This is a genomic window from Balneola sp. (genome assembly GCA_003712055.1).
GTDB lineage: Bacteria > Bacteroidota > Rhodothermia > Balneolales > Balneolaceae > RHLJ01.
In genome coordinates this window covers 115344-173014 of record RHLJ01000004.1, presented here as the reverse complement: position 1 = coordinate 173014, position 57671 = coordinate 115344, and the positions used below count along the sequence as shown (strand labels likewise).

General features: G+C 41.4%; 50 protein-coding genes, 1 tRNA gene and 1 pseudogene (2 of these 52 cut by a window edge). 29 read left to right on the top strand and 23 right to left on the bottom strand.

Features of this window, described 5'->3' with window-relative positions; translation table 11 throughout:
- The 3 genes from ED557_10530 to ED557_10520 all read left to right on the top strand — a co-directional run.
- Positions 1 to 1876, top strand: partial view of an ABC transporter permease gene (locus tag ED557_10530; protein RNC83138.1) — the 3' portion only. The gene continues 749 nt to the left of window position 1, outside the view; the window shows 1876 of its 2625 coding nt (coding positions 750–2625); its start codon lies off the left edge, out of view; its stop codon occupies positions 1874 to 1876.
- Complete coding sequence (locus ED557_10525; GenBank protein ID RNC83137.1) at positions 1876 to 4500, top strand: ABC transporter permease; 2625 nt, start codon at positions 1876 to 1878, stop codon at positions 4498 to 4500. The genes ED557_10530 and ED557_10525 overlap by 1 nt, the downstream gene beginning before the upstream one ends.
- Positions 4501 to 4901: 401 nt before the next feature.
- Positions 4902 to 6752 carry a glycosyl hydrolase gene (locus ED557_10520; GenBank protein ID RNC83136.1) on the top strand — a complete coding sequence of 617 codons (1851 nt, stop codon included), beginning with the start codon at positions 4902 to 4904 and terminating at the stop codon, positions 6750 to 6752.
- 190 nt (positions 6753 to 6942) lie between these two features.
- Here ED557_10520 and ED557_10515 read toward each other — a convergent pair whose 3' ends face one another.
- From ED557_10515 to ED557_10485, 7 genes are all read right to left on the bottom strand, one after another.
- Positions 6943 to 8109, bottom strand: a complete 1167-nt coding sequence (locus tag ED557_10515; protein ID RNC83135.1) for an MFS transporter — start codon at positions 8107 to 8109, stop codon at positions 6943 to 6945.
- Positions 8110 to 8247: 138 nt separating this feature from the next.
- Positions 8248 to 9114 (bottom strand): nucleotide excision repair endonuclease, encoded by an 867-nt coding sequence (locus ED557_10510; GenBank protein ID RNC83134.1) that lies wholly within the window; start codon positions 9112 to 9114, stop codon positions 8248 to 8250.
- Positions 9115 to 9116: 2 nt separating this feature from the next.
- Positions 9117 to 10226, bottom strand: a complete 1110-nt coding sequence (locus ED557_10505; protein ID RNC83133.1) for a hypothetical protein — start codon at positions 10224 to 10226, stop codon at positions 9117 to 9119.
- 70 nt (positions 10227 to 10296) lie between these two features.
- Entirely contained in the window at positions 10297 to 11475 is a 1179-nt protein-coding gene (locus ED557_10500) for a hypothetical protein (protein ID RNC83132.1), read from the bottom strand.
- A gap of 85 nt (positions 11476 to 11560) precedes the next feature.
- On the bottom strand, positions 11561 to 12721 hold the full coding sequence (locus tag ED557_10495) for a DUF2911 domain-containing protein (protein RNC83131.1): 1161 nt from the start codon (positions 12719 to 12721) through the stop codon (positions 11561 to 11563).
- Positions 12718 to 13125, bottom strand: a complete 408-nt coding sequence (locus ED557_10490) for a response regulator (protein ID RNC83130.1) — start codon at positions 13123 to 13125, stop codon at positions 12718 to 12720. Before ED557_10490 ends, ED557_10495 begins: the two co-directional genes overlap by 4 nt.
- Positions 13122 to 15335 (bottom strand): PAS domain S-box protein, encoded by a 2214-nt coding sequence (locus ED557_10485; GenBank protein ID RNC83129.1) that lies wholly within the window; start codon positions 15333 to 15335, stop codon positions 13122 to 13124. The genes ED557_10490 and ED557_10485 overlap by 4 nt, the downstream gene beginning before the upstream one ends.
- 127 nt (positions 15336 to 15462) lie before the next feature.
- Here ED557_10485 and ED557_10480 point away from each other — a divergent pair, with 127 nt between their 5' ends.
- From ED557_10480 to ED557_10470, 3 genes are read left to right on the top strand one after another with little or no spacing between them, the layout of a single operon-like run.
- Positions 15463 to 16281 carry an SDR family NAD(P)-dependent oxidoreductase gene (locus tag ED557_10480; protein RNC83128.1) on the top strand — a complete coding sequence of 273 codons (819 nt, stop codon included), beginning with the start codon at positions 15463 to 15465 and terminating at the stop codon, positions 16279 to 16281.
- On the top strand, positions 16274 to 17644 hold the full coding sequence (locus ED557_10475; GenBank protein ID RNC83127.1) for an aldehyde dehydrogenase: 1371 nt from the start codon (positions 16274 to 16276) through the stop codon (positions 17642 to 17644). Before ED557_10480 ends, ED557_10475 begins: the two co-directional genes overlap by 8 nt.
- Positions 17641 to 18639 carry an acryloyl-CoA reductase gene (locus tag ED557_10470; GenBank protein RNC83126.1) on the top strand — a complete coding sequence of 333 codons (999 nt, stop codon included), beginning with the start codon at positions 17641 to 17643 and terminating at the stop codon, positions 18637 to 18639. The genes ED557_10475 and ED557_10470 overlap by 4 nt, the downstream gene beginning before the upstream one ends.
- 5 nt (positions 18640 to 18644) lie before the next feature.
- Here the strand turns inward: ED557_10470 and ED557_10465 are convergent, their stop codons facing one another.
- Entirely contained in the window at positions 18645 to 19049 is a 405-nt protein-coding gene (locus ED557_10465) for a response regulator (GenBank protein RNC83125.1), read from the bottom strand.
- A 155-nt stretch (positions 19050 to 19204) separates the two neighbouring features.
- Here ED557_10465 and ED557_10460 point away from each other — a divergent pair, with 155 nt between their 5' ends.
- The 4 genes from ED557_10460 (at position 19205) to ED557_10445 (ending at position 26573) form a co-directional block, all read left to right on the top strand.
- Positions 19205 to 19654, top strand: coding sequence for a hypothetical protein (locus ED557_10460; protein ID RNC83124.1), 450 nt, complete (start codon positions 19205 to 19207; stop codon positions 19652 to 19654).
- 124 nt (positions 19655 to 19778) lie between these two features.
- Positions 19779 to 23519 carry an efflux RND transporter permease subunit gene (locus tag ED557_10455; GenBank protein ID RNC83123.1) on the top strand — a complete coding sequence of 1247 codons (3741 nt, stop codon included), beginning with the start codon at positions 19779 to 19781 and terminating at the stop codon, positions 23517 to 23519.
- The gene (locus tag ED557_10450; protein RNC83122.1) at positions 23516 to 24802 is read left to right on the top strand and encodes a TolC family protein; all 1287 of its coding nucleotides are present in this window, start codon (positions 23516 to 23518) and stop codon (positions 24800 to 24802) included. Before ED557_10455 ends, ED557_10450 begins: the two co-directional genes overlap by 4 nt.
- Before the next feature lie 10 nt (positions 24803 to 24812).
- Complete coding sequence (locus tag ED557_10445) at positions 24813 to 26573, top strand: efflux RND transporter periplasmic adaptor subunit (GenBank protein ID RNC83121.1); 1761 nt, start codon at positions 24813 to 24815, stop codon at positions 26571 to 26573.
- Between the two features lie 18 nt (positions 26574 to 26591).
- On the opposite strand, the gene ED557_10440 is transcribed toward ED557_10445, so the two are convergent.
- The 4 genes from ED557_10440 to recJ form a co-directional block, all read right to left on the bottom strand.
- On the bottom strand, positions 26592 to 27587 hold the full coding sequence (locus ED557_10440; protein ID RNC83120.1) for a nucleotidyl transferase AbiEii/AbiGii toxin family protein: 996 nt from the start codon (positions 27585 to 27587) through the stop codon (positions 26592 to 26594).
- A 3-nt stretch (positions 27588 to 27590) separates the two neighbouring features.
- Entirely contained in the window at positions 27591 to 28196 is a 606-nt protein-coding gene (locus ED557_10435) for a hypothetical protein (protein ID RNC83119.1), read from the bottom strand.
- 479 nt (positions 28197 to 28675) lie between these two features.
- A tRNA-Phe gene (locus ED557_10430) sits at positions 28676 to 28751 on the bottom strand.
- Positions 28752 to 28996: 245 nt separating this feature from the next.
- Positions 28997 to 30700, bottom strand: a complete 1704-nt coding sequence (recJ, locus tag ED557_10425) for a single-stranded-DNA-specific exonuclease RecJ (protein ID RNC83118.1) — start codon at positions 30698 to 30700, stop codon at positions 28997 to 28999.
- 308 nt (positions 30701 to 31008) lie between these two features.
- Here recJ and ED557_10420 point away from each other — a divergent pair, with 308 nt between their 5' ends.
- The 4 genes from ED557_10420 to ED557_10405 all read left to right on the top strand — a co-directional run bounded on the left by ED557_10420 (position 31009) and on the right by ED557_10405 (position 35484).
- Positions 31009 to 32184, top strand: a complete 1176-nt coding sequence (locus ED557_10420) for a Glu/Leu/Phe/Val dehydrogenase (GenBank protein ID RNC83117.1) — start codon at positions 31009 to 31011, stop codon at positions 32182 to 32184.
- Positions 32185 to 32259: 75 nt separating this feature from the next.
- A complete protein-coding gene (gene hslO / locus ED557_10415; GenBank protein ID RNC83116.1) occupies positions 32260 to 33162 on the top strand; it encodes an Hsp33 family molecular chaperone HslO in 903 nt (300 codons plus the stop codon).
- A gap of 6 nt (positions 33163 to 33168) precedes the next feature.
- Entirely contained in the window at positions 33169 to 34005 is an 837-nt protein-coding gene (locus tag ED557_10410) for a hypothetical protein (protein RNC83115.1), read from the top strand.
- Between the two features lie 225 nt (positions 34006 to 34230).
- Positions 34231 to 35484, top strand: a complete 1254-nt coding sequence (locus tag ED557_10405; protein RNC83114.1) for an NAD(P)/FAD-dependent oxidoreductase — start codon at positions 34231 to 34233, stop codon at positions 35482 to 35484.
- Between the two features lie 120 nt (positions 35485 to 35604).
- Here the strand turns inward: ED557_10405 and ED557_10400 are convergent, their stop codons facing one another.
- The 7 genes from ED557_10400 to lpdA all read right to left on the bottom strand — a co-directional run bounded on the left by ED557_10400 (position 35605) and on the right by lpdA (position 41978).
- A complete protein-coding gene (locus tag ED557_10400) occupies positions 35605 to 36033 on the bottom strand; it encodes an iron-sulfur cluster assembly accessory protein (protein RNC83113.1) in 429 nt (142 codons plus the stop codon).
- Positions 36034 to 36143: 110 nt separating this feature from the next.
- Entirely contained in the window at positions 36144 to 36842 is a 699-nt protein-coding gene (locus tag ED557_10395; GenBank protein RNC83413.1) for an ATP-binding protein, read from the bottom strand.
- 64 nt (positions 36843 to 36906) lie between these two features.
- Positions 36907 to 37923: an NAD(P)H-dependent glycerol-3-phosphate dehydrogenase gene (locus ED557_10390; GenBank protein ID RNC83112.1), complete on the bottom strand. Its 1017-nt coding sequence runs from the start codon at positions 37921 to 37923 to the stop codon at positions 36907 to 36909.
- Complete coding sequence (gene plsY / locus ED557_10385) at positions 37920 to 38621, bottom strand: glycerol-3-phosphate 1-O-acyltransferase (GenBank protein RNC83111.1); 702 nt, start codon at positions 38619 to 38621, stop codon at positions 37920 to 37922. Before plsY ends, ED557_10390 begins: the two co-directional genes overlap by 4 nt.
- Positions 38622 to 38667: 46 nt before the next feature.
- Positions 38668 to 39543 (bottom strand): lipoyl synthase, encoded by an 876-nt coding sequence (gene lipA / locus ED557_10380; GenBank protein ID RNC83110.1) that lies wholly within the window; start codon positions 39541 to 39543, stop codon positions 38668 to 38670.
- A gap of 66 nt (positions 39544 to 39609) precedes the next feature.
- Entirely contained in the window at positions 39610 to 40332 is a 723-nt protein-coding gene (gene lipB / locus ED557_10375; GenBank protein RNC83109.1) for a lipoyl(octanoyl) transferase LipB, read from the bottom strand.
- A gap of 227 nt (positions 40333 to 40559) precedes the next feature.
- Positions 40560 to 41978 carry a dihydrolipoyl dehydrogenase gene (gene lpdA, locus ED557_10370; protein RNC83108.1) on the bottom strand — a complete coding sequence of 473 codons (1419 nt, stop codon included), beginning with the start codon at positions 41976 to 41978 and terminating at the stop codon, positions 40560 to 40562.
- A 270-nt stretch (positions 41979 to 42248) separates the two neighbouring features.
- Here lpdA and ED557_10365 point away from each other — a divergent pair, with 270 nt between their 5' ends.
- The 12 genes from ED557_10365 (at position 42249) to ED557_10310 (ending at position 51796) form a co-directional block, all read left to right on the top strand.
- Positions 42249 to 42620, top strand: a complete 372-nt coding sequence (locus ED557_10365; GenBank protein RNC83107.1) for a BlaI/MecI/CopY family transcriptional regulator — start codon at positions 42249 to 42251, stop codon at positions 42618 to 42620.
- The gene (locus ED557_10360) at positions 42617 to 43981 is read left to right on the top strand and encodes a M56 family metallopeptidase (protein ID RNC83106.1); all 1365 of its coding nucleotides are present in this window, start codon (positions 42617 to 42619) and stop codon (positions 43979 to 43981) included. The genes ED557_10365 and ED557_10360 overlap by 4 nt, the downstream gene beginning before the upstream one ends.
- 3 nt (positions 43982 to 43984) lie before the next feature.
- Positions 43985 to 44683, top strand: coding sequence for a hypothetical protein (locus ED557_10355; GenBank protein ID RNC83105.1), 699 nt, complete (start codon positions 43985 to 43987; stop codon positions 44681 to 44683).
- Positions 44684 to 44730: 47 nt separating this feature from the next.
- Positions 44731 to 45381 (top strand): hypothetical protein, encoded by a 651-nt coding sequence (locus ED557_10350; GenBank protein ID RNC83104.1) that lies wholly within the window; start codon positions 44731 to 44733, stop codon positions 45379 to 45381.
- A complete protein-coding gene (locus ED557_10345; protein ID RNC83412.1) occupies positions 45378 to 46061 on the top strand; it encodes a hypothetical protein in 684 nt (227 codons plus the stop codon). Before ED557_10350 ends, ED557_10345 begins: the two co-directional genes overlap by 4 nt.
- A 70-nt stretch (positions 46062 to 46131) precedes the next feature.
- Entirely contained in the window at positions 46132 to 46740 is a 609-nt protein-coding gene (locus tag ED557_10340; protein RNC83103.1) for a hypothetical protein, read from the top strand.
- Positions 46741 to 46748: 8 nt separating this feature from the next.
- Entirely contained in the window at positions 46749 to 47420 is a 672-nt protein-coding gene (locus ED557_10335) for a hypothetical protein (GenBank protein ID RNC83102.1), read from the top strand.
- Between the two features lie 8 nt (positions 47421 to 47428).
- The gene (locus ED557_10330; GenBank protein ID RNC83411.1) at positions 47429 to 48088 is read left to right on the top strand and encodes a hypothetical protein; all 660 of its coding nucleotides are present in this window, start codon (positions 47429 to 47431) and stop codon (positions 48086 to 48088) included.
- Positions 48089 to 48149: 61 nt separating this feature from the next.
- Positions 48150 to 48932 carry a hypothetical protein gene (locus tag ED557_10325; GenBank protein RNC83101.1) on the top strand — a complete coding sequence of 261 codons (783 nt, stop codon included), beginning with the start codon at positions 48150 to 48152 and terminating at the stop codon, positions 48930 to 48932.
- Between the two features lie 71 nt (positions 48933 to 49003).
- Positions 49004 to 49945 carry a sugar phosphate isomerase/epimerase gene (locus ED557_10320; protein ID RNC83100.1) on the top strand — a complete coding sequence of 314 codons (942 nt, stop codon included), beginning with the start codon at positions 49004 to 49006 and terminating at the stop codon, positions 49943 to 49945.
- 227 nt (positions 49946 to 50172) lie between these two features.
- Positions 50173 to 50967 (top strand): cyclase family protein, encoded by a 795-nt coding sequence (locus ED557_10315; protein RNC83099.1) that lies wholly within the window; start codon positions 50173 to 50175, stop codon positions 50965 to 50967.
- 58 nt (positions 50968 to 51025) lie between these two features.
- Entirely contained in the window at positions 51026 to 51796 is a 771-nt protein-coding gene (locus tag ED557_10310) for a hypothetical protein (GenBank protein RNC83410.1), read from the top strand.
- A 127-nt stretch (positions 51797 to 51923) separates the two neighbouring features.
- On the opposite strand, the gene ED557_10305 is transcribed toward ED557_10310, so the two are convergent.
- Entirely contained in the window at positions 51924 to 53534 is a 1611-nt protein-coding gene (locus tag ED557_10305) for a peptide chain release factor 3 (protein ID RNC83098.1), read from the bottom strand.
- A gap of 110 nt (positions 53535 to 53644) precedes the next feature.
- Here ED557_10305 and ED557_10300 point away from each other — a divergent pair, with 110 nt between their 5' ends.
- Positions 53645 to 54265: a hypothetical protein gene (locus tag ED557_10300; GenBank protein ID RNC83097.1), complete on the top strand. Its 621-nt coding sequence runs from the start codon at positions 53645 to 53647 to the stop codon at positions 54263 to 54265.
- A gap of 1 nt (position 54266) precedes the next feature.
- On the top strand, positions 54267 to 54902 hold the full coding sequence (locus ED557_10295; GenBank protein RNC83096.1) for a hypothetical protein: 636 nt from the start codon (positions 54267 to 54269) through the stop codon (positions 54900 to 54902).
- Between the two features lie 187 nt (positions 54903 to 55089).
- Here the strand turns inward: ED557_10295 and ED557_10290 are convergent, their stop codons facing one another.
- Positions 55090 to 55995 (bottom strand): DUF72 domain-containing protein, encoded by a 906-nt coding sequence (locus tag ED557_10290; GenBank protein ID RNC83095.1) that lies wholly within the window; start codon positions 55993 to 55995, stop codon positions 55090 to 55092.
- A gap of 40 nt (positions 55996 to 56035) precedes the next feature.
- Between ED557_10290 and ED557_10285 the strand changes: the two are divergent.
- A pseudogene (locus ED557_10285) lies at positions 56036 to 56423 on the top strand (DUF3127 domain-containing protein).
- On the opposite strand, the gene ED557_10280 reads toward ED557_10285, so the two are convergent.
- A complete protein-coding gene (locus tag ED557_10280; GenBank protein RNC83094.1) occupies positions 56420 to 56950 on the bottom strand; it encodes a DUF1643 domain-containing protein in 531 nt (176 codons plus the stop codon). The pseudogene ED557_10285 and the gene ED557_10280 overlap by 4 nt on opposite strands.
- Before the next feature lie 3 nt (positions 56951 to 56953).
- Positions 56954 to 57671: the end of a T9SS C-terminal target domain-containing protein gene (locus ED557_10275; protein RNC83093.1), read on the bottom strand. Its footprint extends 1859 nt past the window's final position; 718 of the gene's 2577 nt are visible here — the last part of the coding sequence; its start codon lies beyond the right edge, outside the window; the stop codon is at positions 56954 to 56956.

Here is a 57671-nt window from a genome sequence, read left to right as displayed (position 1 = left end):
AACCGTAACAGGTGTTGTTGCCGATCCCCCAAAGAATTCACATTTCGGTTTTAACTATATCGTTAACGATCAAACTACTCCGTATTACGAATACAATCTGAATGAGTGGGGGAATAGCAATGTATACACCTTCATCACATTAAGAGAAGGCGTATCTGCAGCTGAGTTTTCAGAAAAACTACCTGGCTTCGCTTCAAGGTATACTGGTTCTTCCGAATTTTATTCAGAAACCCCAAACGCCCTTCCCAATTATTCACTGCAGTCGCTGGAGGACATCCATCTTTCTTCTTCTCATTTAAATTTCAATCCTTCTACACCAGGCGATATTAAAAACGTGTATATGTTTGCGGTTATCGCAATCATCATCCTATTGATTGCTTGTGTGAACTACATGAACCTTTCTACTGCCCGTTCACTTACCCGGGCTAAAGAAGTGGGGGTTCGTAAGGTAATTGGAGCTTACCAGTCAAACCTGGTTATGCAGTTTTTATCCGAAGCAGTGCTGATTTCTCTTCTCGGGATTTTTGGTGCTATTGTTCTTGTAATTTTTTCGGCACCCGTTTTCGAAACCTTATTTAATCGCAAATTAACCACTCAATTCTTTTTTGAATGGGAGTTCTGGATTACTTCGTTAGCTCTTAGCCTGGTTGTGGGAATAATTGCAGGTAGCTACCCGGCATTTTATATGTCTAAGCTGAAGCCTGTATTAATTCTTAAGAGTCACATTAAAGGAGGGAAAAAGAATTCTATCATTAGAAATCTTCTTGTAGTGGGGCAATTCAGCATTACTGCAGTTCTCCTGGTTAGCTCTATTGTGGTATTCCTTCAATTGAACTTTTTAAGAACTACGGATACCGGATTAAACAGAGAACAGGTCATTACCATACCAAACCGAGACTCCGAACTTTGGGACCAGTTTGAAACTTTACAAGCTGAGCTATTGAAAATCCCCGGAATCGAACAGGTTTCTTCCTCTCAATTCGATCCCATTTTCATGAGTAGCCAAACCAGAGGAACAGAATGGGAGGGAATGCAGGAAGAGGATGAGCTAGGCATTTATGTCTCTCCAGTTGGATTTGATTTCATTGAAATGCTAGATATTCAAATTGTTGAAGGAAGATCATTTAGTGCTGATTTGTTTAAAGAGACGGAGAGGGACTACCTCCTTAACGAAGCGGCCATTAGAGAGATTGGTTGGACAAAAGAGGAAGCTGTTGGTAAATCCTTTTCTGTATGGGGAAATCAAGGAGCTGTTGTGGGTATAGTTGACAACTTTAACTTCCAATCTCTGGATCAATCTATAGCGCCTTTGGCTATTATGCTTACCCCACAAAGCAATCAACGCTATGTACTGCTTAAATCTAATGGCGTTGATATACAAACTACCCTAGCAAGTGTGGAAGAAGCGATAAAGAAATTCTCCCCCGGATATCCCTTCTCATACTCATTCTTGGAGGAACGATATTTGAGCTTATATAACGACGAGCAACGTTTGGGCTCACTCTTCAATTACTTTTCATTGCTTGCCCTGTTTATCGCCTGTATGGGGTTATTCGGGCTTGCTACCTATATCTCAGAACAGAGAACTAAGGAAATTGGTATTCGAAAAGTATTGGGTGCTAATGTAATGCAAATCCTGGCCCTGCTTAATAAAGACTTTCTTAAGCTGGTTGGCATTAGCTTTCTGATTTCTATTCCAGTTTCCTGGTATATCTCAGGTATCTGGCTGGAAGACTTTGCATATAGAATTGAGCTCAACCCTCTCATTTTTGTTGTTGCTGGGTTAATAGTCTTTGGGATCGCTCTATTCACCGTAAGCTTTAATTCGATTAAAACTGCACTTGCTAACCCTGTAGATAGTATTAAATCGGAATAATGGATCACAAACCACCAGAATTAGCGGAGAAGATCCTCACCAAGCTTCAATATGATGATGTTTGGAAAACGACTCTGGGCGATTTCGAAGAATATCACGCTTATCTCTCTAAAAAGAATGGCCCTAGAGCGGCTGATTGGTGGTACTGGAAGCAAGTGTTTAGATATGCCCCTTCAAAAATTATTCACTCTTTTTACTGGACCTTAGATATGTTTAGAAATTACCTGAAAGTTGCAATCCGTAACATCCTCAAATACCGAGGCTATTCATTCATTAACATTTTGGGACTAGCTATTGGGCTGGCCAGTTTTGTACTCATTGGGTTGTTCGTGGTTCATGAAATGAGCTATGATCGACAACACGAAGACTCCGACAAAATTTATCGTGTAGTTCGGAATGATCCACAAGGTTTTTACCTGGGCACCAATTGGTATGCTGTGAATCCTACGCCATTATCTTTGGCTTTAAATGATGATTTCCAGGGTATTGAAGCAGCTGTCGTTTTGGATATCAGAGAGTCATTGCTCAGCACAAATAACCAACCCTTTTTTGAAGACGGCCTGTTTACAAATGAAAGCTACTTCGATTTCTTTTCCTATGATTGGTTAGCGGGAAATCCAGCTACTTCATTAGAGAACCCAAACTCCATTGTCCTTACACGTTCGCTTGCTGAAAAATACTTTGGTGAATCCAACGCAATGGGTGAGGCCATTCTTTTTACCTATGATGATGAAGAGCCTTTTCTTAGAACTGTAACCGGAATTATTGAAGATGTTCCTTCCAACACTCACCTTCAGTTCGATTTTGTGGCTCCGATGAATTCAATGCCAGGATATGAAAGAGAAAGTACATTCTGGCTAAACAATAATACCTACTCCTATATAAAAATTGACGGCACCGTATCTCCTTCGGATTTAGTGGATAGAATTAAGGCACTGTCCGACCCTCAGCTTTTAACCTCTGATTACTACTCAGAAAACCCGCAAAACCTGCCGTTTTTTGCGCTACAGCCTTTGAAAGATGTGTATCTCAAATCAGGAGGTATAAACTTTAATCCCGGAAAAATTAGTAGCGCCCGTTATGTGTACATGCTTTCCGGTATAGCAATTATCATCCTCATTATTGCCTGCATCAATTATATGAATCTAGCCACAGCCCGATCTATGAACCGGGCAAAAGAGATCGGGGTACGAAAAGTAAATGGGGCTTTTCAGTCTAATCTGATCATGCAGTTTGTTGCCGAAGCTTTGGTGTTCTCTCTGGCCGGGTTATTCTTAGCTTTAGTTATAGTCATCACTTTATTTCCCACACTATCAGCTTCTTTAGGGCAATCTGTTTCCCTCCAGATTTTCAATACCCCACTATTCTGGGCTCTTTTCATAGGAATTGGCACCCTTGTTGGGTTGATCTCGGGAAGCTATCCTGCTTTATATATGTCGGGTTTATCTCCGATTGGTGTGTTCAAGAAAACTATAAAAGGAGGTAGCACGAACCGAAGAATGAGAAACCTCTTAGTAGTTGGTCAATTCGCTATTACTAACATCCTGGTTCTTTCCTCTGTCGTCATCTTTCAGCAGCTGAATTATATTCAATCGAAGGATGCCGGCTTTAATCGCGATCAAATTGTGACTATTGAGATCACAGATCCGGAAGTAATGCCGCGTTTTGATGTGCTCAAACAATCTTTCTCATCTAACCCCAACATCCTTTCTGTTTCGTCCGGGTCTCACCTTCCAACAAAAATAGAAAGCCAAACAAGTGGCATTAACTGGGATGGAAAACCCGAAGACTACGATCTGGATACCTTCAACGGGATCATTAATACCAATTACCTGGAAATGCTGGGAGTAGACATGATTGCTGGAAGATATTTTGATGAGGAAATGGATCCTGATACTGCAAACCACCTTATTATTAATGAGTCGTTGGCGAGAAGTATTGGTTGGAGTCCAGAGGAAGCTGTTGGCAAAGATTTCATTCTTTGGCGTAGAGATGGACGCATTGTTGGCGTTGTTCAAGACTTTAACTTTATGAGTTATCATTCCAGCATTGCCCCTCTTTTACTCAGGTATGCCCCCATCGAACAGCATTCTAAAATCATGCTTAAAATCTCCCCTAATAATATGCAGGAGACGCTGCGTTTTGTAGAAGACGAGATAAGAGCTATTTCCCCGGATTTCCCATTTATCCATGCCTTTTTAGATGACACTTTTGATAACCAGTACCGAACCGAGCTAACTCTTGGTAAGATGTTCAACTACTTTACCATATTAGCATTGTTCATTGCCTGTATGGGATTATTTGGGCTTGCTTCGTTTATGATGGAACAGCGTTCTAAGGAAATAGGGATCCGAAAAGTGCTTGGAGCCAACCTTCTTCAAATCATCACACTGCTAAACAGAGATTTCATAAAACTTATTGGGATAAGCCTTTTGATTTCTATTCCAGTAGGTTGGTTTTTGGCAAACAACTGGCTGAAGGATTTTGCTTATCGAATAGACCTGGGGCCTATGATATTTATATCTACAGCTGTAATTGCCCTTGGTGTGGCTTTGCTAACGGTTAGTATCAAATCCTTTAAAACAGCCACGGCTAATCCTATTGATAGTCTAAAATCAGAATAAAACTTAATACTAAGCTTATACCATACTGTTTACTTATTGGCTCTTTTAACTTAGGTTAACTGTGTCTAGGTCGGGGTTCATTAGATCGTTTAAAGCTTAATTCTTAGTCCCATGAGTTCTAAAACAAAAATGGCCCTTAAGGTAACTGCTATAGTTATCGTTCTTTTATTAGTACTAATCCAACTTGAGTTCGTTTTAATACCTGCTATTGCCGGTTATACTTTCTGGATATTGGTTGGCGCTTTTGTACTGCTTCTTATTGGTTCCAAATAAAGCAAAATAGTCTCATTTCAGGTAATAGCTTAGTTTTTTACTACTGACTTTTATGAAAGTACTTACATAGGAATCTGTCCTTTCACTTATGTATTATCTTTTCCTAAATGTTAGAATCAGCCTTTATTATGAAAAAACTATTCATTGTCAGTCTATTTGCTTTTACGACTTATACACTTTCTTTCGCACAGGTAGATATTGTTGAGCCTCCATTTTGGTGGACTAATATGCCCGTGCAGGAGCTGCAAATTCAGCTTTATGGAGAAGAACTTGGGCACTATCGAGCAAGCCTCGATTACCCCGGTGTAATCATCCAAAAACAACTGGCCGTTGACTCCCCGAACTATTTGTTCCTGTACCTAGAAGTATCTCCAGAAGCCAAACCAGGAGAAATGGAGATCGCCCTTAAAAAAGGGAATGAAACTACCACGATCAATTACGAGCTGAAAACCAGGGAGCCTCTAGAAGGTAGAAATCAAGGTTTTGACTCCGGGGATTTAATCTACCTTATGATGCCCGACCGATTTGCGAATGGTAATCCTGATAATGATTCTATTGAAGGCATGATCGAGTCTGCAGATCGTTCAGATCCGGAAAGAAGACAAGGTGGTGATATTGCAGGTGTGGTAGAGCACCTTGATTATATAAAGGACCTTGGTATGACCGCTATTTGGTTTACTCCCATTTTTGAAAATGATATGAGTGTAGAGTATGGGGGATATCATGGCTATGCGGCTACTGATTTATACCGTGTTGATCGACGATTCGGGAGTAATGAAGAGTACAAAGCCTTAATCGACGAAGTTCATAAGAACGATATGAAAGTGATCATGGATATGATCCATAATCATATTGGTGATAAGCACTGGTGGATGGAGGACCTTCCAACTAAGGATTGGGTACATAGCTGGGAAAAATATGGTCAAACCAATTACAGAGGACCTGTAGCTTCAGATCCTTATGCTTCAGAGTACGACTCAAATCGTCTACTTAATGGTTGGTTTGTCCGGGAAATGCCGGATCTAAACCAAAACAATGAGCTCCTAGCTGATTATCTGATTCAGAATACTATTTGGTGGATCGAGTACTCAGGAATTGATGGTATTCGAATGGATACCTATGTATTCCCTGATAAAGATTATATGGCTCGCTGGTCGAAAGAAGTGCTAACTGCCTATCCGAATTTCAATATCGTTGGGGAAGCATGGCTTAATTTCCCGGGCCCGGAAGCATTCTGGCAATATGACAAGGAAGGAACTGATGACGGCTATAATTCCTACCTGCCAAGTGTGACCGATTTTCCATTGGCTCAAGCAGTTGATGCCGCTTTAAATGAGGGTTTTGGCTGGGATAATGGGGTGGCTCGGATCTGGAATATTCTTACTAATGATTTCCTCTATACCGATCCTATGAAGAATGTAATCTTCCTGGATAATCATGATATGGATCGGATTTATGAACGTGTTCGGAAGAATGAGGCACATTTTAAAATGGCTTATACCTTCTTACTTACTACCCGCGGTATTCCTCAAGTGTATTATGGTACAGAATTAATGATGGAGCACGAGTTCCGTGGCGGTGATGACGAGTACCGCAGGCCAAATATGCCCGGAGGTTGGGAAGGAGATTCCCGAAGTGTATTCACTGAAGAAGGTAGAACAGACAAGGAAAATGAGATTATTGATTTTGTAAGCCGCCTGGGCAATTGGCGGCAAACTTCAGATGCAGCCAAATATGGCCGCCTTCTGCATTTTGTTCCTGAAAACGGGGTGTATGTCTATTTCCGTATTCATGAGAACCAAACCATTTTGGTAGTTATGAACTCCAATGAAGATGAGGTTACTATCCCTCGTTCTGTACTGGATGAGGTGCTGGATAAGTTCAAAACCGGAACCAATATCTTTACTGATTCCAGTATCGATCTTTCCAAAGATTTCAAGGTGGATGGAAAAGTAACCTGGGTGTGGGAGTTGGAGTGATTTCCTTCTTTTTTGATATGTCATTCTGAGGCTACCGCCGAAGAATCTAACCGGCTTAATATCCAGTATGATCCTTCGCAGGAATGCTCAGGATGACTTGTTAAAGAGAAAATAAGAACATTGAACATTGAACATTGAACATTGAAAGATGCTCTTACTTCTTTATTCTTCAATCAATATTCTTACTTCCTCACCCTTTCAACAGGTTGGACCTGAAGGCCACATAAGCGGTCATTACCATACAGATTGCAATAAACAGGAAGCCGCCGAATAGTTCGAATTGCTCTACAATCAAGCCCACCAGAGGCTGTGAGACCATACCTCCAACGTATCCCAGGGTAGCCACCGAGGTTAAGGCAATAGCCCCTTCCCGGCCTGCTGCACTGAATACCATGGGGAAGTTTAAGGAAGCGCCGGCACCAGCGAGGAAAACACCAATAGCCCCTACTGCCATATTGGGTGCATATAGTGCAATAACGATCCCTACCGCACCGGATAGTGAGCCTACTACCAGTAGCCTTTTGGGGCCGAATCTATTCTTTAGCCGATCACCAAGAATTCTCATAAGTAGCAACGCGCCTGCAAATGAGGTATAACCAATGGGTGCGAACTCATGTGATACATTTAAGTGATCGGTAAAAAATAGTCCCACCCAATTATTAATAGAGCCTTCAATACATGCTCCCAAAAAACAAATAATACCCAGGGCAATTAGCCCTCCTCTGGGCAACGAATATTTTGGCTTTTCTGCATCAGGATGAGGTGCGTCCTCCGGTAAATGTCTGTAGATCATACCCAGGATTACTAACATAAGTATTGAAACCCCCATGAAATGGGTGACTACCGATACATCCAGACGAGCCATTAAGGTACCAATCAGTGCCCCTCCCAAATTCCCAAATCCGAACCATGAGTGGATTTTTCCCATATGAGAGGTGCCCGATTCCATCTCCACTTTAGCGCCCAGTGCATTTACTGAAATATTGAACGCACTGGATACCGCGCCGATCAGCATTAGTAAAAGACCTAGAGCAATCCAGTTATTCATCATAGCTATTGGTACGAGTGTAAAGGCGACCATTAACCCAGACCAGAGTACAACTTTAGTAGCTCCAAAGCGGTTTATTCCTGATGCTACAATCGGCATCATTACTATGGTCCCTGCTCCTCTAAACAGAAGGGCATAGCCTAATGTAGCCGCCGTGAGTATAGCCAGGTCTCTTACATCGGGAACCCTGGATGCCCAACTTGAAAAAGCTAAACCCAAAATGGACAGGGCTGCGCAAACAGCATTGAGTTCTTTTTTTAGCTTTTTTTCCCTCTCTATATCAATCGAGGTTGTACCAGGTTGGGGCATGAAATACTTCCGTAGTGAGCGCCAAAAATACGGGTAAATCCTTGCAATCCAATTTTGTTTTGGTGTATGTTTTTGTTTGTCGTTAATGGTTATTGGTAAATCATCAATAACAAATAACCATTGTGTAATAATTCATAGCTAACCATTAGCTAAGGGTATATTTCCCTCATTCCTTCGTTCAGCAAGTAACACTTGAAGGTCATCCAGTTCGTCCTGGGAAATAAGTTCTGAATCCAATTGGAGCTCTTTTTTGATAAGCTGATTTCGTTCGGGCCCCAGGACAAAGAACATCCTCAGCAATTCAAGTTCATTTCTAAAGTAGCTATAGGTGAATTTATCTCTGAATGATGATAGCTCTATCATTTCTTCGAAATCGTCGATGAGTGTGGAAGACCTGCCCTGGAGCAACTGATCCACCTGAACTCCCACCTGATCACTTAAACGCACATTAAAACGCATTGGGGTAATGCGCTTCAATAACTGACTGGGTAAAAAATGAGCATGCTTGATTTCAGTATCTAGAACGAACAGTAATTTAAGTAATCCCCCCAAGCCCCTTCTTACTCTCAAATGCCCTTTGAAACACCCATAACATTTTGGGTATTCTTTGAGCTGGCGCATGGATAATCTAAACTCCCGTTTATTTCCACGCCGGGTAGTTGAGATATAGTAATAGGTTTCCGGCTTTTTGTTGGCAACGTTGAAGGGCGGGCGAAGAGAACGAATAAGCAGATTCTCCAATAAAATAGCGTCCGTTTCCGATTTACATATCTCAAACCTGATACGTTGTAACTGGGCGATCATTCGTTGCGTCTTTTTCGACTTTGAATATCTATAAGAAGTTAGGCGGTTATGCAAATCTTTTGCCTTACCAACATATAAAACCTCACCCGCTTTATTGTACATCGTATATACCCCGGGCTCATGCGGTGGCCGTTCTCTTAGCGCCGAGTTAACTCGCTCTTTTTGAGTTTGTGATATGGGTAAGAAGAGATCGAGAGTCAATGTTAAAGCTCAGTTCCTAATACTACTCCTATAATTCTCTGTTTTACTTCTCTTTGCCTGGAAGAACGAAAATTAAAATAGGTTTTCGCATAGAGGAAATCATACTTATATCCCAAAGCAAAATGTGCGCCCGGTATAATCTTCACATCCTCGTCAAATTTTATATCTCCCGTATTACCCAGCCTGCCCGTTATACTTACTCCGGCATCTAAAAAAGGCGTATTTTCGGTTGCACCAAATTTATATCCATACCAGGCTTTAAACGTCAAGAAGCCAAATGTATCAATGTTATCTTCGCTTGAAGAGTAACTAACATAGTCTAAGGAGAAGTTTGCAGATCCTCTTTCCAGGTTTCCTGAGTTAATAATTTTTGCCACCACACCAAAACTAATCCCATCAAAAACGATCGTTTTTGAATCTCTTCCGAACATGAGCCTAATTGGCACATAATTGAGTTCATTCCTCTCATAACCTATAAAAGGATTAATCTTAAATTGATTAGGCTTCTTAATATTGATATAAGTAGGCGAACCAAGCCCCATTTCCGATTGGCAATCGAGAATAAACTCCTTAAACCCTGACTCACTATATCTTAGGTCATCTGTGATAAGAAATGAGCATTCCGGGTATGCTTGTCTCAACTGAACCTGGTATAAACGTTCGTTCTTTCGAGCCAATATTCTCCGGTTATCACGCACGACATAATATTGATTGGAGATTAGCTCTTTTGTCCCTTCATCAGTAGAGATATAAAAATGAGGCCTGGTATCCCTAAGAAAATAAAGCGGAATTGGGCCATCAATTAATACCCTGAGAAATGCATGTTCTGTTATACTGAATGGAGCAGGACTTGCAAGGCCTGATACTCTTAATGGTGTTTGATCAACATCAACAAGTTTGGAGATGTATCGCTCTCCAGATACTTCAAAATAAAGCAGGTCTTTAGGGGTATAGAATTCCTGATCTGCTCCTTCTCTTCTCTTGAAATACAGTTCTTCGGGAGATGATGTCCAATCCTGAAAATCAATCAACCCTCTAAGCGTATCCCCACTTATGGTAACAATCAAACCATCTACAAAGTTAGTTTGTGCGTTTGCCTCATTAGTTACCAAAATTACTGAGCAAAGTATTAAAAGTGTTGTGAACCTGTAGTTACTCCTCATCGCTATTATGCCATAACATTTAAAGATCAATGCCTACAATTATGCCGACTATTCGTTGTTGTATTGCTTTACCAACTTTTCCCATATGATCATATCTACCCTTTATAAAGAATCGATCGTATTGAACTCCCAGCCCTAAGATAATACCGGGCGTAAACTTTGTTTCTTCATCAAATTTTTCGATTTCAGAACTACCTACCCGGACTGACAACGGCAAACCAATCTCAAAAAAACCACTCAATTTTTCAGGAGAAAATAATGCTACATAGCTTGGACTAAATGTTATGAATCCAAAACTTTCAAATTCATCATCATTTTGAGCTTTATAATAGGAATAGTCCAGGCCTAATATAAATGCCCTCTTTTTCTGTTCTTTGTTTCGTTCAATTTTTAGTGCGCCTCCTATCCTGATACCTGGTGCACTACCACTTTTCTCTAAATCAGGTGCTATATCACTATCCCATTCCGGGACCAAATAAGTAAAAGAGTTGTACTCAACCCCAGCATAGAATTGTTTTTTTAGGACAATCTCTTCTCTATCATAGGCATTTGGTATATTAGATAGCGTGCCAAAACCGTAATTGACTGCACATTTCGCCATAAAGTTCTTTAGCGATGACTCATTATAAGCAACCCTGTTAACCCTTAAATCTAAACAGGCCGGGTATTCATCTTCTAGCAGCAACTGGTATAGATACTCATTTTTGGATACTAGTATCCTTCGGTTGTTTCGGATGACGATGTATTGATTTGATATCAATTCCATCAAACCTTCCCTCCCTTTGATAAAATAATGGGGTCGAAAATCATAGTAATAGTACAATGGCATTTCACTGGCAATTACCTCTCTTAAGAAAACTTTCTTTAGTACAGTGAACGGGGAGAAATACCCTGAGGATGTCACTTTTAAGGGTGTTTGGTCAACCTCCACTTCCCTCGGAAGAAACCTGGCCTCACCATGTTTAAAATATTGCACATTTCCCGTGCTATACTCTTCAACCGAGGATGCAGTTTTAATAAATACTTTATCATTACCAGAACTTTTTTCATCAAAACTGACCTGCCCTGATAAGGTATCTCCTGTTATGGTTACTATATACCCATCTTTATAATTGTTCTGAGCAAAAGAAAAATCTGCTAATAATACAGTTACCGAAAGAGTAATAAGTACTCTTAGTGTTGTTTTATAGATAGTCAACTTTTGCTGAATTAGAGATATGGTTAAACGAAAGAGCTGCCCTGCAGTAGTTTGAAAACTAAAAAGAAGACAGCTCTTAAATTTCTCAATCGATGTTAAAATCGATGTAATACACGGTATTACCCCAGATAAGGTTTAGCTTTCCATCTTTTCCGCTTCCTTCAACAGTAATAGTGAAAGCTTCGGTATTATCATCCTTTGATAATACCGACATTGCCACTCTTCCCAGGTCGCGAGATTCATCATAGCTCCTCCCGTTTTGGCCGGTTTGCTTATTGATGATAAGCGTTCCTCCATCTGCTTCCGGAATAGTGAATAGGGTATAATCACCTGCCGGCACATCTAATGAACCGATGGTTAAATCAGAAGATGTGGAGAAGTGAGTTGCGCGGTTTGCTCCGGTTCTCCAACGTTCGCCAAATGGAACAATCCCACCAAATAAATCCCGACCTCTTCGCAAAGGAGAACCATACTCCACCTTAAAGCTTGTTGATCCAATACTGAATTCCTCTTCCACAGCACCGGAAAGAGCACCAAATGATTTTCCTTGACGGTCTAATTCTTTGAACCGCTCTGCTACCTCTTCTATATCAACTGCAGGAACTCTTTCCACATAAAGTTTTCGGGTGGTTTGAGCAGCATCAAGAATCCGGAGTTTCCCACCAGCATTCACTTCCACATCCATTACTCCGCGTGAAGGATGCCGAACTGTTCGTGTATCACCCCCCAGATTCGCAATTACAAAATCCCGAATGCTGTTTCCTGAGATCATATTTTGCATTAGCGTATCTCCTCCTGCCTTTTCAGCTTCCTGAAGAGCGAGATCAAAGGGCCAATGAGTCATTTCTATAAAAGGAAGTGCTCCTTCTTCATAAAGCGTGGTAAAGCTTCTTTCACTTCCCGCTCGAGTGATATAATTGGTTACCAAAGAGTCTCCCTCTCTTACAATAGACCGATTGAAGGTTCCTTCCCCGGAAAACCCATCCTCTCCCAGATACCGCGTTTCGAGGAACTCTTTTACTCCACCAAATTCATCCTGAACAAGTTCATATTCGGTGAGGATTGTTTGTGGCACTCTTACTGCTACCCTCGCCATTAGGCCATTTTCTGTTTTTGTAAAAGTTTCGACGGCTACGGTATCATTTCCGAGCTTAGTTACGAACGATTCTCCCTCTACAGGGTGCTCTACATTACTGCAAGCAGTAATAAGGAGAATTAAAAAAATAGAGAATGCTAGTTCTTTCATGATTTTTCCAGTAATTGTTTTAGGTGTTTAGAGTTTACAGGTTTGGAAATGAAATCGGATACCTTGTCGTCCCACTCCACTTTGTATAAGGTGTGATCACTATGATCTATTCTCGCACTGATCACAAAAATTTCGATTTCTTTTCCAAGTTGTTGTCTTGTTTGTTCAAACTTTTTTAAAAATTCCCACCCATTCATTTCCGGCATATCTATATCCAGTAGAATGAAATCTGGCATGGGATCGCCATTTTCTGCTAGCTTTGTAAGGCCTTGGAGTGCTTCTTTCCCATTTTCATAGGTAGAAACATTATCCTCTGGCAGCATGTTTTTTAGAATCTTCTTTATGCCAAAGGTGTACACCTTATCGTCGTCGATAATACAGATGCTTCTTTTTTTCGTAGTCATTTCAAGCGTATTTTAAATGTAGTTCCCAGTCCAGCTTCACTCTGCACCTCTATCGAGCCACCCATGGACTCCACCTGGTTTTTTGTAATGAAAAGTCCTATCCCTTTTGCATTTTCATTACCATGAAAAGTCTTATACATCCCAAAAAGTTTCTCACCGTGACGATTTAAATCTATTCCCAGCCCATTATCACTCACTTCTAAGTAAAAACTACCTTCCTCTTCCCATGCTTTTGTTGAAATCAATGGGGGTAATTCGGGTTTTCGGTATTTAATGGCGTTAGTGAAAAGATTGAGGATAATACTTTCCAAATATGCAGGATTGTATTCGAATATGAGGTCATTGGGGATTTGCTCTTCGAATTTCACATTATTCGTAAGAATATCGGTAATCAGAATCTCTTTCGTCTTTTCAACAAATTCTTTCAGGTTTACATCATCTCGTAAATCAACCGTTTTTTGCTGTTGATCAACGATTTCATTTAAATCGGAAATAGACTCATTCAAGCGTTCAGATGCCGTTTCTAAATATCCCAGTATTTCCTCTTTTTCACTTTCGGATTCCTCAGGATCGTACAGGCTAAGTAACATGGAGATATTTCCGGCATGATTCCTCAGATTATGAGACACGATGTGGGCAAAGTTTCTCAGCCTCTGATTCTGCTGGGTAATAATATCCAGGGTCGTATCCAACTCCTCTTCTTTTCTTTTCCTGCCAGTAATGTCAGTAACAATAGTTAAAACTGCTTCTTCCCGAGAGTCAATTTGTTTGAATGGGAGCTTTATGGTTTGATGCCAAAATTTTTCCCCACTTCTTTTCTTCGTTTCAAATTCAGGGATAAAACGGATTTCCTGGGTTTCGATTACTTTCAGGTCTTCCTCCAGGAACAGCCTTGCTCGTTCTTCATCAACACCTAGTTCCAGGTCTGTCTTCCCTAAAAACTCTTCCCTTGGTATCTCAAAAAAGTCACAGGCCGAGTCATTAACCATGATGTATCTTCCCTGCCTGTTCTTCACAAAAATCAGGTTTGGAATTTGGTTTAGTACCGATTGGAATTGCTTTCTCAATCGCTCATTAATCTCGGCTACTCTCTTTATGTCAGTAATATCGGTGATAAACCCAGGCGATAGGATACTCCCATCTTCCTGCAATTCCGGAGTAGCTCTTCCCTTCACCCATCGTTCTCCTTTTTCGGGGTGATGAATTCGGTATTCGCAATCCCATTTAGACACTTCCTTTACGGATTTAGTAATAGACTGCAGTACCCGTACGATATCATCCCGGTGCACTTTCCTCATTAGGGGCTTAAAAGAATTAATCAGCATTTCGGGCCCCATATCAAACATATCTCTTATGCCGCTACTCACAAATGGAAAGCTAACTTTTCCATCCTTATCTACTCTATGCAAATAAAGAAAGCCCGGAGCAAGTTCTGATAACTTCGAAAACCGTTTGTTTTGCTCTTCCAATTCAGCTTCCAACAACCTGGAATTGGTTACATCACGGGTAATACCAAAGGTGCCTATTACACGGCCTTTATTATCATAAAGTAGCTGTTTGCTTGTCGAAGTCCAGCGCACCTCTTTTGAACCAAGGAATACTTCTCTTTCAATTTGATGATAAATGGGTTCTTTAGTTCTGAGAATTTCCTGCTCATCATCATAGGCCTTTTGAGCATGTTCTTTTTCGAAGAAATCAAAATCTGTCTTTCCGATTGCTTCACGGGGGTGATCCAGGCCAAACTTCCTGGCACAGGTATTATTGATACGAATAAACCGACTCTCTTTGTCCTTGAAGAAAATACTTTCATTCAGGTTGTCCATCAGGCGATAAAAGAATAAGGCATCCTGGGGCATGAGTTGCTTCTTTGTCGAGCCTTTTTTCTTCGATTTGATATGACCAGACATTAAGATAGGACTCCCGTCTTCCCCCCAATAAACTACCTCACCTACCCATTCAATAATCTGGTCTATGCCACCTTCATCCTGGTAGATTGTTTCATAACGAAATGGAATTTCTCCTTTTGACTCAACATGAGCTTGAAGAGCGTATTGAAAACTGTTTAACCGTTCTTCATTAAAGAGGGATTTAGCAAAATCAAAATGAACAGTTTTTTTGGTTGTAATTCCAAAAAGAGCCTTTAAAGAATCACTGGCGTGAATCTCCCCGGTTTGAATATTCCAGGACCAAAACGACTTTTCGAGGCTCATTATTAGTTAGTTCTGTGTTTTATAGTGAATAGAAAACCCAGTCAATTATTGAAAATACTGGTCTGAAAGGCATTCTCAAATTTTTGAAATCTTTTTTATCATATTGCCTGATCAGCAAATATCACACATGGCATCATTTCAAAACAAGATTATATTGGTAACTGGCGGAGCTCGAGGAATCGGTTACCTGATGGGAAAAAAGTCTCTCCAAAAAGGAGCAAGACACTTAATTCTTTGGGATATAGATGAAACTAAATTGCAAGACGCAAAAAACGAACTTTTGGAGCTGGGTTATTCTGTCTCCACTCAACAGGTCGACGTATCTAGTTCAGACCAAGTTGAACGAGCTGCAAAGGAAGTGTTGACGCAATTCGGGCATGTAGATATCCTTTTCAATAATGCCGGAGTAATAGTTGGAAAATTATTTCATCAACATTCCAGCCAAGACATTGATCGAACCATTGATATTAATGTGAAAGGGTTGATGTATGTAGCTAATCAATTCCTTCCCAAAATGATGGATCGAAACTCCGGACATATTGTAAGCATTACATCAGCAGTAGGTCTTACCCCTAACCCTGGAATGGTAGTTTATGCCTCTAGTAAATGGGGTGCCGTAGGCTGGGCGGAATCTTTGCGACTAGAACTGAAAAATTCACATCCCGGAATCAAGTTCCTGAATGTAATGCCAAGCTATATCGATACCGGAATGTTTTCCGGGGTTAAAGCCCCTCTTCTTATGCCCCTTCTTGATCCTGAAAAGATTACGGATAAAATAATCTCTTCGGTTGAAGCGGAGCATATCCACCTTAAAACACCTTTTATGGTAAAGACTACTTTATTCTTTAGGGGAATATTACCAACCTGGCTGTATGATTTTGTTGCCGGTCAAATATTTAAAGTCTACGAATCAATGAACACTTTTAAAGGGCATCCTAATGAGTAAATACTCCAGCCTCCTTGATCTTCAACGGCAAAACTTTTTGTCTAATGAAACGAAGTCACTTTCCTTCAGAAAGAAGCAGCTTACTACTCTTAAAACCATGCTGAAAGAGAATGAAAAGGCTATTTTTGACGCTGTTCATAAAGACCTTCGAAAAGCACCCTTTGAAACCTACGGTTGGGAAGTCGGTTTAGTCATCAACGAAGTGAACTATGCCATTAAGAATCTACAAAAGTGGGTGAAGCCTACGCGGGTACCTTCCTCACTGGTTAATTTTCCTTCAGAAAATTATATCCTCAAGGAGCCTTATGGATGCACCTTAATCATTTCTCCCTGGAACTATCCGGTTCAACTATGCTTGCTCCCGCTTGTTGGAGCCCTGGCCGCTGGCAACACGGCCATCTTAAAGCCCTCTGAACTTACCCCACACACTGCTGAGCTGCTTTCTACTTTAATTACCAATTACTTTTCTTCTGATACCGTTGCGGTTTGTACCGGAGGAGTAGAAGTGAGTCAGGCATTGTTGGATCTAAATTTTGACTATATCTTTTTCACAGGAAGTACTCGTGTTGGAAAAATCATAATGCAAAAAGCAGCAGAAAGACTCATCCCTGTTACTTTGGAACTCGGAGGAAAGAGCCCCTGCATTGTTGATGAAACTGCAGATATAGCGGTTTCGGCAAAGCGAATAGCCTGGGGAAAATTTGCTAATGCCGGCCAAACCTGTATCACCTCTGATTACCTCCTAATTCATCCGTCGATCAAAGATGAATTTCTGGTAGAGCTGGTATCTGCTATTCATACTTTATATGGTGAAAACCCTGAAGCTTCTGAAGATTATCCACGCATTGTTAACGAAACTCATTTCGAGAGGCTTTCTGCATTCCTTGATAATGGAACGCTGGTATATGGGGGAAATACAAATCCCGAAACAAAATATATAGCTCCTACTATTTTGGATAATATTACCTGGGATGATCCGGTAATGCAGGATGAAATCTTCGGACCTATTCTTCCTGTTCTTACTTATTCTGATTTAGATGATGCGGTAACCCAAATCCGAAACGCACCACGTCCTTTAGCCTGCTATATATTTACCAATAGCGAACATACAGAGCGATATATCCTGGAACATGTAACTTTTGGTGGTGGCGCTATTAATGATACGGTGGCACAATACGCCAATCATCACCTGAGCTTTGGAGGGGTTGGTGCCAGTGGATTCGGTTCCTATCATGGAAAAGCAAGTTTTGATTCTTTCACGCACCAAAAAAGCATCATGAAGAAAAATTTCTTGCTGGATATCCCAGTTAGATACGCGCCATACAATGGCAAAATGAAATGGCTTAAAACCATCTTCCGATGAGTATTCCTTCTTCCTTCAGCGCTATCCTTTCAAAAGAGACAAATGAGGGAATTATCCCTCTGATATCGGAAGTGTCTTACTCGGAGCTCCCCGATCATGAGGTAACCATCAGGGTGCATTATTCTTCGCTCAATTTCAAAGATGGGCTTTCCGCTTCTGGTAAAAACCGGGTCACAAAAAAATACCCTCATGTATCAGGCATTGATGCTGCCGGAGTAGTCATCGAAGACACAACAGGTACCTACCAACCGGGCGATTCAATTGTAATTAACGGAAGAGATTTAGGAACCAACACCTGGGGTGGTTTTGGAGAGATCATCCGCGTACCAGTTGATTGGATTGTACCTAAGCCTGAGGGTTTTTCCTTTGAACACGCTATGACCTTTGGAACAGCCGGATTTACAGCCATGTATGGTATCAAGCGATTGCAACGAGAACTTATCACTCCTGAAAGTGGCCCTATCCTTGTAACCGGAGCAACAGGTGGAGTGGGTTCATTTGCCGTGCTCGGGTTAGCTCAATTAGGATATAAAGTTGTGGCTGTTTCCCGAAAGAAAGAAGCCAGGGATTTCCTTACTCAACTTGGAGCCTCACATTTTCTTTCCCCTGAGGAAGTTTTAACTGATAGCCCTTCCCCTCTTCTATCTCGCAAATGGGCGGGGGCGATTGATACCGTTGGTGGAGTTTTACTTGATGCGCTGCTTCGGCAAATGTACAGCAAGGGTGCTATTGCTTGTTGTGGAAATGTACTTGGTAATACACTTGAGACAAGTATCTACCCTTTTATTCTGAGAGGAGTGTCTTTACTCGGTATTGATTCTGCTTTTTGTGAACAACCTTTAAGAAAAGAGATATGGAGAGAAGCGGCTCTACTTCCATTTGATCAGCTTCCGGATGGTTTTTATAAAGTCGTTGATAAAAAAGCTATGCTTGATGAAATCCCGAAAATCTTGGAGGGAAAGGTTCAGGGAAGAGTGGCTTTAACCCACCAGTGAACTTGTTAGTAATCCAGGTGTGGAATTTCGTTCTGTAGAGAAATCAGTTTTTCAAATGCTTCTTTGAAATCAAAAAAGCTTATCGGCTTTAAGAGAAAATACAACCCTTTTTCTCTCTCAATTTGTTGAATCGTCTCTGCATCAGATTCACCTGAGAATAGAATCGCTGGCATTCGATTACCAGCTTCTCTTAACCCTTTTATAAGTTCCGTTCCTTTTATAGCGCCATCCAAATGAATATCAGAAACAAGAATATCAGGTTTTAGCAGTGGAATTTGTTGAAGAGCTGATTCTCCACTACTTACGGTGCCTACTACTTCATGACCCATTTCTTCAACCATTTTGGATGCCAGCATACATAATACAGCATCATCCTCCACGATTAAAACTTTCGCTTTATCAACAATCATTAGCTAAAAACCTACTTTTATAAAATCTAGACTAAAATATTGGAGATTTTTAATGATTCAAAGTTTTTATTTTTTAGCAATCTATAGGGCCATTCTTGTCAACCAGACCTTTTCTTTTCCTTTCAAATCATTCATTGATTTACTACTATTATCTCGTGAAAAAATTCCGCTCATATACTAGTTCTTCTTTTATTCTAAGCCTGTTATTAAGCCTTGCCTTGATGATTCCTGCTCAGGATATGATGCTTCTATGTGATATGATGAGCAATGATCATGAAGTAGTTTCTTCAGCAATGAAAGGAATGGATCATCATGACCAAAAAGAAGATTGTGATTCAATGGGGATGGGAAATGATAGTGAGTCAGAGAATACTCACTGTGATGCAATGCTAGATTGTAATTGCATAGAAGTATTGGCCGCTAGAAAAAATGCCGTTATATCAGCGCCTATGCATATAAATATTTCTTTTTCCTTAATTTTTGAATCTTTCGATACATCTATTTCTCTTTCATCAATAAAGGAAGTTTTTCCTCCTCCTATATGGCGTCAAATATCTTATTCCCCACCGGACTTATTTCTTGAAAATGAATCGTTTCTGATTTAGAGATATGTAATAATAGTCTTCGCAAAAGCAGAAGGCTGTTAGCTTTTTTGCTTCGACTGGTCAGTCAATTAAAACTATTACAACTATAGAGCTTGGCTAATGCCAATCTCACTAATTCAGAATTATGTTAAACTCCATTATCCGGTTTTTCCTGGAAAACAAACTGGTTGCAGTACTCCTACTGGTGTTGCTTGTTGGATGGGGAATTGTAGTATCTCCATTTGGTTGGTCGATTGGTTCACTACCTAATGACCCTGTTCCAGTGGACGCCATTCCTGACCTGGGTGAGAATCAGCAGATCGTTTATACACCCTGGCCCGGACAATCCCCACAAGATGTGGAAGATCAAATTACCTATCCGCTAACCACACAGTTGCTTACGGTACCAGGCGTAAAGACCGTCCGAAGTACATCCATCATTGGCTTTTCCAGCATCTATGTAATCTTTGAAGAAGGCGTAGATTTTTACTGGAGCAGGTCGCGTATCCTTGAAAAACTAAATTCACTGCCTGGCGGAACATTACCGGATGGAGTACAACCTTCCCTTGGCCCTGACGCTACAGCACTCGGACAAGTTTTTTGGTATACCCTAGAGGGAAGAGATGCCGAAGGTAATCCAGCTGGAGGTTGGGATCCCCAGGAGTTACGCAGCATCCAGGACTATTATGTGGGCTATGCCCTTTCAGGAGCTGAGGGAGTAGCTGAAGTCGCACCTATCGGAGGCTATGTAAAAGAATACCAGGTTGATGTAAACCCCAATTTACTACAGGTTTACAATATCTCTCTTGTTGATGTTTTCAATGCTGTTCGAAAAAGCAATACCGAAGTAGCCGCAAGAACCATCGAGTTAAATAAAGCAGAATACCTGGTTCGAGGGCTGGGATACATTCAGGGAATAAGCGACCTGGAAGAATCGGTAGTAAAAGTAGTAGATAATACCCCCATCCGAATAAAGGATGTAGCACGCGTTGCCATGGGACCGGCTATGAGAAGGGGTGCGCTGGACAAATCCGGAGCCGAAGCTGTTGGAGCAGTGGTAGTAGCACGACAAGGAGCCAATCCCCAGCAGGTCATTGAAAATGTAAAAGAGAAAATTGAGGAGTTAAGTCCCGGGCTTCCCACAAAAACTCTCGCTGATGGCAGAGAGTCCAAGGTTACAATCGTCCCTTTTTATGACCGATCCGAATTGATTTCTGAAACATTAGGCACCCTGGAGGAAGCACTCAGCCTCGAAATACTCATTACTATCATTGTGATTGTGATTATGGTGATGAACCTGCGTACTTCATTCCTCATTTCTGCCATGCTTCCGGTAGCTGTGCTAATGACTTTCATCGCCATGAAGTATGGAGGTATAGATGCTAATATTGTTGCGCTTTCGGGTATAGCCATCGCTATTGGTACCATCGTGGATATGGGAGTTATCCTTTCCGAAAACATGCTCCGGCATATGGAGAACCGGAAGGAAGGTGAGTCATTGCTGGAGGTAATTTATACCGCAACTACCGAGGTAGCCTCTGCTGTTATCACCGCTGTTTCAACCACTATTGTGAGCTTCCTACCCGTCTTTACCATGATTGCTTCGGAAGGAAAGCTGTTCAAACCCCTGGCTTATACCAAAACCTTTGCGCTTGTTGCTTCTATTATTATTTCAATCACCCTAATCCCTCCTTTTGCTCACTGGCTTTTCTCTATTCGGATCGAAAAGAGAATCGTAAAGTTTGGATGGAATATCGCTCTGCTTGTTGGTGGTATCATTGTCCTGTTTGTAGGACCTGTGTGGGCCGGGCTTGCCTTGATGGGTTTTGGGATCATCAATGGATTGACCTGTTTTATGAACGATGGATATACAAAGCGAGCAACATTCCTGAATAATGTTTGGAGTGTGCTGATTGTAACCTGGTTACTCGCTCAATACTGGCTTCCACTAGGCCCTTCCAATACCTTCGTGGCAAACCTCTTCTTTGTCATCCTGTTAATCGGGTTTATCCTCCTCACTTTTTGGCTGGTTATTCGATACTATGAACCTTTAATCTCCTGGTGCCTGGATCATAAACTCACTTTCTTATCTATTCCGTCCTTCTTTGTGGTACTCGGAGTAGTAATTTGGCTGGGCTTTGGTAACGTATTTGGAGTAGTTGGGAAAACAGGACTGGAAAATACTCGATTCTGGGCTACTGCTGAGGAAAGCTTTCCCGGACTTGGAAAAGAATTCATGCCAGCGCTGGATGAAGGGGCTTTCTTATTGATGCCAACAACCATGCCCCATGCCGGAGTGGAAGAAGCCATGGATGTAATGCAGAAAATAGACATGGCGGTTACTGCGATCCCCGAAGTAGAGCATGTGGTTGGAAAGATGGGACGAACCAACTCTGCCCTTGATCCGGCTCCTATCTCCATGTTTGAAAACCTGATTGAATATAAATCAGAGTACAAAACAGACGAAGACGGACGGCGAATACGGTTTGAAGTAGATGAGAATGGTGAATATGCCCGAGATGAAAAGGGTGAACTCATCCCTGACCCAGGTGGAAAGTACTATCGACAATGGCGCGATCATATCCAATCTCCGGATGACATCTGGGATGAAATTGTAAGCGCCGCCAGGATTCCAGGCACTACCTCGGCTCCAAAACTGCAGCCCATACAAACCCGATTGGTAATGCTTCAATCGGGAATGAGGGCACCTATGGGGGTTAAAGTAAAAGGCGCTGATCTTGAAAGTATTGAAGCATTCGGGCTTCAGCTTGAAGAAGTGCTAAAACAAACCATCGGGGTAAACCCATCTTCAGTATTTGCAGACAGAATTGTAGGCAAGCCCTATTTAGAAATCGATTGGGATCGCAACCAGCTAGCTCGCTATGGATTAACCGTTCAGGATGTGCAGCATTTTGTTACAGTTGGGATCGGAGGTATACCTGTCTCAACATCAGTAGAAGGCAGGGAGCGTTATCCAATAAGGGTTCGTTACGCGCGAGACTTCAGGGACAACCCCGAAGCCATTTCTGACTTACTCGTTCCTACCAAAACCGGGGCTCAGATTCCCCTTTCTCAGTTAGCCTCTATCGAATTCCGGAGGGGTCCACAGGCTATAAAGAGTGAGGATACTTTTCTCATTGGCTATGTGATTTTCGATAAGCTGGATGGATATGCGGAAGTTGAGGTAGTAGAAAATGCCCAGAGAACTATTCAACAATTAATTACTGACCGATCGATTGTGGTTCCCGCGGGAATTAGCTTCGAATTTGCTGGCAGCTATGAAAACCAAATCCGTGCTGAAAAACGACTTAGGGTTATTCTCCCCATTGCCCTGATTGCTATTTTCTTAATTATGTATTTCCAGTTCAAATCGGTAGCCACAACCGGAATGATCTTTAGTAGCATCTTTGTGGCCTGGGCTGGTGGTTTTTTACTGGTCTGGTTATACGGTGAGTCCTGGTTCCTAAACTTTGACTTGTTTGGGCAAAATATCAGAGACCTTTTCCAGATGGGAACGGTAAATCTAAGTGTGGCGGTCTGGGTAGGTTTTATAGCACTTTTTGGCGTGGCATCCGATGGAGGGGTGGTTATGGCGACCTATCTCGACCAGTTGTTTGATAAGAAAAAACCGACCACCAAAGAAGACATCAAATCAGTGGTGGTAGAGGCCAGCACAAGAAGGATGCGCCCTACACTTATGACAACCGCCACGACTATCCTGGCGCTTCTTCCTGTACTAAACTCAACCGGCCGTGGAGCTGATATCATGGTTCCCATGGCGATTCCAAGTGTTGGAGGAATGCTCCTCCAAATTATTACCCTGTTTGTAGTGCCCGTTCTCTACGCCTTCTGGAAAGAATTTAACCTCAAAAGGAGTCTGAAATGAAACAGATATCCCCATCCCTTTTCTTATCTATCTTACTTTTACTTAGTGCGTTACCCATGAGCACCTTTGGGCAAACGCTGGAAGAATACCAGGAAGAAGCTGCTCGAAATAATCCTGAATTAAGAGCTTCTTTTAATGAATATCAGGCTGCACTTCAGAAAGCACCTCAAGTAAGTTCCTTGCCAGACCCTGACTTGAGCTTCGCTTATTTTGTAAGCCCCATAGAAACCCGGCTTGGCCCTCAACGCCTGCGGATATCGGCTACCCAGATGTTTCCCTGGTTTGGGTCACTTAAAGATCATGAGACCAAAAGTGTACTAAATGCCAAAGCCCGATTTGAAGTTTTCCAGGAACAAAGAAATCGAATCTTTCACAATATGGAAGTGCTCTGGTCAGAACTTTATACTGTTCAGGAGCAAATACATCTGGTGAATGAAAACCTTGAAATCGTAAACACTCTGGTGAATACCAGTTTGAGGAAATATGAAACCGGGTTAGTACCTCAGGTTGATGTGCTTCGTGCACAAATTGAGCAGGAAGATCTGAAAACCAAAATTCAGCTACTCGAAGATAATAAGCGCTTGTTGGTCATTCAGTTTAATGAACTTCGAAATGTTGATCCTTCCGAGAACATTAATACACCCGATACCCTATCCCTCCACTCCTTTGATTCATTCAATGAAGAGGCCTGGCTGGAACAGGTACATTCAAGGAACCCTAACCTGAATCAGCTGAGGTATAGAGAGAGTGCTGCCGAAACGAGTATTGAGATCGCCGAAAATGTTGGAAGACTTTCTTTTGGTGTAGGGCTGGATTATATAGCCACTGGAGAACGAGATGATGTTACTTCCCTAACCGATAATGGAAAGGATGCTATGGTGGTTCGGTTGAATATTAAAGTCCCTTTGTTCCGAAAGAAATATCAGGCTAAGGTAGAAGAAGCCTCGCTTATACATTCTGCCGCCCAATACAATACCATGCACTTAGAGAACCAACTTGAAACGAGTTTCTATACGGCATTAAGAGACTTAGAAGATGCCAGGCGACGATATGAGCTCTATACTGAACAGCAGATTTACCGGGTTGAACAAGCAGTGAATGTACTCCTTCAGTCCTATGTATCCGATAACCTGCAATTCGAAGAAATTTTAAGGCTTGAGCGACGACTTTTTTCTTATCAATTCGAGCGAATAAAAGCCGAAGCGGATGAGTTCCGGGCTTTTAGCTATTTACGCTACTTAAGCGGCGAACAAAACACCTCTCCTGAAGACATTAACTATTGATCACAGAATTATGAAAAACCTAAGAACTTATATTGTTTATGCGGCTGTTGGTATTAGTGGAATCCTGATTGGCGCGTTGCTATTTAGTGGGGGATCAGAGCCCCAAAGCCTGGATGAACATATTGCAGAAGCGCATACCAATGAGGATGGAGAGATAATCTACACGTGTAGCATGCACCCTCAAATCCGGCAATCAGAACCTGGCAACTGCCCTATTTGTAGTATGACTCTCATTCCAGTTGATGATAATTCTTCAGAAGCTGATCCGAATAGTTTGGTAATGAGCCAGGCTGCCATGCAACTTGCCGAGATCGAAACCTCTCCGGTCATTAAGTCCACTGCAATTTCCACACTTCGACTACCCGGTAAAGTAGCCGTGAATCAGAGGAAGAGTTCTGCTATTTCTTCCCATATTCCCGGCAGAATTATTGATTTATATGTGGATTTCAAAGGGGATTATATAGAAGAAGGCGAACCAGTAGCCTCTATTTACTCACCCGAGTTAATTGCCGCCCAGCAGGAGTTATTTGAGACTGCTAAATACAAAGAACAGAACCCTACTCTGTATCAATCTGCGCGAAGGAAACTGGAGCTTTGGGAACTCCCGCTTGCTACCATCGACGAAATTGAAGCGGAAAACATGGTCATGGAGAGTGTGGACATTGTTTCCCCAGTATCCGGTTATGTTCAGGAAATAAATGTACAACGACAAAAACACGTAATGGAAGGCTCCTTGATGTATGAGGTGGCCGATTTATCCTCGGTATGGGTGATGTTCGATGCCTTTGAGTCGAATGTATCGGTTCTCGAAGTTGGTCAGAAGCTAGAATTCACCACCCCCTCTTATCCCGGACAAAGCTTTTCAGGGACGGTGGATTATATAGATCCTGTTATCCAGAACTCTTCCCGGTCTTTACAATTCCGTGTTGAAGCAGATAACGAAGACCTCCGACTAAAACCAAATATGCTGGTAGAAGGAATTTTGAATGCACAAATAAGTGAGGCCGATCAACTATTAATCCCCACTTCTGCTGTTCTTTGGACGGGCACCAGGTCGGTAGTATTTGTGCAGGAACGTGGTACTTCAGAGCCTACCTTTTCAGCCCGGGAAATTACCCTTGGGGAGCGAGTAGGAGATCATTATATCGTGATAGAAGGTTTGCAAGAAGGAGAACTTGTTGTGACCAACGGCGCGTTCAAATTAGACAGTGCTGCCCAGCTAGCGGACAAGCTTAGCATGATGAATAGAAATTCTGAAACGAATACAACACAACCTGAACCTGAACATGAGCATCACATGATGATGATGGAAATGGCCGAAGTAAATGAAGATTTCCGCGATCAGTTAGTATTAGTAATCTCCGAATACCTGGAGCTTAAAAATAACCTGGTACAATCAAATCCCGGAGCGGTAGCTGCATCAGCACAACAAGTTCTTAGTTCTCTTAATGCCTTGGATATGGAGCTGTTGGATGGTGAAGATCACATGGAGTGGATGAGTGAATTCCCAGCTCTTAAAACGAGTACAGAATCCATTTTAAGTTCCTCTTCTCTTGAAGAGCAACGAAGCTCTTTTAGAGACTTGTCTGCTCAACTCATCGAAACCGTTAAATACTTCCAAATTCAGGGGGTGTATTACGAACAGTTCTGCCCCATGACTAATAATGGAGCCGGCGCTTACTGGCTAAGCGAACAAGAAGAAATTGCCAATCCCTATCTCGGTGAAGATATGAGCCATTGTGGGGAGACGATAGTGTGGTTGGAGTTTTGAGGGGGTTCAAATGCCATTCTAAAATTTTATCGCGTTCACTCTTTCCATTAATTGTTCCATTCGCTTCATTAGCTGCCCGAATGACACCGAATCCTCTTGAATCATGTTCTCCTGCATCGCCCGGTAATCTGCTTCCCAAAGAGCTATTACTTTTGGAGGAGGAATAAGATTTACATTGCCCGGAAGATGATTTGTATAATCAATGCCGGCTAATCTTGTAAATTGCCCCCGATGAGCAATTATTCCTTTGTATAATTCTTCATCTTGTAGAGCAGATGTGGCCAGGTTCTCATCCATCATTTTGTGAAGATCATATAAATGCCTGCTAAGCCTCTCCGCCCTTAATTCTTCTTCATTCCGTTGAAACTCTTCATGAAGCAGAAATATTTTCTCCAAAAAGGTTCTTTGTGGTAATACACAGGGAACTTCAAATTCAAGGAACTTCAATCCCACAGAATCCAACATTGGGTTAATAATCGGGCCTATTATTCTGCCTTCAAAAGGCTCAAACAACGATCGGGCACTCAGCTCTACTAACACTCTGGGAGGCAGATACGAAACTCTATCTGTTAATTCTGGGTATTGAATTTCTATTTTGGATGGGTCGGCATCTGAATTCGGGTTTGGGTTTACTTGTAATGTTACATCCGCACCTTTCTCTTTAAGTTTCTCTTCCAGAGTCGGTGTGAATTCTTCCAAAACAAAGTTTCGGATCGTTTTCCTGAGCTTGGTTATTTTCTTTTTTCCTAAGCTTCCGGCAAAACCAAATGACTCTCTATCAATAGCCAGATCGATGTCTTCTGAAAATCGCTGAATAAGGTTCCAGCCTTTGCTTAATGAAGTTCCTCCTTTAAATACAATTCGATCAGCTAACGGGAGCTCGAAAATAGATTGAAGAGTAAGGGTAACCCACCAGTCTTTTTCTACTGCGGCTGGTGGCAATCCTAACCGGGCACCTGTTTGTTCAAATATTAGCTTCTTTCGGTCATCGGGTAATTCAAACCACGCACTCATAGTCTATCCTCCATTTTCCACTTCAGCCAACATGATCTTTCTAATCCATGCAGGAGCCAGTTTCGCATCGTGTTTCAAAAGCTGAATGTCTTCTTTCTTCAGAAGATCCTGAATTCTTATTAGTTGTTGCCCGGTAGTGTTTTCCTTTCCTATTTCGCGCAGTGCCTGAATCACCAGGCCACTGATTGTTCCCTTTACCGCCAGGTTTTTAGGAACCGTGCGCTTAAATTGAATCTTCCTGTTTCCAACTTTGATACTCCGCTGGGATCCATCGGTTAAATATACCGCATTAAGTGGCACCTGGGTAGATAAGCCCAGCTTATTCAGGGCATAAGCTCCTGTTGGAATTATTTGAGCCTTATCTCTTTTAGCAACTGCTTTGGCAATAATATCAATGGGGGGATAAAGAACTCCCAATTGTTCATCGACTTTTGGGAAAAGGTAAATGCCATGAGCCAACCGAACCAATATCCCTTCATTCTCTAACCGGACAAGAGCCTTGCGTACTGCTTCGTTTGTTGCGAGGTCATAAAACATTTCCGGGAAAAAAATTTTTCCACGCTTAAAGTCTCTTAATCGCTTAACTATTTGTTCTTCAGCTGTTTTCACTAAATTTTTATTTAAATCTTGTCACAAATTTAGTAAATATTTGTGACAGAATATGTATTCAAAAAAGACGTGGTTACTTATTTCCGAATCATAGAATAAGCTCTTTTAACTATAACTCTTCCTGTATCAGCCCCTTAACTAACCGCTCATTCACTTTCTCTCGTTGCTCCAGTTGGGCTTTCAACTCATCGCAAATAGCAAAAAGTTTCGATGCGCTGAACAATGCGGTGTTGTTCTTCGAGTGGGAGGAACAGGCAGCTTTACATTTTGAAGCTTCGTTCCATTGAAGTTTGCTTGATTCGTTTGTTTAGTGATCTCCGGTTCAATTTCATTTGTACGGCAATGTGGTGTATTAAAAATAAGATGAATACAATTCTTCAAAATTGCTTTTGCTTATTGCCTAACTATGTAAAGACATTATGCCTGGTCACTAACAAAAAAACCCTGACTCAAAATTTTGAATCAGGGTTTAAATGTTATCGTGGGACCGGGCGGAATTGAACCGCCGACACACGGATTTTCAGTCCGTTGCTCTACCAACTGAGCTACAGTCCCTCCGAAGGGCGACAAAGATACCTCCTTTAATATCTAGATACAATACAAAGGTGGACTTTGTTTGTTTAATCTGCTTTTGAATAGGAAACTTTCAGTAGAACCTTTAAACAAGCTTTTCAGTCATCCCGGGCTCCGACCTGGGATCTGTAAAGGTATACCTGTTTAGCCGTTTCAGATTCCGGCTTTCGCCGCGGAATGACCCTTTTGGTATTCGAAGAGCGTTTCCTATCCCGAAACTGGGTTATTTAAGAAAGATGGATATCTTTCAAACGTATCTGCAGGGTACGCCGGCCATTCCAGAAATTCTCTTCCAATACATAAGCAATATCAAAGGTTTCGCCGCCACGAATGGAGGGCAGGTATTCATGCATATTAAAACCGATAGTATCGAACACCCCGGATCCGTTTTGCTTCACTTTCATTTTAAGATGACCATTACCTACCACTGAAGGAATTCCCACTACCTGCACGCCTTCTGAAACAAATACCGGGCGAAGGTTCGAGGGCCCAAAAGGTTTAAACTGGGATAGGAGCTTCCAAAACTTCATATCTATTTCAGCAAAATTGAGCTTGGAGTCGATGGAGATTTCTGGCTCAAAATTAGACTCTGACAACCCTTGATATGCAATTTGATTTACTCTTCGGCGGAATTCAGAAAGGTTTTTTTCTTCAAGAGTCAAGCCTGCAGCAAATTCGTGTCCTCCAAATTGCTCCAGTAAATCTTCGCACTGTTTAAGTGCATTGTAAATATTGAAGCCCTTAATACTTCGGGCCGAGCCTTTGATTTTGCCTTCTACATTACTCAGCATGATTGCCGGGCGATGGAACATATCCACTAACCTGGAAGCCACAATCCCGATAACCCCAAGATGCCAATCTTCTTTATACAACACCAGGGTAGAGATCTCATCCATATCCAGTACATCATGAATCTGGTTCATTGCCTCTTCCATCGTAAGAGTATCCTTATCTCTCCTTTTCAGGTTGATGGACTCTAGCTCATGGGCCAACAGCCGGGCTTCCTCATAGGAATCGGCCACCATTAGTTTTACAGCAGCGCTTGCATCACCCATTCGACCGGCCGCGTTAATTCTCGGGCCAATAGAAAACACAATTTTTGAGGTGTTAATATCCTCTATTGGCATTTTAATGAGCTCCATCAAGGCTTTAATTCCCACGCGGGGAGAGCTCTGAATCATCTGAAGTCCGGCTTTCATCAAAATGCGGTTCTCGTCTATAATAGGCACGATATCAGAAGCGATAGAGATCGCCACCAGGTCTAAAAACTTGTTGGCTATGCTACCTGGAAGGCCTAATCGCTCCAGGGTTCCTTGAATCAGCTTGAATCCAACCCCGGCTCCCGACAGGCCATCAAAAGGATAGGTACAATCAGGGCGCTTTGGGTCAAGTACAGCTACGGCATCAGGAATTGAATCACCTACGGTATGGTGATCGCAGATAATCAGCTCCATTCCTTTGGCCTTCATTTCTTCTGCTTCTTCGATGGCTGTAATGCCGCAATCAACGGAGACGATCAGTTTGGCCCCTACACTTTCGGCGTATTGAATACCCTCCGGATTAATCCCGTACCCCTCCTTGAATCGATGAGGGATATAGTAATCGGCATCCACTCCGAATTCCTGCAAAAAGGTGTACAGACATGCTGTTGCTGTGGTTCCGTCAACATCATAATCTCCATACACCAGCACTTTTTCGCTTTTACGAATAGCCAACGCAAGGCGCTCAGCACCTTTGTCCATGTCCTTCATTAAAAAAGGATCATATAGAAGATCTATTGTAGGTCTGAAAAAAGTCTTTGCATCATCATAATTTTCTATGCCACGAATAGCCAGCAAATGGGCTATTTTTTCCGGAACTCCGAGCGCCTGCTGCAATACAGGCACGCGTTCCTTCTGCTCCGGCTGTGCGTACACCCAGCGGAATGACATTGTTATCCTTTCTTTTTCTTTTATACATAAAAGGTTGTCCGGCGATCAAACCGTAACACCAGGTGTTAAATTTTTTTCAACGATTCTAAAATACAATAATGTTGAAAACTTTCATTGCATAGCGCCCTGCTAAATCACCAAATTCGTGAACTGTTGCATTATTGCGTTTAATAATTAACAAGCACCATTTTCGCATTACAATTAATAACCTTTTCCCTTTTTACTTATTATAATCGAGGTATTATTTTTGTGGATATTAAGTGGATAAAGCGAGAGCTTTGGAAGCGGTTCCAATCAATAAAAATTTCATGCTAGACACCCCTGTTAGAGAAACTTCTGTGAATTCCCTCGATAAAGAAAAATTCCCTGTTTTTAGCACGCTTCAAGAAATGGAGCATGAGCAAGTTGTAATTTGTTCCGACCCCGAAATTGGGCTCAAGGCGATCATTGCTATCCATAATACCACATTGGGCCCCGCTCTTGGCGGTACACGAATGTGGATGTATCAAACGGAAGAAGAGGCTATGCGTGATGTACTTCGCCTCTCGAGAGGTATGACCTATAAATCTGCTATTTCAGGGTTAAACCTTGGTGGTGGTAAAGCAGTTATTATTGGAGATCCTCATACAGATAAAAATGAAACACTCTTTAGGGCATTTGGTCGCTTTGTAGATGGACTCGCCGGCCGATACATTACTGCAGAAGATGTAGGAATGACAGTTCAGGATATGGAATGGATTTATTCTGAAACCAAGTATGTAACCGGAATTCCTGAGACCCTGGGTGGAAGTGGAAATCCCTCTCCTGTCACTGCTTATGGAGTGTTTATGGGAGTGAAGGCCTGTGCTAAAAAAGCTTTTGGCAACGATTCTCTGGCAGGGAAAAAGATTGCTCTTCAGGGCGCCGGAAATGTGGCTTCTTTTTTTGCTAAGCGCGCAGCCGATGAGGGCGCTAAATTATTTATTTCCGACATCTACGCTGAAAAAGCCAATAAGCTGGCTGAGGAAGTAGGCGGAGCCGTTGTTTCTCCGGACGAAATCTATGGACTGGATGTGGATGTATTTGCCCCTTGCGCCCTTGGTGGTGTGGTTAATGATGACACCATGGATCAGTTTAAGTGCCCTATAATAGCAGGAGGTGCTAACAATATCCTGGATAATGAAGACGTACATGGGCAAATGCTTGTTGATCGTGGAATCATCTACGCTCCTGATTATGTAATTAATGCCGGTGGAGTCATCAACATTTCCAGTGAACTGGAAGGATATAATCGTGAGCAGGCCATGAATCAGACCGCAAAAATTTATGATACTACCCTGAATATCCTTAGCTATTCTGAGGACCATAATACTCCAACACATAAGGCATCCAACATTCTTGCTGAAAAGCGAATTGCAGATGTGGCTCGCTTGAAATCTAAGTACTCCTCCAAAAGCCATTTCTCAGGAAGACTCGGCGAAATGTATATGACAGACCGCCGTTAATTCACAGGTTTAATCCGTATCTTTGAACCCCGACTTTCATCGGGGTTTTTTTATTTAATCTATTATTGAACATTCATGAATCGAGAGGAATACGAATTTAAAGACCGGCTTATCAAGGGAATTACTGAGGACGGGCATTTTAAGATTTCGGTAATAAAAACTTCTGATGTTGTAAAAGAAGCAATGGAACGACATCAGCTTTCATTATTAAACACAGTATTACTAGGTAAAGCTCTAACAGCTGCTATGCTGCTCGCTTCGGAACTAAAAAAAGAAGAGCGTATCCAACTTCGCCTTGATGGTAATGGTCCTGTTGGTACCATTTTAGCTGAGGCAAATAGCCTGGGAGAGATGCGGGGGTATGTTGGCAGTCCATCAGTTGAACTCGACTATAATGATGCTTCGGTACAAATTGGAGATGGTATTGGCGAAGGTATCCTGACATTTACAAAAGTGCTCTATAACGAAGCTGAACCAAGAACCTCCAGTATTCAGATTGTAGCAGGAGATATCACTTCTGATGTAGCTCAATATCTTGCTCAGTCTGAGCAAATACCTTCAGCAGTTCTTTTAGATGTTGGTATTAATGAAGCAGGAGAAGTTACAGAAGCAGGGGGCATACTTCTTCAACGCCTACCGGATGCGCCGGAGGGACAAATAGATATGCTTCAGGAGCGTCTCGGTTCCTTTCCTCCTATTGATCAGCTTTTGTCAGATGGACAATACATCGACGAGATTATGACTAAAGCAATCTCTCCGATTAAGGTAAAAGAGCTAGGCCGTCAACTGGTTGATTTCTTTTGCAGATGCTCCAAAGAGCGATTCATGGATGCCCTTGCTATGCTGAGCATGGATGATCTCAAAGAACTGGAAGGAGAAGGGCAGGAAGTGGCGTGCCACTACTGCAACAATAGAGAGAACATTTCGAAAGAAGACATCGCTCAATTAATAACTCAGGCACAAGCAAAACTAAACTAATTCACGATGGGCAGACTTTCAGAAGATGATATACGGTTTATAATCAAACGAGCTACCATTCTCCAAAAATACCATCAGCAATCTCCAAATAAAGAATTGCTGCCCACTTCTGAAGATTTTGATACGGCATATTCTATTGGTGAAAACCTGGCTATCCAAAGGGAATTTATTCACGAGGCAATAGTAGAGTACATTGGCTCCCCTACCCAAGAACCTGTTTCTGTTGATACTGGAAGTAGCTCAAAAGCGAAAATAGTGGGTTATGCTAACGGTTCAATTGATAGTGCTTTAATGCACGAAATACGAGCCATGTGCGAATATCACTTCAATTCTATCGGGAAGGTAAGCCGCCGAAAAGGGAATATATACTGGAAAGCAATGCCCTCCGGGATCAATAGATTCTTTGAAACCTCTTCTTCCCCTACCCTGGAAATATCTCCACAAGAAGCTGGGCAGAAAATTACCATCACCCAAAATCTACAAACCTATAACAAGTTCTATCCTTTTGTTGTGGCTGGTTTGTTTACCGCTGTGATGCTATTTGCAGGAGTTGTATTTGGTCAAGCAGGAAATGATGGAACTGCTCCCATGCTTATTATTTCGGGAATGTTTTCTATAGCTGCTTTTTTTATCTCCCGATTCATTCGGCGTAAGAAGATAAAACGGAAAGAAAAGCTGATAGAATTAGTGGAGGATCTTCAGCAGGTCATAGAAAGGAAGTTTCGAAGTAAAAACCTCTCTGCGAAGCAACCTCAGCCTTCGATTGTTATCGAAGAAAATGAAATTGATGCGCTGGAAGACATTGAAATCAAGATTTCTAAGCAAGCGCCTACCAAAAGCTAATTTGTTTTATAGATGCTACTAAGCATTTACATATAAACTTTTTTTGGTAACCTTTGTGCGTGATTGGTTATTCGTTAATGGTTATTGGAAAGGTCGTTCACCAATAACCATTAACGAATAACACTTAAGCTCAGTGAGTAACTAATGGATACTAATTTATTGTACTTTATCCAATATCAATTAAGCCTTAACTTTAACCGCCCAATCAAAATTTAGCCCAAAAAAATGGCTGCTCGAGTAGTAATAGTTGGTGGTGGATTTGCAGGTATAGAGGTTGCAAAGTCCTTGAAAGGAAATGATTTCAAAATCACCATTATTGATAAATCTAATCATCACCTCTTTCAACCCTTATTATACCAAATTGCTACTGCGGCTCTCTCTCCCGGTGATATAGCTGTGCCGATACGGTCGGTGTTTAGCAAGCAGAGAAATGTGGATGTGATTCTTGGTGAGGTTGTTGCAATTAGCAAAGACGACCGATCCATTCAACTCGCTGATGGCGATGTAATCCCTTTCGACTACCTCATTTTAGCTACAGGGGCCAAGTACAACTACTTTGGAAATGATGAATGGGAAAAATATGCGCCTGGGTTAAAATCACTAGATGACGCCATCCGAATTCGTGAACGTATTCTACTTTCACTCGAGAAAGCAGAGAAGATTCCGGAACTGGAAGATCGAAAGCCTTATCTCACCTTTGTAGTAATTGGTGGGGGACCAACGGGGGTAGAAATGGCGGGTTCTATTGCTGAAATTGCCAAGCGAAACATGATGCGCGATTACCACAACTTCCATAAAAACGAGACCACGGTGTATTTGGTGGAAGCAGCGGGCACGGTATTAAACGGATACCATGAAAAACTTTCGGAAAGCGCCTTGAATTCACTTACTAAAATGGGTGTACAGGTAATTTTGAATTCACCGGTTCAGGACATCACCAAAGAGGGGGTACATCTCAAAAACCATTTTATCGAAACTCCCAATGTAATCTGGGCTGCAGGAGTTGCTGGAACCTCAGTATTAAACCAGCTGAATGAAGATTCTGACAGAACCGGTCGGATAAAAGTTAACCCCGATCTTTCCATTCCTTCCGATCCTAATATTTTTGTTCTGGGAGACGCCGCTCATTTTCCTGATAAAGATGGAACGCCTCTTCCAGGTGTGGCTCAGCCTGCCATTCAACAAGGGCGTTTTGTAGGGAAGCTTCTGAAAGGTGAGCAGAAGGGTAAGGAGCGTGGTGCTTTTAAATATAACGATAAGGGTATCATGGCTACTATTGGTCGGGCTAAGGCTGTAGCCGATGTAAATGGTTTTAGATTAACTGGCTTTTTTGCGTGGGTGCTTTGGGGGGTCGTTCACATTTTCTTTTTGATTGGTTTTCGAAATAGATTTAGAGTATTCGCGGAATGGATTTGGCATTACATCACTTTTAAACGAGGGGTGCGGTTAATCGCCAAGAAGAATGTGACTGAGGAATGACTATTTAGTCATTCTGAGGCCTGTCCTCCGCAGTAAGCTACGGAAGGCGGGCTACTGCCGAAGAATCTAGTCGAGTAAATGGTTAGATCCTTCGCAGGTATGCTCAGGATGACCTCTATACTAGATCGAAAAACTAGTCCCGCAACCGCAGTTGTCTACGGCATTAGGGTTATCGAAGGTAAAGCCGCGGGCGTCTAATCCATCCGGATAATCAATCTCAATACCTTCCAGATATAATAAATGATCTGGGTTTACAATAAGCTCTACACCAAAGCTTTCGAATACAGTATCTGTGTCCATCCTATGATCTAGCCCGAGCTTGTAGCTTAGTCCTGAACAACCACCACCTTCAACAGCTACTCTTAAATACAGATTTTGGTGGCTGGAATCTCCGTCCTTGATCTTCTCCACTTGTTTAGCGGCTCTTTCGGTAAGCGTAACAGGTTCTCCTGTTAGCTCCTGCTTCTCTTCCAAGGTAGAGAACTCCTCTTCCTCAAAATCAATCAGTGAGGCAATTACGTCGTCTAAATTGTCTTCTTTTGTGCTCATTTCTCTTGTAGTTCTATTGTCATCCTGAGTGAACGCGAAGGATCAACGAAATAGAGCGGTTAATAGGTTTTCGTTGATTCTTCTGAAGTATCCTCAGAATGACTTTGAAATTACGCACTTTTCTTGGAAAAAGTATAATGGGCTACTCCATCGCGTTCAAATAGATCCAATACCCCTGCGCTTACTAAATTCACCAGTATTTTAGCGGCGGTATAGGTAGTTGTATTTATTAAAATCGAAAACCGTTCTACGGTGATGTCGCTATACTCATTCAAAAACCGAAATAAGAGACGCTCCTTTTCTCCATATTCAAAAGTAACCCCCTCTTCTTTGCTCCCGCTTTTTAGGACTTCAATCCACTCATCTGAAGCCAGTACACTTTCGTCCTCACGGCGTACGAAAACCTTCCTTCCCTTCTTTCCTTTCAAGTATATAGGCTTTTCATCAGATTCCTTTACATCGACTAAAAGCACATCCCTTCCTGACACGCTAATTAATTGGATATTGATTTCGGGAGAAGGAACACAGACATCGTCTATTGCCTGAGAAAGCCAGAATTCTTCTTCCATATAGCTTTCCACCCCTACAATTTCTCCCTGATCAGAAACTCCAATTAGAATCTTCCCTCCATCAGTGTTGGCAAAAGCAGCAATTTCTCTGGCTATTTTTTCGGGGGAAGCGACCTTTTGCTTGAATTCCAGGAATGAGCTTTCTCCAGTAGCGATCAGATTCTTAAGATCTTGTCTTTTCATATCAGAAACTTCAACATTTCCGGTATGCTGTAAATAAAATTCCATCTCGTCTTTCATAGAATTGCCACCTTCTATTTTTGACGATTGATCAAAGCCTGACATGCAATGATCTGACGTCTGTTTAAATGATAACTTCGTTTTTGGGATCTCTCGTCATTAACGCATTCAGTGCGTCTTTAGGGTCTTCCTCTTCAAATAATACCCGATATACTGCTGAGGTAATGGGCATATCCACACCCGTCTTTTGAGCCCATCCGTAAACTGACTTCGTAGTTTTAACGCCTTCAGCTACCATATTCATGCTTTTGGTAACTTCTTTCAGCTTTTTACCCTGTCCAATTTGATGTCCCACATACCTGTTACGACTGTGTGTTGACGTACAGGTTACAATCAAGTCACCCATCCCTGTTAATCCAGAAAATGTATCCGGGTGAGCCCCCATCATAGCTCCCATTCTTCGCATTTCATGAAGGCCCCGGGTTATAAGAGCGGCTTTTGCATTATCACCAAGCCCAGCACCATCGATAACGCCTGCAGCAATGGCCATAATATTTTTCACCGAACCTCCGATTTCTACCCCAACCACATCATTATTTACATATACCCTGAACATTGGGGTGAGAAAGGTGTCCTGGATAATTTTCGCCGTTCTCGTCGAATATGCGGCCGCTACTACTGTGGTAGGCTTTAACGTGGCTACTTCCTCAGCATGACTAGGTCCATAGAGTACTCCTACATTATCTTCGTAGGTTACCCCCTCCATTACCTCAACCAAAATCTGGGACATGGTTTTAAAAGTATCGTTTTCTATTCCTTTTGATACCGTCACTAGTATTTCATGTCCGTCAAGACAGGGCTTAATCCTCGCTGCAATCTCTCTTAAGGTATGTGATGGAGTGGCAAACAAAATCATATCCTGGTCCCGCAGACATTGCTCCAGATCGTGGTATGCTTTAATTGATTCAGGAAGCTCCAGATCTGTTAAATACGCCGGGTTCCTATGGTCATTATTAATGGTATCCACGACTTCAGCTTCTCTTGCCCAGATCTGTACATTATTGCCCGCCGTATCAAGGACTGTAGCTAAAGCCGTACCAAAACTCCCGGCGCCAATTATGGTCACATTCCGCTTTATCATGCTTCAACTCCTACTGTCTGTTGTTCCTCTTCCTCCTCGTTATTCTTTTTTGAGGAACCCACTTTGCTTTCAGTACCATCCCGAAGTCGCTGGATGTTCGATTTATGTCTGTAAATAATCCCCGATGCTATAAGCACACTAAATATGATAATACTGCCATCTACTTCCATCCCTAGTCCATACTTCATCACAAGCAATGTAATCGGATAGACAAATGAGCTTAACATAGATGCCAGAGAAACATATCGGGTGGCTAGGATAACAATTACAAAAATTAAGAAAGAGATAGAGATGGATATGGGCTCTATACCAAATAACATTCCGCAGGCAGTGGCAGCCCCTTTGCCCCCCCTGAATTTTGCAAATACCGGAAACATGTGCCCAATTACTGCAAATAATCCACAGGCGATTTTCAAAAAGGCTTCAACTTCCCAGTTTGGAGGCGAAAGTGGCCCCGAGAATAGATCAAAGGCAACTACACTTAACCAAAAAGAAGGGACAAAACCCTTCATGAAGTCCAACACAAAAACCGTTACTCCAAATGGAACACCAAGAACCCGAAATGTATTGGTAGTTCCCGCATTTCCACTTCCATGTTCACGAACATCTACCCCTTTAAAAACCTTTCCTACCCAGATAGCTGATGGGATAGAGCCAAGTATATAGCTAATGAATAAGACCGTTAACGTAGACAGCATAGAATAGATTTTGAACTAAGATACTACCTGAAGCCTAGGAAAAAAACTAAACGTGCCTTTCAGCATGATATGAGGAGCGCACTAGTGGGCCACTTTCAACATGGCCTATTCCCAAGCTCTCTCCTATTTCCTTGTATTCCGCAAATTGATCCGGGTGTACCCACTCCATTACCGGATGGTGCATTTTGGTTGGCTGCATATACTGACCGATGGTAAGTACATCTACTTCGTGGTTTACACAATCCTGCATAAGCTCAATCACTTCTTCACGGGTTTCCCCAAGGCCAACCATAATTCCGCTTTTGGATTTAATCCCTGCATCTTTGGTTAGTTGAAGTAATTCGAGCGAGCGCTCGTAACGAGCTTGTGGTCGAACTCTTCTGTACTTACTTGGTACTGTTTCAAGATTATGACTCAATACATCCGGAGGAGTATCCAACACGATTTGAAGCGTTTCCCAATCTCCTTTGAAATCCGGGATAAGTGACTCAATAGTAACCCCATCTATCGCCTTTCGAAGCTCAACATGAGTGGCAGCAAAAATAGGAGCGCCCCCATCCTTTCGATCATCTCTGTTTATAGAAGTAAGCACCACATGCTTTAATTTCATTTTCTTAGCCGCATCAGCAACTCGCGCCGGCTCATCCCAGTCCAGGTCTTTTGGAGGCCTTCCTGTTTTAACTGCACAAAATGCACACGAACGTGTACAAACATCCCCAAGCAACATAAAAGTAGCTGTACCGGCACCCCAGCACTCTCCCATATTTGGGCACCTTGCCTCAGCACAAACCGTATTCAGCTTATGCTCATTAATGGTATCCAGCACTTCCTTAAACTTCTCTCCTGATGGAAGCTTAACGCGAAGCCATTCGGGGCGTCGCTGTGCCGATTTTTTTTCTACTACCTGAAGTTCTTTGATCATGTTATTCCTTTTGTGGTCCTGCCTCCAATCCCGAAGCTTTCGGGAGGAGTTCAGAACGCTCCAAAATTACAAAAAATTCTTTTCTAGTTCTTTCTTCCCGCCTTTTGGTTGAATCTGAGACTCGAACACTTCTTCGAAGTATCGAACGATCTTTCCTTTTACTTCATTCAATGGAATTTCCTTCCCGAGCAGTGCTTGTAAACTGGTTACTTCTTTATCTACAATACCGCAGGGTACAATGTGATTAAAGTAGCTCAGGTCAGTATTAACATTGAAGGCAAAACCGTGCATGGTTACCCATCTTGAACTTCGTATTCCAAATGCAGCGATTTTCTTTTCTCCAATCCAAACGCCTGTCAATCCATCTATCCGTCCTGCTTCGAAACCGTAATCAGCACAAACTTTAATTAACACTTCCTCCAAAAAACGAAGGTATTTGTGGATATCGGTAAAGTGCCGATCTAAATCCAAGATTGGATATCCTACAATTTGTCCCGGTCCGTGGTAGGTTATATCTCCACCACGATCTATTTTAACAAACTCAGCATCCAGTTTTAGTAACTCAGCCATTGATCGAAGCATGTTTTCCTCTGCTCCGCTTTTACCAAGGGTATAGACATGAGGGTGTTCTACAAAAAGGAGGGCATCGTTTTTTCTATTCCCTTTAAACTCACCCTTTTGCTCTGCTCGTTTCTCCCGGATAATTACTTCCTGCACCTCTCTCTGAAGCTCCCAGGTAGGCTGGTAGCTGGATTGTTCCAGGTCGTATAGTTCTATTGTTTTTTTCACTCTTTGATGTCATCCTGAGGATACTTCCGAAGGATCTAATCGTCAACCCGTTTAGATTCTTCGCTTTCGCCTGTCCTCCGTACGAGTACTTCGGAAGGCGGGCTCAGAATGACTTAATTGGTTTAAGACAAAAATGGCTCCCAAATAGGGAGCCAATCTCTTAATTGCCCGTTTCAGATCCCGCAACCTGTGCTGAACTTGATTCAGTATCAAATGCGGGATGACAATTACTTCTTAACAGGGGTTCCTAAATGAACACCTTCGTTATATGCTTCAGCTACTGCTTCCATTACGGCCTCTGAAAGAGTTGGGTGCGGGTGAACAGCACTGATAATTTCATGACCGGTAGTTTCAAGATCTCTAGCTACTACTGCTTCAGCGATCATATCTGTTACACCAAATCCGATCATATGGCAACCTAACCACTCACCGTATTTGGCATCAAATACTACTTTTACGAATCCTTCTTCATGACCCATTGCTGTAGCCTTACCACTTGCTGAAAGCGGGAACTTACCTACTTTGATTTCATAACCAGCTTCTTTAGCTGCTTCTTCGGTCAAACCAACAGACGCAATTTGAGGCTCGCAATAAGTACAGCCAGGAATATTACCATAGTTTACCGGAGTAGGTGATTCACCCGCTAACATCTCTGCTAAACGAATGCCTTCATGAGTTGCCTTGTGTGCCAACCATGGAGCACCTATAATGTCACCAATAGCATAGATACCTTCAACACCAGTAGAGTACGTAGAACGATCAACAACAATAGCTCCTCGCTCAACTTTTACACCGATTTCTTCTAGGCCAAGACCTTCAACGTTACCAGTAACACCAACCGCAGAAAGAACCACATCGGCTTCGATTTTCTCTTCGCCTTTTTTGGTTTTCACGGTTACTTCAACACCATTTCCTTTCTTAGCCACTTTTTCAACGGTGCTTTCTGTAAGGATGGTCATTCCTTTTTTCTTGTAGATCTTTCCTAGTTCGCGCCCCACATCTTTGTCTTCAACAGGAACGAGCGTTTTCTGAAGTTCAACAATAGTCACTTCCGTTCCAATAGTGTTGTAGAAATAAGCGAATTCAACACCAATAGCTCCTGCTCCAACAATGACCATTTTCTTTGGCTGCTTCTCCATGGTCATCGCAATCTCGGAATCGATGATCATCTTGCCATCAATCTCTAATCCCGGAAGTTGACGTGGACGAGCACCGGTTGCAACGATAAAATACTTCGCTTTGATGCTTGCTGTTTCCTTTCCGCTTTCGTCGTTAACCGCTAGTTCTGTTTTAGATTTGAATACTCCGGTTCCCATGAAAACCTCGATCTTATTCGCCTTCATCAGGAACTGAACACCTTTGCTCATCTTGTTAGCAACACCACGGCTTCGCTTAACCATGCCACCAAAATCCGCGGAAACATCTTTTACATTCACTCCATAATCACTGGCGTGCTGAATAGACTCCAAAACCTCCGCTGAGCGTAATAGTGCTTTCGTAGGAATACATCCAATATTCAAGCACACTCCACCCAAATGTCTTTTTTCTACAATAGCCGTTTTAAAACCCAATTGTGAGGCTCGGATTGCTGCCACATATCCGCCAGGTCCTGAGCCAATTACACATACATCAAATTCTTTTGCCATGATTTTCTTTCAATAAATAGTTTCCAGTTTCAATATCCCTTTGCCTAAAAAAACTCCAAAACACCATCTTTAGTGGTTTTGTGTATTAGTGGCACTATTCCAAGAATTTCCAATAGTCGTCAGGAATTTTTAAGGGCTAAGAAGGTACGAGTTTTGGGGATGAAGTTCGAATCATAGCGGAGGTTTTGAAACTGATAAAACAGAGAAAAAAAATTTGATCCACAGATTTTTTATTCTACATTTGTAGAAACAATTCTAATACTGTAGAAAATGAATCTATCCCAAACCGAAGAAGAACTCATGCAATACCTCTGGAAGCTGGATAAGGCGTACATGAGCGACTTACTTGAAGAGTATCCGGAACCAAAACCCGCCCCAACAACGGTTGCCACCCTGTTAAAGCGGATGCATGAAAAGGGCTTTATCGATTATAATCAGCGAGGGCGGTCAAGAGAGTATTTCCCGCTGGTTAAAAAAGCCGACTACTTCGGTAAACATGTACGGGGATTGATTTCCAAGTTCTTCAATAACTCATCGGCTCAATTTGCTTCCTTCTTTGCTTCAGAAACTGATTTATCAGAGAAAGAACTAAACGAGCTTAAATCAATCATTGAAAAAGAAATAGAGAGGAAACAACAATGATTATTTATCTAATCAAGTCCACCATACTGTTAGGCTTGTTGCTTGGATTGTACAAGCTATTACTTGAAAATGAGAAGATGCATTTATTCAATCGGTTTTTTCTCCTTTTTGCACTGGCATTTGGACTAACCGCACCGCTTATCACCTTTGAGGTGAAAACTAATACTAAAGTAGCCGGAGTCGATATCCAGCAAGTTCAGTCACTAGCCAACGAACCTGCTGAATTTATCTCGGAATCTGTGACTCCAATTCTTGTTCCTCAAAACGAAGTTGTTTCATCTACTCCTGTAGAAACGACAGATATCCAGGAAACAAGTACTTTGCCCGCCTTCACCCTTCTGAATGCAATTATCTTCATTTATGGTTTAGGAGTTTTAATTCTATTCGTCCGGCTTTTGGTTGGTATTGGCGAAATCATAAAAAACATACGGGCAGGGGAAAAAACGAAAACGCCTTCTTCTACTCTTGTTTTGCTAGATGAGGCCATTACTCCACAATCCTTTTTGCGTTGGGTATTCCTATCTAAATCAGACTATGAATCCGGCAAAATAGGCCCGGAAATTATGGAGCATGAACAAACACATATCCGACAACTTCATTCATTGGATGTGCTTCTGATTGAGATCCTCAAAATTGTATTTTGGTTTAATCCGGTGTTCTACTGGTATAGAAACACCATCCTGTTAAACCATGAATTTTTAGCGGATGATGGAGCGCTTTTAAAAAGCTCTTCAACAGAAAACTACCAGGAGCTGCTTCTTTCTTACTCTACAGGAAAATCGAAGGCTAAGCTTGAGAGTACCTTCGGTCATTCTTCGACTATAAACAGACTTAAGATGCTTTCAAAAAAATCGTCTCCATTTAAAAGATCTGCGAAGTTGTTCTTGTTGATGATTTTTTTGATAGGTGTAGGTCCGGCCTGTTTAAAAACCGGAGTACAAGATGATAACCAAATACCTCAGCTGGCTCGAGATTTAGTGGTTCATATTGGAGATGACAAAGAGCTTCGATTCAATGATGAACCCACGTTAGACAGTTTAAGAATTGCTCTAATCAGGTTAGAATCTCAAACTAACTTACATACTGCAAAAACGAGTAATGAGAAGAATACCCAGTATAAAATAGTCCTGTCAAAGTTGAACAAGGAGTTTAGCCGTAAAACAGATTCCTACATCGAAAAAGGGTTATCGAATGACCCTCCTTCCTTAGAAGAACTTGAAGCAGAGTATGCTTATCTCTGGGGTAGCTATAGCTTTATAGTAGCTCTAGAGGGGCATCTTACCAATGACTCATCAATACGGTATTCCTCAAGTAATTACCCTGAATTAGTGCCTACCCCGGAAGAGCTTTTAAGAAGATAAAGGATGAATTTGACCAATAAGCTCAATTTTTCTCTTACTAAGAAGCGGCTGGTGCTGATCGGGAAGAAACTGTCTACCACTCAACTGTATACTAAGGCTCTGCCGGCGCTCATTGCCTTTAGCTTTAGTCCTTTCCTTTTTTTCAATCCATTTGACGCATCTGACGATCCTTATTCCTATCTAATTCGAGATACCTATTCTGATGTTGAGCTTCAACGCAAAAGCCTGATTGCTGAAGGAGATAGCATATACTCGCTTGCTCAAATTCCTTATCTCGTACTTACTGAATCTGGAGAGCCTTACACCGGAGTTCAAAAAACCTATTCCAAAGAAACGGATAGGCATGTTGGTACCAATATTTATGTGGATGGACTCATTGTTCATTTGAAGATTTTTGATGAGGGTGGAACAGGAACACAAACACTGGATACATTTTACGATGCTCAAAAAACTAAGAAAATATCGACGCGCTTTTATCAGAATGGCACCTTGAGTAGTGAAATGATTTTTTCTTCACCTGATCATGATGGGAAACGACTAAGCAGGTTTTGGCATCCTGATGGTTATTTAAGAAGTGTAATGATTTCCGAACAAGGTGATTTTAGATCCAAAACTTCTGAGCTGATAAACTATGATCCTGAGGGCAATGTGGAATTTCATGAGCGGTATCTGAATGGAGAACTTTTGGAGAAGATCAAATGAACCGACTAACCAATAAGCTAAACTTTTCTCTTACAAAGAAACGGTTAATGTTGATTGGTAAGAAACTATCCACCGCTCAACTGTATACTAAGGCTCTGCCGGCGCTCATCGCCTTTAGCTTTAGTCCTTTCCTTTTTTTCAATCCATTTGACGCATCTGATAATCCCTTTTCCTATATAATTAGAGAGACCTATTCTGATGTTGAGCTTCAGCACAAACGCCTGATTTCCGAAGAAGATAGTATATACTCGCTTGCACAGATTCCATATATAGCACTTACAAAGGAGGGAGATCCTTTTTCCGGAGTTGAAAATATCTATTCGAAGAAAACAGATATTCTTATGTCCTCTAATGTTTTTGTGGATGGACTAAGTGTTCATTTGAAGGTTTTTGACGAAGATGGTGCTGAGCGAGCCACCGTTGATACATTTTATAATGCTTATAAGACAAAAAAGACTTCGACCAGGTACTACCAATCTGGCACCTTGAGAAATGAACTAATTTTCTCCTCTCCATACCACAATGGAAAACGGGTCTTTAAATTTTGGGATTCTGATGGTCACCTACAAACAGTACTGATTTCCGGATCAGACCAAACAGGTACAGAATTTTCCGAACTGATCAACTATGACCCAGAAGGGAATGTGATATTTCATGAGCGTAGGGAAAACGACGAACTAGTGGAGAAGATTAAATGAACCGATTGAGCAGCAAGCTTAATTATTCCTTGACTAGAAAACGTCTTCAAATGACCTCAAAAAGATTTTCTAAAACCAAGGGATATTCAAAACCTGTCTTCATGCTCCCTCTAATAAGCTTTATTTCCTTTTTGTTTTGTGTTGAATCAATTCCAGAAGGATTTGAGAAAACTGAGCATCTCCCTAATGCATATGTATATTCAGATACAGATCTTTTTATAAACACTAATCTTAATCAAGGAGATGATCCGAAAATACTTTTTTCTGAAAATGGTGAACCCTTTTCTGGTACTCGTCAAATACTCAGTAAGAAGGATAATACACTAGTCCTTGAATACACTTATCAGGATGGAGTACTTACTTTAATCACAACGAATGGGCTAAACCCTCATACGGGAATTGAATCCAGAGGTGAGTTCGAATATAAAAATCGAAAATTAGTTGCTACCAGATATTTCCATCCCGATAATCAGATTGCACATGAGCGATTGAGTTCAGCTTATTCAGATAATGGTTTGCATACCTGGAAAGAATGGTATCCCAATGGACAACTCAAATTGGAGTGGAATTATGATGATAATGTTATCGCGCAGGGATTAGCAACTTCTTATGATGAAGAGGGCAATATCGTTGGTCAGGAGATATACGAAGATGGTGAAATAGTGAGGAAGATTAAGTAACGACACTATGAGGCTGACAAGTAAACTTAACTTCTCTATTACCAAAAAGCGGCTTCAAATGATGTCCAGAATGACTTCTTGGTTTAGAAGCTCCTCGAAATCCTTACTTATTATGCCACTACTTGGTTTTTTTGCCTTTCTTTTTTGCAAAGATAGCGAGCCTGATGATTTAGTCATTATTACCAATAATAATGAGAGCCTTTATACTGATGTGGAGTTAGGAATCAAACTCAGTACTACCGATGGTAAAAGTGCACTTCTTATGTTTACTACCGGTGAAATTCCCTTTACAGGTACTGCGAATTGGTACAGAAAAACAAACCATAAGCTTGTGCGACAACATCAATTTGTTGATGGATTAAACACTTCTTCTAAATTTTTTGATAGGGAGGGCAGAGATTCAATAAGATTCGAAAACGGATATTCAGACGGTATTTTAGACGGTTACCGAGTCTATAATAGTTCGAACATTCTAGTGCGTGATTGGGGAACTCAAAAAACTGACGATGGACAATTAACTATCTACAAAACCTGGTTCTCTAATGGAGATCTTAAGTTTGAGATGACATTAGATAAGAATGATAAATATGAGGGCCTAATGACACTCTATGACGAACAGGGCGACATTCTTGAACAAGAGTTATATAAAGAAGGTCAATTAATCGAGAAGATTAAATAAGAAGCATCATGATACTGACAAGTAAACTTAACTTCTCTATTACCAAAAAAAGGCTTCTTATGATGTCAAGGTCTTCCCCCTTTATTCAAAGATTTGGCAAGGTACTACCTCTTGTACCCTTGCTCCTTTTTATTGGTTTGATGTTCTGTGAGAAACGAAATGTTGAAGACGAGCTTTATACCGATGTAAAAGTAACTGTGGATCTTGCTTCAGAAGATATTGAAAACTCAATCCCAAGTAGCCCAATCCATAAAGACAAAAATGGCAGGCCATTTACGGGCACGAGTAGTATGTATTACAAAAAGAATGATCAGCTATATTCTACCGCTACCTATGTAAATGGTATTCAAACTGGTTGGATTACATTTGATGAGAATGGAAATGAGCGTTATAGAGTAAAAAAAGAGTATGATGAGGCCAAATGGCTTTCGACTAAACATTTTTCAAGAGGAAAGCTAAAAGCTGAATGGCTTTACAGATCCGTTACTGATTCGGAATATGATATTCATAGAGAATATTACCCTGACGGTATTTTAAAATTTGAAATGTCTTTTACTTCTGGTTCAGAGAATAAGCCACCGTTGATATACCAGGGATTGATGACCCTTTATGACGAACAAGGGAATGTCCTTGAACAGGAGCTCTATAAAGATGGTGAACTGGTTGAGAAGATTAAATAGGTAATGCTATGAAACTAACTAGTAAACTTAATTTCTCTATTACCAAAAAAAGACTTCTTATGATGTCTAAGAACTCTCCCTTTATTCAAAGATTTGGCAAGGTACTACCTCTTGTTCCCTTGCTCTTTTTTATTGGTTTGATGTTTTGCGATAGAACTGTAACTGATGCTGATCTCTATCCAGATGTAAAACTGAAACTACTTAAAAGTCCATATGAACAAACGTTAGGTGGAGGGGTTCTTGATCGAAGAATGTATGACTCGAAGGGAAACTTATTTACGGGCACACAAAATTATTATCGAAAGGAAAACAACAAGCTCTATTCCAGTTTCACTTATAGAGAAGGTGTTCTATTACTTCAGAAAGCATTTGATGAATCAGGCAACGAACTACATCGAGTTGAAGAGGAGTATGATTTTGAGCAATCAAAACGGGTTTCTATGAGAATGTTTGATCACGGTTTTTTAACTGTAGAGATACAAGATTCTTCACCTGAACATAATAATATGCATGTGTTCAGAGAGTGGCACAGCAACGGGCAGTTAAAATTCGAGATGACTTCCGATAGCCTTGGAACCCAGGGGTTAATGACTTTATATGATGAGCAAGGCCAAATCCTTGAACAAGAACTCTACAAAGACGGGCAAATGATCGAGAAGATTAAATAGAGAAAAAATGAAGCTCACAAGTAAAATCGATTATTCTATTACGAAGAAGAGGTTTCTTATGATGTCAAGGAAGCTCTCTGTTTTTAAAGTCAGCTTGATATCGTTACTTCTGATTCCGCTTATTACTGCCTCTATATTCCTTTCGTGTTCTGGCTTAAATGAAGCTGATAATCTTTATACCTCTAATGAGTTGGTTGTATCAATGAACTCAAGAGTACATAAACCTGACCCTGTCTTATATAAAAAAGAAGATGACTTCTTTTTTACTTCAGATATACTAGCCTATAGTCAACCGTACTGGTATGACGAAAACAAGGAACTTTACACTGGTACTCAACGATTTTTTGATCGCCAAAACAATATACCCGGCTGGGAATATGAATACGAAGAAGGGAAGCTTATACGGACTACTTATTTAAATAAAGATATTATTGATCGGCTAAATTTTATCCATATTTATCAGGCCGTAGAAGAAGAGCAGCTTGTCCAAACTGCATACCATAGAAACGACAGTTTGGTTTTTCGTCGCGTAGTTTCCAAAGAAGAGGCTAAAACGTATTCTGCAAACAATACATTGACTGCTCATAGTTATGAAAAAATTACTAATGGAATCCCTGGTATGCACTTTGAGCACTGGCATCCCAATGGCCAGCTTTCTTTTACCACCTTTCCTGATTCGACTGGTCGGGGCACTATTCTTACTCAATATGATGAAGAGGGTAATATTATACGTGGGCGACATTTTTTTAGATCTGATAGTGTTCTTATTACCTATGATGAACTAGGAAATATTTTGAATAAGCGGACTTTAGGAGAAGGGCCACAAACCGAGGAAAGTAATTAGCAAAAAGCCGCCGTTGATTTACTCCGTTTGATTCAATAATGTCGATGCTGATTATTGACTGATTGACTGCTATGAATCGAAAAAAGTTTTTTGCCCTTGGTGCCGCAGGCCTCGCTGGCGCTTCATTACCAATAAAAGCCGAAGAAGCCCCTACTCAACCCAAATTTAAACGATGGCAAAATGGGCAAAGTCCATGGCCAATCTGTTTAGATACAGCAACCATACGCCCTGCTTCACTCGAAGATAAAGTTAGCATTGCTGCTGAAGCGGGGTACGATGCGATCGAGCCCTGGGATAGAGAACTTATTGAGTATGAAAATAATGGTGGCAATCTGGAAAAGTTGAGTGAGAGAATAAAAGATCTTGGGTTGTTTGTACCAAGTGTAATAGGAATGTGGAATGCTATCCCTCCCGCTGATGACGCCTTCGCTGCATCTTTACCAGATACCCGAAACCGAATGAGAATGGCAAAAGCCATCGGGTCTGAGTATATCCAAACCATCCCTAACACCGTTGGAAACGGGTACGATGTTAAGCAGGTGGCAAAACGTTACCGGCAAATTATTGAGATTGGTAAAAGTGAATTCGGGTTAAAACCATCGTTGGTTTTCGTAAAGTTTTTCCCCTTAAAAACCATGGGGCAGGCTATGCAAGTTGCATTAGATGCCGATCATCCCGAGGCTTCCATCATACCAGATACATTTCATATGTATATCAGTGAGGGCGGTTTTAATGGGCTCAAACAAATGAGGGGGAATGCTATAAGTATTTTTCAATTTGCTGATGCCCCTGCCACTCCCGAACCTGATGAGCTAACTGATCAACAACGGGTTTTTCCGGGAGATGGAATTTTACCCCTTCCTGAAATTCTTAGAGATTTGTATGAAACTGGTTTCAAAGGGTGTATTTCTTTGGAATTATATAACCCGGAATACCACCAAAGAGATTTGCTGGAGGTTGCAAAAGAAGGGCTCGAAAAAACAATGAAAGTTATTAAAGAGGCGGGGGTTTAACTTGTAGCTATTGGCTTACAAGCGTGCTCTCTTTGTAGGTCATTCCGAACTTGTTTCGGAATCTTAAGAAAAGGCGTTGATTGAGTTCGCAGATAGGCTCTATCTATTCAATTTCACGAGGATCCTGAAACAAGTTCAGGATGACTCCTATTCTTTAGATCATCCCAAATAGTTCTAAATCATATCTATTGTACTAAGTATATTGGGGAGAACTAACTACCCCAATTATGAAAACTCTCTTTTCCTTCTTTGCCCTTCTGTTCTTTACCTACTGCACCCCTGTTGAACAACACTCTTTTGAAGATGGAGAGTGGATCGACCTGACTCACGATTTTAGTTCCGAAACGTTGTATTGGCCTACTTCAGAAACCTGGCAGTTTGATACGGTATTTGTAGGTCAAACTGATGGAGGCTTTTACTATGAGGCATTTAAATTCAGTACTGCCGAACATGGTGGAACTCACCTGGACGCCCCCATTCATTTTTCTGAGGGCAAAAAGACCGTTGATCAACTTAGCATCGACCAGCTTTCCGGTTACGCTATTGTCATTGACGTCAGTGATAAAGTAAGCGAGGATAGAGATTATCAAATTCTTCCTGTGGATGTACAAGACTGGGAAATAAATCATGGTTCTCTTCCAAATGGAACCATCTTGCTCTTTCATACCGGGATGGGAGCTCTATGGCCAGATGCAGAGGCCTATCTTGGAACCACATTAAGAGGGGTTGAAGGCGTAGCCAATCTTAGTTTCCCTGGCATTCACCCTGATCTGGCTCAGTGGCTGGTTGATAACCGGTCTATCAAAGCGATTGGTTTGGATACCCCAAGCATTGATTATGGGAAGTCCACCCTTTATGAAAGCCATCAAATTTTATTCGAGCACAATATTCCCGGCTTCGAAAACGTGGCTAACCTGGATAAGCTGCCCACTTCCGGAGCCTATGTACTTGCATTGCCAATGAAAATCAAGGATGGAAGCGGTGCTCCGTTACGCATTGTAGCAAATGTATCATCTAAATAGCGTGGACACTTATCCGTTTTAATCATTATAATCAACAAGTTTACTAATACAGATGGCAATGAAATACGGACGGCTATTTACTACCTTGGTCTTCAGTCTTTGTTTTTTAGGGACTGCTATAGCTCACATTTCTATAACAGAGACCGAGGACAATCTTCAAAAACTGATCGAGCATTTTGATAAAAAGGGGGTTGATATTCGTCCATTACTTGAAGATTCCCGCTTTGAGCTTATGCCTGATATCAAGCAGAAATTTGTTCGTGCTGCTGAGCGGGTAATTGAGGATTTTGAAGATTACCAACAGGTGCTGGGCTTTGACAACAAGGTCTCCAAGCTGGATGAGTTTATTACCACTTATTCGGACGAATTAGAGAAAGCTGAAGCGGAATACGGAATTGATAAAGAGGTGATAGTGGGGATTATTGGGGTTGAGTCTGAATTTGGTACTTATGCAGGTAAATACAATCCCTTTGAGGCTTATGTATCCATGTATGTGGTAGATTATCGCGCGAGATTTGCCCTGGCTCAGTTGGAAGAACTTCTGGAGTTTACCGAAGAAAATGGCATGGATGTGTTGGAACTTAAATCCAGCTATGCGGGTGCCATGTCTTATGCCCAGTTTATTCCTTATTCATTAAATCGTTGGTGGGTTGGGAATGACTTATACCACATGCCGAACAATATCTACTCAGTAGCTAATTATCTGGCTCACTTTAAAGAAAGAGTGGGTACGATTGAAAAAGCCATTCTAAAGTATAATAACAGCGAGCTCTATCAGCAGGCAGTGCTGGCTCTTGCTGAAGAGTCTAAGCCTCATTTTGAGAGTTAATTTAGCCTGTCATTCTGAGGCCTGTCCGTCGTACACTTTGGAAGGCGGACTACTTGCCGAAGAATCTTAACGGATTTGATTCGCTTAGATCCTTCGCAGGTATGCTCAAGATGACAATAAACGGAGCCTACCCCTGCTTAAACTTAAATAAGTTCTCTGCTCCCACTTTCTCCTCTGCCTGGTTCAGGGCATACATCGAGTCAAACAACACGATTGGATTTTCTTCGAGGTCTTTAGTCACATGAGTTGAGTAGCTGGCTTCCAGTTTAGCGATTACCTCATCGTTATCATTTGGAAGCCATCTTGCTGTATAATAAGAGACCGGGGTAATAACTAGCTCCACCCCATATTCTTCCTTCATCCGGTGATGCACAACTTCGAACTGAAGAACCCCTACCGTTCCGAGAAGTAACTCATTCCCTACTCCTTTAGGTACTTCAAAGACGTGCACTACCCCTTCTTCTGATAACTGCTTTAAACCTTCTCTTAATTGCTTTCTTTTGAACGGGTCTTTTGTAGCTACTTTCTGAAAGTGCTCTGGCGTAAATAGCGGGATTACATCAAATCGAACAGGGTTCTTTTCGAAAATAGTACTTCCAATTCTGAAATCACCCGGATTGAAAATAGAAACGATATCTCCCGGAAAGGCTTCTTCCAACAACTGCCTTTCATCACCCATGAGTGTATGAGGCGTTGCCATTTTTATTTTCTTTCCTGTGTGGGAAATTACAACTTGCTGACCTCGTTTAAACTGACCTGATGCCACTCGTATAAATGCGGCGCAATCCCTATGGCCGGGATTCATATTTGCCTGCATCTTGAAAATAAAACCAGAAAATGGCTCATTTAAATCACGATCGGAACCCTCAGAATGCTCATAGCCCTGGGGGGGAGGTGCCAGCTGATGGAAGTATTTTAAAAAAACGTCCAGTCCAAAATTGTTTAGCGCTGATCCAAAGAAAACGGGAGTTACTTTTCCTGAGTTATATAAATCCTTGTCCATATTTGGATACATATCCTCAATCAACATCAACTCTTCTCGGAAGGCATCCTTTTCCGCTTCAGAAAGATTTGATTGCTCCAGAGCTTCTTCTACTTCCAGGATTTCAGTGATGGCTTTTTTTGCTCCGTGCTCACTTTTCTCATATACATACACTTTTCCTTCAAGCACATCATAAATACCCTGAAATTTTTGCCCGTACCCCAACGGCCAGCTTGCCGGTAATGCCTCTATTCCTAATTTTGACTCAACATTGCTTAGCACCTCTAAAGGATCCATTCCTGGGCGGTCACACTTATTCACGAATGTGATTACCGGTACCTCTCTAAGCTTACAAACTTCAAATAGTTTTTCTGTTTGTTCCTCAACTCCTTTGGCCACGTCGATTACCATCAAGCCTGAATCTGCTGCAACCAGGGTTCTTAGCGTATCCTCGGAGAAATCTTTGTGGCCGGGAGTATCCAGCAGGTTGTACTTAATGCCATCCTTTTCGAATCGCATTACCGAGGAAGTAACAGAGATTCCCCGCTCCTTCTCGATAGCCATCCAGTCGGAGGCAGCATGATGAGATGCTTTTCGGGCACGTACCGAGCCCGCCTCATGAATTGCTCCACCATAAAGCAATAGCTTTTCGGTTAACGTCGTTTTACCTGCATCGGGGTGAGATATGATTGCAAAGGTTCGACGTTTCTTTGCCTCGTTTATAATATTGGATTCGGCTGCAGCCGCTTCTGCCATTGTCTACTTTTTAAAATCGTTCAAAATTTAAAAATACGATGATTTTAGCTCTTTTGTATTTCTTGATTTTATGCTTTTCTTAATTCTATCTGATTAAAAATAATCACGCAATGCGAGCCTCTGTTCTTATTCTAATTTCCTGTTTTTGTATTGCAAGTAGTGTTAGTGCTAGGCAGACGATTCCGCGGATTGCAAATAATGAGTATAAATTTGCTAAAGGAAAGGTATTAGTGTCTCTGGCTGATACAGTTTCTCCTGACTTTGTGAGCTACCATTTTAGTCGGATGGGTTATGAAATTGTAGAATCGGATATAAACCCTGTTAGAGGTTATTTCAATAAAAACGTGACCAAACAAGAACTAGAAAATTTTTCCTCTCATCCTTATATCAATAAGATTGTTGTTGATAGTCGTAGTTTTAATGAACAAGCCTTTTTAGAAATGGTTAAGCGTCAAAATATGAGCGCAGAAGATTCTTTAAGAAATAGAAGATTCTTTGAACGCTTTTCAAAAATTAAGACACATTGGGTTACTTTCAATTATTTTGTCACCGAAGAAATGGCTTTTTCTTTCCTGGAAACAATCCCCGAGCTTGAAATGAGGCTCGGTATGACCAGTCCCAGAAGTGTTATTGTTAAAACAGAGGTTGGTAAAGAGGAGAAAGCAATGCGATCCTTAAAGCTTATAAATTATGTCGAGAATACAGCTTTTATCATGTTACAGGGAGAATAGCGTGAATACATCTAAGTGGTTTTTTGCCATACTTTTTTTACTACTAGCACACCCTGTAAGTGCACAAATAATCGGTGATGAATCTTTGCGTAAAATAGAGCAGGGAGAGGTTTCCTTCTTAGAAGGTGAATTCATCGCTTTTTTGGACGATACCGTCTCTCCCGATTTTATTCAGTCTGAGTTTTCGCGCTTGAAGTACTTCCTAACTTACATCGACATTGAACCCATTCTTATTACTATTGTGAATAGTCCTGATGACTCTACCTTATACCGACTAAGGAGTCACCCAAATGTGACTAGCGTTTATTCCGATCAAGTACGGATTGATACAACTAGTTTCGAAAATATGCTTTCTGTGCAAGGATTGACCGGAGAGGAATATGATAAAGCTCTAGCCAGGTTATTGGAATTTGAGTCCCGGCCTACTGTTTTATATGAATTTGACTATTCAGTAGATGAAGCCCGTCTTAAAGAAATTATGGCGGGATTTAGAAATGTAGCTTATGATATTTTCCGCAACCCCCCTCGCTCTGTAAACATTCAGTGTGAGCCAGGTACTGAACAAGATGCTATGACTAAAGTTGAAGAACTACCTTTTGTACAGAGTACCGCTTTAATCGGAATAGTAGATTATTAGTGTGAGTTTGAGATGGGAAACCCGTTTTAATGCAATGGTTATTTTTGCCACAAAAACACTAATGGTTTAGTGGTTCTGTGCTTTTGTGGCTTACACTTACCCATCCATAGGGCTCGCTTTAGCAACAGCTGATTGGGATTGCACAATGGGCTCAAGGGATTCACTACTAATTCTAAATTTATGCTATTTAGAATAATCCTAGCTGCTGCTCGCGATGTATCGGCCATTCAGGCAAAGGGGGAATATCTATCAGCTGCGTTAGAAGCTTATGGAAATGAGTACATAGTTTCGGCTGTGAAACAACGTCCGGAGCATGAATAAAAATGTATGGGTGTTTACCCTCCCTGATCCAGTCAGCTACAATTATAGCCCATTCTTTTAAATAGGCTTCGTTATTAAGTATGTCATTCACTCCTACAAAGCGAATAAATGGCCTTGGACTTAGTGCGGTGAATCGAACAGGTACTTTAGGCTTCTTCCTTTTTGCCTCCTGAATGGAAAGGATACTGGAATTAGTACTATGCAATTTTCTGGTATCAAAAATAACCCTTTCTGCACCATAGCTTTCTAATAGAGCATTGAGTGTTTGTTCTTGCTTGCCCTGATCAAAAAAGTCTGGATGCCTTACTTCAATAGCGTAATTATAAATCTTAGGAAGAAAGGATAATAACCTTTCAAGCCTGGGTAACTCTGAATATGAAAATGCATCTGAAAACTGAATCATGAATGGGCCAAGTTTATCTCTGTAATCTTCGAACAAGGAAAGAAACTGGGCAACCTCCTGTTCAACTGCTCGAAGTTGCTTAATGTGAGTTACGAGCCTTGGAAATTTGAAACAGAACTTGAAGCCCTCAGGAGTTCGGTCCATCCACTGCCGGATATTTTCCTTTGCTGGTACACTATAAAAAGTTGTGTTGCCTTCAACGGTATTAAAAACTGATGCGTATTGGCTTAGATATTCCGCTGGTTTTGCCCTCTCTTTATAGAAAGAGCCAACCCATTCTGGTAGACTCCAGCCTGTACATCCTAGATAATATGGCCTCAATCCAGTATTCAAAATGATACTTTTCTTTACCTGAATAAAAGAATAAATAACTCTACTTTTCTCTAAATAATTTAAAAATCAGAAGACTATGGATATTCGCTTACAGGGAAAAGTTGTACAAATATTAGATGAACAATCTGGTACCGGGAAGAATGGCCTCTGGAGAAAACGCGATTTCGTCCTCGAAATCCCTGGTAAGTATCCAAAAAAGGTCTGCATCACTCAGTGGGGTGATAATTCAGTGGGGTGATAATATTGATCAACACCCAGTTTCAGTTGGCATTGATGTTACTGCTTCGGTTGATATCCAAAGCAGGGAGTATAATGGAAACTGGTATACCGATGTAAAGGCCTGGCGTGTTGAGCATGGTTCAGGAGAACAAAATAGTGCCGGAAATTCATCTACTCTTAGTACAGAAAGCTTTGAGATTGATACTCAGGCTTTCGATGATATAGATGACGAACTCCCTTTTTAAGGCCTTTCACTCAAATATCTATTAAGATCAAACACTTCAAGAGGAGCGGTTTTTTTGAGATACAGAGGATGATGCGGATGCCCTGCTTTTGAAATACTTCCCCGGCTAAGATACCTGCAATTTGAAGCAGAGAGCACTTCATAAATTTCAGTGAGACATCTTAACAAGTAAGGTCTTTTTTCGATCAACGTTCCCCAGGCGCACCATACATCAATACTTCCTTTGACTTCGTTCAGTAACCGTTCAATTGCGTCAAGGTTTTTTAAGTGAATAGAAGACTGAAATTTACGGTGCATATTGTTGGGATTTGTAGCTCGCTGTGGATAAAGGTTAAACATCAACCATCCATCATAACTATGATTGGTGGCAAAACGAGCTACTGATGCGACGGTAGGATCCAGGTTACCTGGAACCGCTGTGCTGGGATTTACCCCGAAGCATACGAATGGGTTTGAACCTTCCTGACCTAAAGAATATCGGGCTTTAGGTTCGTCATGATCATAAATCCATTCCTTATCGGGAAACATCTTCTATTTGAGAAGAAGCATTTTGCGGGTTTGTTTAACACCGCCAAACTCAAGTGAGTAAATATAGATGCCGCTGGCAAGCGAACTTGCATCAAATTGAACCCGATGCTGCCCTGCAGAATAAAATTCGTCAACCAGTGTTCCCATCTCCATACCTATTGCATTATAAACCTTCAATGAAACATCTCCTGATTGAGGTAAAGAGAAGCTAATTGTTGTTGATGGATTAAATGGATTTGGGTAGTTCTGTAGCAACTGGAATTCTTCAGCTCTCTCAGGATCAGATTCGTTGGATACAACTCCTGAGATATTTAATGTGATTGGTATTTCGTAAACAGGAACCCCGCCCTCATTTGTATTTATAAGTGCAGTAGTTGTATAAGTACCGTTTTCTACTCCTACCGAACTGAATGTAAATACTATGTCTTTACTATTCCCTTCAGTTACGGTATTGGTATTGGTATTGACCGTTAACCAGGGATACGGGTTTTCATATCTAAAGACCTTAAAATTATCAAAATCGAGAAAGGTCCCGTTGTTTAAATTTGTACTTGCAATAATTATCTCAGCTGGGGTGATTCCGAAATTCGAAATTGGAATCTCAGCTACAAGTACCGAATCGATGTAATAATTGATCTCATTCTCAAAAGTATTAACATCAATTTCAATTTCATTATAGTTATCACTGGATGCCATAATTCCTGAAGACTGGTATAAATCC

Excerpts from the sequence above, each read along its gene's own strand:
- ED557_10525 (RNC83137.1), top strand. The coding sequence starts at position 1,876 with ATGGATCACAAACCACCAGAATTAGCGGAGAAGATCCTCACCAAGCTT.
- ED557_10520 (RNC83136.1), top strand. The coding sequence starts at position 4,902 with ATGAAAAAACTATTCATTGTCAGTCTATTTGCTTTTACGACTTATACA.
- ED557_10515 (RNC83135.1), bottom strand. The coding sequence starts at position 8,109 with ATGCCCCAACCTGGTACAACCTCGATTGATATAGAGAGGGAAAAAAAG.
- ED557_10495 (RNC83131.1), bottom strand. The coding sequence starts at position 12,721 with ATGAAAGAACTAGCATTCTCTATTTTTTTAATTCTCCTTATTACTGCT.
- ED557_10490 (RNC83130.1), bottom strand. The coding sequence starts at position 13,125 with ATGACTACGAAAAAAAGAAGCATCTGTATTATCGACGACGATAAGGTG.
- ED557_10485 (RNC83129.1), bottom strand. The coding sequence starts at position 15,335 with ATGAGCCTCGAAAAGTCGTTTTGGTCCTGGAATATTCAAACCGGGGAG.
- ED557_10480 (RNC83128.1), top strand. The coding sequence starts at position 15,463 with ATGGCATCATTTCAAAACAAGATTATATTGGTAACTGGCGGAGCTCGA.
- ED557_10475 (RNC83127.1), top strand. The coding sequence starts at position 16,274 with ATGAGTAAATACTCCAGCCTCCTTGATCTTCAACGGCAAAACTTTTTG.
- ED557_10470 (RNC83126.1), top strand. The coding sequence starts at position 17,641 with ATGAGTATTCCTTCTTCCTTCAGCGCTATCCTTTCAAAAGAGACAAAT.
- ED557_10465 (RNC83125.1), bottom strand. The coding sequence starts at position 19,049 with ATGATTGTTGATAAAGCGAAAGTTTTAATCGTGGAGGATGATGCTGTA.
- ED557_10455 (RNC83123.1), top strand. The coding sequence starts at position 19,779 with ATGTTAAACTCCATTATCCGGTTTTTCCTGGAAAACAAACTGGTTGCA.
- ED557_10450 (RNC83122.1), top strand. The coding sequence starts at position 23,516 with ATGAAACAGATATCCCCATCCCTTTTCTTATCTATCTTACTTTTACTT.
- ED557_10445 (RNC83121.1), top strand. The coding sequence starts at position 24,813 with ATGAAAAACCTAAGAACTTATATTGTTTATGCGGCTGTTGGTATTAGT.
- ED557_10440 (RNC83120.1), bottom strand. The coding sequence starts at position 27,587 with ATGAGTGCGTGGTTTGAATTACCCGATGACCGAAAGAAGCTAATATTT.
- recJ (RNC83118.1), bottom strand. The coding sequence starts at position 30,700 with ATGTCATTCCGCTGGGTGTACGCACAGCCGGAGCAGAAGGAACGCGTG.
- ED557_10420 (RNC83117.1), top strand. The coding sequence starts at position 31,009 with ATGCTAGACACCCCTGTTAGAGAAACTTCTGTGAATTCCCTCGATAAA.
- hslO (RNC83116.1), top strand. The coding sequence starts at position 32,260 with ATGAATCGAGAGGAATACGAATTTAAAGACCGGCTTATCAAGGGAATT.
- ED557_10410 (RNC83115.1), top strand. The coding sequence starts at position 33,169 with ATGGGCAGACTTTCAGAAGATGATATACGGTTTATAATCAAACGAGCT.
- ED557_10405 (RNC83114.1), top strand. The coding sequence starts at position 34,231 with ATGGCTGCTCGAGTAGTAATAGTTGGTGGTGGATTTGCAGGTATAGAG.
- ED557_10400 (RNC83113.1), bottom strand. The coding sequence starts at position 36,033 with ATGAGCACAAAAGAAGACAATTTAGACGACGTAATTGCCTCACTGATT.
- ED557_10395 (RNC83413.1), bottom strand. The coding sequence starts at position 36,842 with ATGAAAGACGAGATGGAATTTTATTTACAGCATACCGGAAATGTTGAA.
- ED557_10390 (RNC83112.1), bottom strand. The coding sequence starts at position 37,923 with ATGATAAAGCGGAATGTGACCATAATTGGCGCCGGGAGTTTTGGTACG.
- plsY (RNC83111.1), bottom strand. The coding sequence starts at position 38,621 with ATGCTGTCTACGTTAACGGTCTTATTCATTAGCTATATACTTGGCTCT.
- lipA (RNC83110.1), bottom strand. The coding sequence starts at position 39,543 with ATGATCAAAGAACTTCAGGTAGTAGAAAAAAAATCGGCACAGCGACGC.
- lpdA (RNC83108.1), bottom strand. The coding sequence starts at position 41,978 with ATGGCAAAAGAATTTGATGTATGTGTAATTGGCTCAGGACCTGGCGGA.
- ED557_10365 (RNC83107.1), top strand. The coding sequence starts at position 42,249 with ATGAATCTATCCCAAACCGAAGAAGAACTCATGCAATACCTCTGGAAG.
- ED557_10360 (RNC83106.1), top strand. The coding sequence starts at position 42,617 with ATGATTATTTATCTAATCAAGTCCACCATACTGTTAGGCTTGTTGCTT.
- ED557_10355 (RNC83105.1), top strand. The coding sequence starts at position 43,985 with ATGAATTTGACCAATAAGCTCAATTTTTCTCTTACTAAGAAGCGGCTG.
- ED557_10350 (RNC83104.1), top strand. The coding sequence starts at position 44,731 with ATGTTGATTGGTAAGAAACTATCCACCGCTCAACTGTATACTAAGGCT.
- ED557_10345 (RNC83412.1), top strand. The coding sequence starts at position 45,378 with ATGAACCGATTGAGCAGCAAGCTTAATTATTCCTTGACTAGAAAACGT.
- ED557_10340 (RNC83103.1), top strand. The coding sequence starts at position 46,132 with ATGACTTCTTGGTTTAGAAGCTCCTCGAAATCCTTACTTATTATGCCA.
- ED557_10335 (RNC83102.1), top strand. The coding sequence starts at position 46,749 with ATGATACTGACAAGTAAACTTAACTTCTCTATTACCAAAAAAAGGCTT.
- ED557_10330 (RNC83411.1), top strand. The coding sequence starts at position 47,429 with ATGAAACTAACTAGTAAACTTAATTTCTCTATTACCAAAAAAAGACTT.
- ED557_10325 (RNC83101.1), top strand. The coding sequence starts at position 48,150 with ATGTCAAGGAAGCTCTCTGTTTTTAAAGTCAGCTTGATATCGTTACTT.
- ED557_10320 (RNC83100.1), top strand. The coding sequence starts at position 49,004 with ATGAATCGAAAAAAGTTTTTTGCCCTTGGTGCCGCAGGCCTCGCTGGC.
- ED557_10315 (RNC83099.1), top strand. The coding sequence starts at position 50,173 with ATGAAAACTCTCTTTTCCTTCTTTGCCCTTCTGTTCTTTACCTACTGC.
- ED557_10310 (RNC83410.1), top strand. The coding sequence starts at position 51,026 with ATGAAATACGGACGGCTATTTACTACCTTGGTCTTCAGTCTTTGTTTT.
- ED557_10305 (RNC83098.1), bottom strand. The coding sequence starts at position 53,534 with ATGGCAGAAGCGGCTGCAGCCGAATCCAATATTATAAACGAGGCAAAG.
- ED557_10300 (RNC83097.1), top strand. The coding sequence starts at position 53,645 with ATGCGAGCCTCTGTTCTTATTCTAATTTCCTGTTTTTGTATTGCAAGT.
- ED557_10280 (RNC83094.1), bottom strand. The coding sequence starts at position 56,950 with ATGTTTCCCGATAAGGAATGGATTTATGATCATGACGAACCTAAAGCC.